Below are 57,671 nucleotides of genomic sequence, written 5' to 3'. Positions count from 1 at the left end.
TATCGTGTTGATGAAAGCGATCGGCATCAACCCTATCGTGGTTCACGGCGGCGGCCCTCAAATCGGTGACATGCTGGCGAAACTAAGCATCGAATCTAAATTCATCAACGGTATGCGTGTCACAGACACGGCGACCATGGATGTGGTTGAGATGGTACTTGGCGGTCAAGTCAACAAAGACATCGTTAACCTAATCAACCGTGCTGGCGGTAAAGCCATTGGTCTAACCGGTAAAGACAGCGGTTTCATCAAAGCGAAGAAACTGTTTGTGAAACACCAAGCCGAAGGCATGAGCGCTCCTGAGCAGGTTGATATCGGTCATGTGGGTGAAGTGGCAAGCATTGATACAAGCGTTCTTAAAGTTCTAGAAAACAGCGATTTTATTCCTGTGATCGCGCCAATTGGTGTCGATGATGAAGGTAACTCTTACAACATCAACGCTGACTTGGTTGCTGGTAAAGTGGCGGAAGCCGTGGGTGCTGAGAAGCTAATGCTGTTGACCAACATTTCTGGTGTGCAAGACAAGCAAGGCAAGGTACTAACGGGCCTAAGCACAGCTCAAGTAGATAACTTGATCGCTGATGGCACCATCTACGGCGGTATGCTACCAAAAATCAGCTGTGCCCTATCGGCAGTGAACTCTGGCGTAACCAGCGCTCACATCATTGATGGTCGTGTACCTCACGCTACCCTGCTAGAAATCTTCACCGATACTGGCGTAGGCACCTTGATCACCAACCAGAACAAAGACGCTTAACTCGCATACAACACCAATTAATAAGCGATAGGCAGTATTGATATGAGTACGAAAAAAAGCGATCGACGCACGGAAATATTACAAGCCCTTGCAGGCATGCTGGAAAGCAGTCCTGGGGCGCGTATCACTACCGCTGCTTTAGCGAAAGAAGTGGGCGTGTCAGAAGCAGCTCTGTACCGCCACTTTCCAAGCAAAGCGAAAATGTTTGAAGGGTTAATCGAGTTTATCGAAGAAACTCTATTTACACGTATTAATCGTATTGTGCAGGACGAAAACGATATCAATCTTCGTCTGGAGATGATTCTGTTCCTAACGTTGAGTTTTGCCGAGCAAAACCCAGGCATGTGCCGTTTGTTGACGGCGGATGCGTTAGCCGGTGAGACCGAACGCTTACGGGTACGTATCGCACAATTGTTTGATCGTATTGAAACGCAGTTGCGCCAAATCTTGCGCGAAGCGGATCTAAAGCAATCCTTGCGTCCAGTGATGGGCACAACGGCTTGCGCAAATTACTTATTGGCGTTGACGGAAGGAAAGATTCGCCAGTACGTAAGAACCGAGTACAAAACCAAGCCATTACAACACTGGCAGGAGCAATGGCAAGTCATTGCTCCAACATTAATGGTCGGCCACGCGTAAGCGCGGCCAGCCGTTAATTAAACACCGTATTGATCGCGGTACGCTGTCACCGCTTCTAGGTGTTGAGCAAACTCTGGTGAGTCCTGCTCTGCAAGGTAAGTCATGATGTCGTTCAACGACACAATGCTGATGACAGGCATGTTGAAATCACGTTCTACTTCCTGAATCGCAGACAGTTCAGCACGGCCACGTTCTTGACGGTTTAGGGCGATCAACACACCCGCTGGCGTTGCACCCGCTTGATTGATGATTTCCATCACTTCGCGGATCGCCGTACCGGCTGTGATCACGTCGTCGATGATCATGATGTTACCTTCAAGAGGAGCACCCACTAGGGTACCGCCTTCACCGTGAGCTTTTGCTTCTTTGCGATTAAACACGTACGGTGTATCAATGTTATGGTGATCGAACAAAGCCACCGCTGTGGTGGTCGCCAACGGAATACCTTTGTAAGCAGGGCCAAAAAGAACGTCGAATGACACGCCTGCTTCAACCAGTGCTGCAGCATAAAAGCGGCCTAACTTAGCCAACGCTTGTCCTGAATTGAACAGGCCCGCGTTGAAGAAATAAGGGCTCACACGACCCGATTTAAGTGTGAACTCGCCGAAACGCAATACGTTTTGCTCAATGGCGAACTCAATAAATTCTCTTTGGTAAGGTTTCATGCCGACTCCAGAAAGATAAAAAACTACAAACAAATTGCCTCTTGTCAGCAAAATATGCTTTCCTGACAAACGATGGGCGCTAATATAACACACGGCTAGGAATTGTAGGGACCAGAAATGAAGGTCATCAGCCTTAATGTAAACGGTATAAAACAAGCAGCCGAACGCGGCTTCTTTGAGTGGATGGTGCGCCAAGACCCAGATGTAGTGTGTCTGCAAGATCTTCAAGCAGATGAACGCAGCCTAAACGACAGCGTATTCTTTCCACCAGAATTTAATGCTTACTTCTTTGATTCGATGGAAAACCCAGATGAAGCTGGGGTGGCAATCTATTGTAAAGCCATGCCGAAAGCCATTATGACCGGTATGGGCTTCCCTGAATGTGACTTTGAAGGTCGCTTTATTCAGGCCGACTTCGACAAAGTCAGCATCGGCTCATTTTTGACACCGCATGGCTCGAACCACGAAGAAGCGCTACAAGAACACAAGTACCGCTTTATGGAAGGTTTCAAAAACCACTTAATCAAGACTCGCCGCAAACGTCGTGAGTTTATTTTCTGTGGTACCACTAACGTGGCGCGTTCGCCGATTGATGTGAGCAGCTGGTTCGTCAACCAACGCAACTCCGGCTTTTTGCCAGAAGAGCGCAAGTGGATTAACGAGATCTTCAATGATCACGAATACATCGACGCCTTCCGTCAGGTCAATAAGCAAGATAAGCAATACACTTGGTGGCCAGACTACGAACGTGCTTGGAAATTGGATGAAGGCGGCCGTTTGGATTATCAAATCGCCACACCAGGCCTAAAACACGTGATTAAAGGTGGCAGTGTTTACAAAGGTCAGCGTTTCTCTGACCACGCACCGCTGATAATGGAATATGACTTAGACTAAGTCTTTGCAGCAGACATAAAAAAGCCCAGTGCTCACCAAGAGCACTGGGCTTTTTCATTTAAGCAATCAGAACAAGGCTTAGTCTTGCTCTAAGGACTCCACGTGCACCGTAAAGCGCAGCTGATGCATTTCCCCAGCAGGAATCTTGTAAGCGTTTGACAGGGCGTTAGCGGTCTCAATACAGACAAAGCGACGGAAGTCGTCGTCTTCCATATCAGTGCGCAGTTTGGCGAGTGCTTCACCTGGGTTCCACAACACTTTAGAACACGCACCCTCTGATTCAATCAGCAATTTACGCTTCAGGGTCGGATCGATTAACGCCACTTGCTCTGGCGCATTGAGATAAACGCAGTCTAATTCTTCGCAAGGGGTGACGATGCCCTTTTGCGTTTTCTCCTTGCCATCATCAAACTTGTCCACGTAAGTTGCGCCATCTAGGCCATGTACCTCAGCGGTTTGGTTATCGCCAATATGGAAGTAAGTGTGTAGCGCTTCGGAAATGGCCATCTCTTTGTCAGACAGGTTCGCTGCCGAGAAGTTGATACTAAAACCTTCCCCTAAACGGAATACTTGGCGCAATTCAAACGCTTGCGGCCACATTTCTTCGATCAATGGATGATCTTCTGAGGCTAGACGAATGACAATTTTGGCGTCACCATTTTTAAAGCGACCAACCTCCACTAATTGCCAGCGGAAATAGCGCGCCAAGCCATGGGCCGGCAAATCGTCGTCTTCGGTGTTTGCGCCAAACCACGGCCAACAAACAGGCACACCGAAATGGCGGCGACCAAAGCGAGTTTGCGCGCCTTCATTCTCGGATTGAAACAGGAGGTCAGCTTGTCCAGTTGGCACAAAGCTCACCAAATGCCCGCCCCACAGGGCAATTCGGGCACTATAGCTGGGCTGATCGATGATGATCTCATCACATTCTCTAAGGCTGTTTGGACGAATTTCTCCGCCTAATTCCTCAAGCTCGCGCATCAGCTGAGCATCCATTTATCGCTCCAATTTTTGTCTTCGATTGGCTCATATTAGTCCTTCACGTCTCGATTACAATAGTTTGACGTAATGCTGAACATTCAAATCACAAAATCCCATCTGAATACCAAAAATTACTTACTTATTGAGTCGCTTTAGGCTATAACGCAAGCTTGTTACGGCTAGGATAAAAACGAGCAAAATCGCTTACTTGAACTATCCTTGTTCGGTATCCTTTTCTCATTCAGTATTATTGAGATCATCGCATTATGAGTGATTTTTTTGACCAAAAGTCAGTGATTGGTAACGCCGAGTGGTGTACCTTCCCATCCCTAAATATCCCAGCGATCAAAGCGCGAGTGGACTCGGGAGCTAAGACATCTTCATTGCATGCCGTAAACATTCAATCGTTCCAGCGAGCAGGACAAACGTGGGTAACCTTTGAAGTCCATCCGATCCAAGACAGCCGCAAAGTGGTGGTTTACTGTGAAGCGGAAGTGATCGATCAACGTGTCATCAAGAGCTCTAGTGGCGATCGTGAAAAGCGCTATGTGATTCGTGTGCCGCTTCAGCTAGGCGAACGTACTTGGGACGTAGAACTTACCCTGACCGACCGTGACAGCATGGGCTTCCGTATGCTGCTGGGCCGCGAAGCGATGAACGGCCGCCTGCTGGTAGATCCTCAAGTAAGCTGCATCTACGGTGATCGTCCTCAAGAAACGCTGGCTAAGCTTTATGAAGCCCCTGAGATTCGTGAAGGCGGCTTACGTATTGGCGTTTTGGCCAGCAACCCTGACTTATACAGCAACCGCCGAATTATCGAAGCGGGTGAAGCCATGGGCCACGAGATGCAATTCTTAAACGTGCGCCATTGCTACATGAAATTGGATGCGACCACGCCTGAAATTCACTACCGTGGTGGCCGTATTCTGAATGACTTGGACGCTGTCATTCCACGTATTCGCCCCAGCATGACCTTCTACGCCTGCACGCTGCTGCGTCAGTTTGAATCGCTGGGCATTTTCTGTTTGAACGACTCTACCGCGATTACTCAATCACGTGACAAATTGCGTTCACTGCAGTTGTTGCTTGAGCACGGCTTGGCGATCCCAACCACAGGTTTTGCCAACTCACCACTCGATACCACAGACCTCATCAACATGGTTGGCGGTGCGCCACTGATTGTGAAATTGCTAGAAGGCACACAAGGTAAAGGCGTGGTCTTGGCAGAAACCAAGAAAGCCGCGGAATCTGTTATCAACGCCTTTAAGAGCCTTAACGCCAATATCTTAGTACAAGAGTTCATTAAAGAAGCCAGCGGCAAGGACCTGCGCTGCTTCGTGATTGATGGCAAGGTCGTAGCGTCGATTCAACGTGTTGCTGCACCGGGTGAGTTCCGCGCTAACATCCACCAAGGCGGTCGCGCAGAATTAGTAAAAATTACCGCAGAAGAAAAACGCATTGCCATTCGCGCAGCGAAAGCCATGAATCTAAAAGTTGCAGGGGTGGATTTGATCCGTTCTAATCACGGTCCATTGCTTCTGGAAGTAAACTCTTCTCCAGGCCTACAAGGCATTGAAACCGCGACCAATGAAGACATCGCGTCGATGATGATTGCGGCGGTCGAAAAGCGCTTGCTAGGCAAACTACGCCAACCTGAATAATAAGTTCAGATAACCACAAAAAAGGCGCTTACATGGGATGTAAGCGCCTTTTTATATTCGATGGCTGAACAAACTCAATCAGCCATCACGGTTTGGTTACGACCATTGTGCTTAGCACTGTATAAAGCGCTATCGGCACTTTCTATCCATTGCTCTAGACTGTCGTGCTGTTTACCAAGCTCGCTGCAACCAAGGCTAACGGTAATCTTAATATCGCCTTTACTGGTATTGAACACTCGCTCTTCCACCTGCTGACGAATCTTTTCGCAGTACGCTTTCGCGCCTTCTTTACTGGTATTGAGAAGCAAGACACAAAACTCTTCACCACCGTAACGCCCAACAAAGTCTCCGCGACGAGAGCCAGATGAAAGGATCTTAGCCATTTCCTGTAGCACAAGGTCACCGATCGGATGACCGTAGGTATCATTCACATTTTTAAAGTGATCGATATCCGCCATCACCAAACAATGGGGACCACTGTTGCCCATCGCATAGGAATCAAAGGTCAACTTCATCGCGCGATCTAAGCTGGCGCGGTTATTGAGCTCCGTCAGACCATCGGTTTTGCTCATTTGATCCAGCTTACGGTTAGCCGCCGATAAGGCCGCTTTATTCACCGCCACATCGGTCACGTCATACACCACTAAGCAAAGATGGTTCACTGTGCCATTAGCATTATTGATCGGGCGAATCACCACGTTTTGATACATGGCATCGGCAATACTGGTAACCGATCGATAGGACTTAAACGGGAACATATGCGGACGCTGTTCCCATGACACATAGATAGGTGTGCGCAAAGCCATAGCATTATCGAGCTTTTGCTGTAGCCAAGGGCGGTTAATCGTCGGAAAGATTTCAAATAGCGAGCGGTTACGAGCATTACTAGAGCTCACGCCAGAATGGTTTTCCATGAAACCATTCCACAGTTCGATTTCGTACTTGTCATTCACCACCACGAGACCGACATCGATATGCTGCAGCATATCGAACAACCAATGTAGCTCGGTCATTTCTGTTTGCTGCGTCATTTCAATCATCCTCTACCAAATAAGACAAAAGATTCTCCAGTACTGGTAACGAATCTTCTGTGAACAACAACATCAAATCACAACTAATTTGGTAATTATCCACTTCGTAGACAATTTCTACCGCGAGGGTGCGCTTCCATTGAGCACGCTTCACATTGATCAAATCCGCCACTTTCATATGCTGGCCTAACACCACAGGATGGCTGTAGCTAAAATCAATATTCAGCTGATCGCCAAGCGCCTTGATAAAAGGGCCAATCAACACCGAAGAAATGTCCATCTGCAATTCAATAGCCAAATTACTATCGATGTCTTCGGTCACATTGAGCAGCTTAGCCATATCTGGAAAGCTCGAATCCGAGAAGATCAGCAGGGCTTCCATGGCAATTCCTGCACCGACGAATCCTTGTGTCACCGCTGAGCAGCGTCCAGAGTTCATCGCACCATAGCTCAGCGCCATCTGCAATTCACTGACCTCAAGGATGTTCACTTTCGGTACTGGTAGCTTGATGAACACATTGAGCATATCGGCCAAGACACTGGCTGCACGCCCCATGGCAACGTTCGACACCTCTTGCAGACACTGGCTTAAACCAAAGTCATCGGCCGCACTGCCCTGCACCACCAATCCAGAGCTTGAACTCTCGCCGAGTAAACCAAAGGAGTAAATGACGTTTTGTAAGACATCCCGTTCAACGGGTTTCTTAAGAAAGTCTAAAGCTCCCAGCGCTTTGACCCGTTGCATGGCCTGCGCTTGGACATCACCAGAGACCACGATCACCTGCGGCGCATTCGCTACTCCCTTCAATGCGTCGAGGGTCTGGTAGCCATCCATCACTGGCATGTTCAAATCAAGAAACAGGATATCCACCTTTTGGGATTGGATATGCGCTAACGCTTCTTGACCATTTGTCGCAAACTCAACTTCCGCATCCCATTCAGTGGGTAGCACTCGAGCTAGCTGCTTCCTGGCAATACCAGAGTCATCACAGATGAGAATTTTTTTACTCATGGAAATTACAACCGCCTATGGATCATGAGCCTACGCTCAAGCTTCCTAAAAATTTACACAAGTGTAGCGTTTTCGTGACAGGATTTATAGCCTACAAAATATCCATCTCTCTATGCAAAAGAGAGCAAGGCCTCGGCCAGTAAACGCTCATCATAGCGCTCTGGCTTGTCTTTAATCAGTGGCGTTTTGACGACATTTATGCCCCACTTGGCCAGACTCACGGCGTTAAATTCACCATAGTCATAGTGCTGGTCCAACAACACCCAATTCAATACGGGTGTATGCAGGTTCAGCTCCGGTTCCCCCAGCAACTTGATGAGAATACACTCTATGCGTGCCATCAGAGACCAGCCTAGCTGCTCGGGGTCTGTGCCCAAATTAGGCAGATACACTTTTGGATTAGGATTCGCCACAATGGCATCAGCCACTCCCGTGACCAATAAATTCGCCATCAAGCTGGTAAAGAAACTACCGGGCGGGTAACAGATCAAATCTGCTTGTTCGATACTTTGTCTACGATCTTCCGGCAAGTAAGCAGATACTGGCCGCTCTTCATCAAGACCTTGATTCAACCAAATATCTGCGATCGGTTGCTGCAAAGGCAAATACTCTTTGCCAGTAATCAGGTGTTGCCCCAAAATAACCTCACCCGAGTTCAGCCGCACACCTAAATGGTGTGTTTCATCGACGATGGTGGTCACCTGACCGAGGGTTTTAACCAAACGTGAGAACAAGAAAATAATCGGATCCAACAGCTGTTGGTGACCAAGATAACCACCGGCAATAATTAAGTTGCCAACGCTGGCACCACGCAAATCAAAGCCTTCCGGCAAATGCTTACAGAGCCGACCTAGCTGGGTCTTAATCAAGGCTTTCATAGGCGCCACTATCGGCTGCATCAGAGGATGAGAACCATCTGCCAACTGCGCTAGCTCCTGCTCTAATTGAAACGCAGAAGCATCAGATGGAAGTCGATAACGAAACAGCTCATAGACATCAGGCTGACCTAATACAGTTTCATCCGCCAAGGCCATAATGCGGCTACGTAGATCACCCACCGCCGGCATAGCAAACGCTTGGCGCAGTTTCGCCGAACTTCCACCAGAATCAAATGGGGTCACTAAATGGACCGAGTGATGAGTGTAACGCTTTAGCTCTCGGGAAATTTTATTCAGTGCCGAGCCACCACTAAAGAACAGCACTGACGGGGCCAGTTCCGGTAGACTTTGGTATCTATGTATCCGTACCGAGTCTGGAATAATTAAACGACGCGTAACATTTGCCATAAATCACTTTCTAGTTGGGCTAAGTTAGACATTACAACAAGCTTGCCTCGACACCTGACCAGATCATCACGCAGTTGCGTCCTCTATTTTTCGCCTTATAAAGACTTTTATCTGCCTGATCAAATACTTGCAAAACAGAGTCTTGTGCCTGTTTTTGAATACTCACACCACAACTTACACTTAAAAACTGATGTGGAGAAGTCGGATGAGGCACTTCTTGGCTAAATACATCTTCGACAATGGTTTGTGCAATATCCACCGCTGTCTCAATTTGCGTACTAGGAAGGAACACCAGTAACTCCTCACCGCCATAACGAATGGCCAAGCCCTTGCTCGGAGTATTGCGCTTGACGACCGCAGCCACCATTTTCAACACGTTATCACCCTGTAGGTGCCCTAACAGATCGTTGTACTCTTTAAAATAATCCACATCGAAAAGCAGAATGGCAAAGTCCGCAAACTCATCTTCATCAGCCAAAGCCACTAGGTTGTTATCAAATGCTTTACGGTTCAGTAGACCTGTCAAAGGATCAAGTTGCGCTTCGTTCTCAACCGCTGACAAAGTACGTTTGAATTCTTGTTCAGCTTTTACATGCTCAGTCACATCTGAGAAGCAAATCAAATCCGCTGACTGATTTTGCCAAACAATCGAGTCGCGAGTGATGTCATACCAACATTGGCTATCGACATCCCAAAACGCGCCTTCATAAGCATTCGATTGGCTTTCGATCACTTCTTTAATATGGATCGCAACGTCCTCCGGAAAACTGTTTAAATCTAACAAAGCGCGGTTGGCAAACAGCTGTTTTAACGGCTCGCTACAGTACAGCAATCGCTCTCCTATTATGACTGCGATTTTCATATGTGAATGCTTAATAATGGACTGCAGCTGATAACTGGTGTTTTCAATCTGAGCCTGCTGCTCTGTGATGGTGTTCATATACAGCTGCAGTTGTTTGACCAAACTACCTAGCTCATTTTGACTATCAAAAAAGGCCACATCCCCATCCGTAATCGTTCGATTCTGCCCCACCAATCCCTTTAAAGCATGCAGACGACGAAACAACTGACGGTGCAAATACGCCAACAAAGATCCCGCCACCAGTAACTGCACAATAAAAGTTAAGATCAAGCCATCAACAAAATTATGGGCATTCAACGACAATGCTTCGGCCTGTTGTGCCACCTTGGCTTCAGTCTCCATATAGACACGGTGACCAAAGTCCACCACATTACCCAGCAAGATCTTATTTTGTGTACTCATACCCACCACTTCTGAGCGATGCAGTTCCCGCTGAGACAGTAGGTCGAATACGCCTTTTGGTGCACTGAGCAAAGGAGACAATTCAGAGTAGATGTTGGGGGCTAGGCGTTCCAGTTTCAGCAGTCGCTCTTTTAGGGAAGCAACGATCTGATTTTGTTCATATAAATGATTCGCTCCCATCAGATGATTTAACTCCAGCAAGACCACATCCAAAACAACATCAACTTCCGCTTGATCGCTAGTTTTATGATACTGGATCGTTTGCCTAAGGGTGAGTTTGACCTGCTCTTGTAGCTCTTCTTCGACCTGATCCAGCATACTCTTAGATAACGACATACTGGTCACACTGGGTTCAATTTTGCCCACGACATCCGTTAAACGCGTAATCTGCTCATTATGCGCATCAAGCTTACTTAAACTGTTCTGTAGCTCACTGACCTCATCTCTTACTTGAGACATGAGAATACGACTGTAGGCAGGAGAGGTACTGTTAGCCACTTCATTAGCTAGGTTCGACAGGCGGGTAATGCTTAACTGGGCGCTGTTCAACACCTGTAACGCAGGCAACTCATGGTCTGATTGCTGTGTCACCGAGTCACTGAGTTTCAAGAAATAAAAGAAGCACAGTCCTCCTGTCACCAGCATCAGCAAGATCATAATCAGCACAGCGGCGGTGATCCGAATTCGAAGGCTTTTTCTTAAGTGAGCGGTTATTTCTACCATAAACTCTAGCCTTTACTGTGAAACCGTAAGGTTTTTGATGCGTCCGTCAAGGGCCGGCTGGATGGTGTCAAATTGCTCCAGATAATCGGAGACAATATTCCAAATTAGACGTTGGCTACTAACCCTATCGGAGATCGAACTAGTGTCAGTAAAGTCATAACCATCACCGCCATTAAACATATAATCAGAGATGGCTAAGGTATATTCTGACCTATTTAACGGCTTACCCGACGCATCGGTAATAGACAGGATACGGCTACCGACTGGACGGTTGGCGTCATATTGGTAATGTAAACCAGACACTTGTAGAAAACGGCCATCATTGTCTGCCACATTGGACACGCCATGCTCCAGTATCTGCTTGAGCTTTACTGGACTCAGTTTGACCACATAAACCGTACCGCCAAACGGCAATTCTCGTTGTATATCACGGCGCGTGAGCACATAACCGGCGTCATATTCACGATAGCCTCGCATACTGCCTCCGATGATGGCAGCAAAATCCGCTTGGGTATAATGACGTACCGCGTCCAACACAAGATTTCCCCAACGTGACTCATCACTTCTAAGAGTGGCTCTCAACGAATCCATCGGACCAGCTAAGGTTGTCAGTTGCTGGCCTAATACCACATCGAGTTGGCTGGTATAACGATTGATCACCGTATTCATGGTCGCGTCAGGCTGCTCATCAGCCGTGTGCACAATTTTCGCTGTCATGGACTCAGCCGTCACATCCACGATCACCATTTCATCATCCACACCACCGGAAGCCATCACCAACGGCTGTTCAGATAACTGTGTATCGGCAACATCTTGTGTCACAAACACAAGATCCACACCGACTAGACTGTCTACCGGTACACTTTTTAGGTAATCACGCTCGGTGACTAATACGACTTTATCGGCCCCCTTTTCACGAGCTTGATGAACCCAGCGATTAATCTGATCCGGTGTTTCGTAAACCGCGGCCGAGTTAAATAAGTAGGTGCTATTAATCGTTTCTGACACCGTCATCAAGACTGCGATATTTAGATCACCGAGCGGCAAAATTGCATAGGGCAATACGCCTTCAACATTGCTCATAGTTCGACGATCATGCAGGTTTGACAACACCATTGGAAATTGCGCTTTGGTGCTTAATAGGGCGACTTGATCAATACCATTATTAAACTCTCTACGGTTGACCGCCAACACATCCACTCCCATCGCATTCATAATGGAAATCATATGCGCCCCTTTGTCATAAACAGACAAGGGATTAGGAGACAAACTATCACCACCGTGAATAAATAAGACCGGTTCTTGGCCTTGCTTTAGACGCCTAACCAAAGTCGACATTTTCGCCAAGGAGTAACCGTTTTCTTGAGCAAATAACTCGGGCACATTGGAGGTAAAGACAATTTTTCCAGCCTGAGCATAACCGCTTAGCAAACCGACCAGCACGAATGCTGCAAACATTCCTTTCATTTAAACCAATGCCTCATCAACAAGTTAGCAATCTCAGTTCAAACAGATTAGGTCAACTCTATTGAACGTTGATGACAGTGTGCTGGGAATATTAGCGATGCTTCTTCCCTAGCCACAGGTCGATGACCTCCGCTAATCGATCTTTCGAGATCGGCTTCGCCACATGATCATCCATACCCGCATCAAAACATAACTGGTCATCGCCTTTCATCGCGTTTGCACTGAGGGCGATCACAGGCACATCTTTCGGTGTGGCGCTGCTTTGTTCCAATTCACGAATGGCTCGAGTCGCTTCATAACCGTCCATAACGGGCATTTGGCAATCCATAAAGATCAAATCATAGGCTTTGGCTTTGAGCATTTGTAATGCCACTTCACCGTTTTCAGCGACTTCGACCGTCAAACCAAACAAGCCTAAAATCCCCTTCGCCACAATCTGGTTGGTGAGATTATCTTCCACCAACAGCACCTGAGCTTGTGGCACCGGTTTTGCTGAATCTTCGACCACGGGCTCATCAAACGCTTCTTCCTGCAATAATGCATTTTCAATCGCGGCCCGCAACGCTCGGCGATGCACTGGTTTATAAACCGAGGCAATCGAACATGCTTCAGTTTGCGCCGACTGTTTGCTCTGGCCAACCAATTCGATCACTTGCCCTTGAATATGCTTTAATTTTTCACGCACCACATCATCAATCAGGTGCTCATCTAACAAGAGTACATCTTGCGGCGAGATATCTTGTAAATGATGAGTACTGCTCAAATGAACCACATTACACTGCCATTCTGCCAATAACGCATTCAGATAAGGCAAATCTGATTCCATCTGGCTCATCAGGTAAACCTTACCCAGCGACTGCCATACATCATTGACGGGCACAGGTGGCTTATCCTGCACCGTTAAATCTAATTCAAACCAGAAGTTTGCACCCTGCCCTAGCTGACTTTCTACATTAATGCGGCCTTCCATCGCCTCGACTAGTTCCTTACTAATCGCCAGACCAAGACCGGTACCGCCATAACGTCGCGTAGTCGAGGTGTCCGCTTGTTTGAAGCGTTGGAAAAGACGTTCTTGCAACTTGTCGGAAATACCAATCCCCGTATCAATGATCGCAATACGATAGGTTGCACGATCCTGATCGCGCGTCAATTGTTCCGCCACAAGGCGCACCGAACCACCACTGCCCGTAAACTTGATCGCATTGCCGACAAGGTTTAATACCACTTGGCGCACACGTAGTCGGTCAGCAAAGACCATGCTCTCTGGCAACAAGGTACTCGGGGCAATGAAGTTCAGCCCTTTTTCCTCGGCTTTGAGACGCATTAGACTGGAAATGTCTTCCAACAAATCCTGTAGATCGAAGAATTGCGGCTCCAACTCCAGTTCCCCAGCTTCGATCTTAGATAAGTCTAAAATGTCATTCACCAAATCGAGCAACGCATCACCACTTTGATGGGCCAGCTCTACTAGCTTTGATTGCTCATTGCTGAGCGCCTTGCCCTGCAACAAAGACAAGCTACCTAACATGCCATTTAATGGCGTTCGAATTTCATGGCTCATATTGGCTAAGAAGCGACTTTTCGCCTGATTGGCTTCCTGCGCTTCCAAGGTCGCTTGTTTCAATTTCTCGCCAGACTCTCGCAACGCATTGTTCGCTTGAGACAGTTCCTTGGTGCGAGTAGCAACTTGCCTTTCAATTTGCGCCGCATGACTGAATACCAAGCTCAATACCCAACCGAGTAAGCCTGCGACAAACAGCCCACCAACCAATACAAAATGGGTACCCCACGGCTGTTCAATGAACTTCGAGTGACTAATGTGTATCAGTTCCCAGCGGTGTGCGCCAACAGGAATCATGGCACGATGCATGGCAGGAAACGTGCTCTCATTTAAGCCTTGGATCAAGGTCTCCACCGATAACGAAGCATTCGCACTTGAAGCCAGTATATAGGGCGCTTGGTTAGCCTGACGATCCACTAAATACACTTCAATATTAGCGAACTCATTACGTTCTAAAATACGCTCAGAAATATCGTTGATTTCAAATAAAGCCGTCGCCATAGCATAAAGCTGGTGATGCTTATAGGCTGGCAAAAACATCAATATCGCCTTGGTATCTTGTATTAACGTAATCGCAGACGTCGGAATCGCAGAATTTAAGCGAATCGCATTCTTAATCGCCGTACGGCGGGACTCTTCGGAGTACACATCAAAGCCCAACGCTTTTGCGTTAGGCTCTAGTGGATAAATGAGCCCTACTGAAACATATCGATCACGTGGCGCGACCGGCTCCATTTCACCGGCGGCATTCTTTTGCTTCACCTTGAATGGAAATCCATGCAACTCAGTCATATCCGCTTCATACTGCGCCAAGTTTTGAGCTTCTAACACATGGTTGATAGACAGCGCTTTAATCGCGCGGTCTTGGCTCATAATGCTTTCACTGAAGTCTTGGAATTCTTGTGCGCTGACATAGCCACTACCGCGAATATAACCCGCCATACTGTACAAAATATCGACTGAGTTCTTGATGCGTTCACTTAATAAGGTGGAGTTCAAATCCGCATTGGATTCAAAGGCTTGGCGCTGCTTATTTAGCTCAAAATAAGCCGTAGAAACAGACAGAATCGCGGTGGTCAGAAACACAATAAAGAGTGCTAAGAACACACGCACAGGATGGTCGTAGTACACAGAGAACTGTTTACGGAATAGTACCGCCAGCCAAGGCACCACCACAATAACGCCGACAGAATCACCCAGCCACCAGCTTAACCAATTCAGCAGCACCTGTTCACGCCCAATAATATCGTGCGTGTAGAGAACCATAGAACCAATACTGGCACTGATTAAACACCCGATAGGGCCTGCTAAAAGAATGAAGCTGAGCACATGACGGATATTGAAAAACTCTAGTTTTTTACCAATCGAGAAACGCACCAGAGCGTAGCTAATCAGCGTCTGCAGCGTGCTGCCTGCAGCAATCAACATAGGCACTGCGATACTGATGTCACCGGTACTGCTGTAACCAATGGAAATGTTAACTAAGGTCGAGCCTAAAAAGACCCCGAGAGCGGGCGTATAGCCAAATAGTAGGCAAGCTGCAATCGCTACGCCGGAGGCGGGCCAAATAACCGTGGCATAGCCAGGAGGCACCGCAAATATTTGCCCAAGCCAGCCCGCTATAAAATAGCCTAAAGCGGTTAACAGAATCACTTTTAAGACGTGCGTCATCTGCGCTACTACCTTCCTTTAATCCCTATCCATCTAAGCGATAGTGAACTTTGCTGACTCAATCCCTCTAGCGCAAAAATCTATCGCAATAAGGCTAGAAATATAGCAAAACTGCAAATTTAAACATAAGAAAAGTTGAAACAATGTGTAAGTGGATCAAGATCTGTGAGCAAGAGCTCAAGAGAGAGGAAAAGTCAGAAACAAAAAAGCCCCGCATAAGCGAGGCTTTCTGTAGCAGTGGTGCCCAGAGGCGGAATCGAACCACCGACACGGGGATTTTCAATCCCCTGCTCTACCGACTGAGCTATCTGGGCAAAACTTGCAACGGCTAAGACACCGTATTCTTGCTAAAAAGCCAACTGACTTGTTGGCTTTTTGAATAATGGTGCCCAGAGGCGGAATCGAACCACCGACACGGGGATTTTCAATCCCCTGCTCTACCGACTGAGCTATCTGGGCAAGTGCGGCGTATTATAGATAACTCATTCTACTCGTCAACACTTTTTTAAAATTTTTATTGTTAAGTTAGTTAATTAGCGTGCTCTGGTATGATAGCAACATCTTAAGGAGACTCCGCATGTTACACATTGTTCTATACCAACCAGAGATTCCACCTAATACAGGTAACGTGATTCGTTTATGCGCCAACACCGGCTACAAGCTGCATTTGATCGAACCACTTGGGTTTGATTTAGATGAGAAAAAAGTACGCCGCGCAGGTCTAGACTATCACGAACTAGCCAATGTGAAGCGCTATGAGAACTGGGACGCGTTCTTAGGCGAAAACGAAGGACAATTAGGAACTATCTATGCCTTAACGACTAAAGGCAGCCATACGCATTCTGAAGCACAGTTTAAGGCGAACGACGTATTGGTATTCGGCCCTGAAACACGCGGTTTACCCGCTGAGTTTATTGAGGCGCTACCATTTAGCCAACGTTTACGCTTGCCGATGCAGTCTGGTTCACGTAGCTTAAATTTATCGAATACAGTGGCCGTGATGGTGTATGAATCATGGCGTCAACTGAACTACGCAATGCCCAGCTCAGACTAAAGAGACAGGAATATGGTGCTAGGAAAGCTGATTCATCATCGCAATCGTTCACGCTTACGCTACCGTAAGCAGGTGCACCTGCACGCCGTGAAAGATTTGAAACGACGTTTTTTAATGCTTGCCAGCGTGGTTGCCGCCCACAGCGTCGCCATGGTCTACTTTGAAGATTTAGATTGGTGGCAAGCATTCTGGTTAACCATGACGTCCGCCAGTACCACGGGCTACGGCGATATCTCAGCAGCAACGTTTTGGGGTCAGTTCACCACCATAGTGCTGATCTATGGTTTAGGCATTACCTTATTGGCACAGATTGCCAGTGATTACGTTGAAATTCGCTTGATGCGCAAAGAAATGAAGATCAAGGGACGTTTGGAGTGGAGCGACATGCAAGATCATCTTTTAATTATCAACACCCCCACCACCAACACTGAGCGCTATTTAAGCTTACTGGTGCAACAAGTCTGTAACACCCCTGGCATTGATGATGTACCGATTCAAATCCTCACGCCAAAATTTCCCGAAGGCCTACCTGAGACCTTACGCGCACAGGGTGTTGTACACCATACTGGCGACGCGACCACCCCAGGTATGCTCAACAGCGCCGGCGTGGCAAATGCCAAGTACATCGTTGTGCTGTCCCCTGATAGCCTCGATGCGCACAGCGATAGTTTGGTATTTGATGTACTGCATCGTATTAAAGAAATTGGCACGACAGCCTTTATCTTGGCTGAAGCCATTGATGACGCTAACCGTGAGCGTTTCCGTCAATCCGGCGCTAGAGCCGTAATTCGACCCATTCGCGCCTACCCTGAGATGGTGGTACGCTCTTTAGTTGCCCCAGGCACAGAACAGGTGTTGGAAGACTTATTCCGCTATCAAGGTGATCACACCGTACGTATCGATGTGTCTTTGTATAACGTACGTTGGGCGGATGTGGTAACGGAGATGATTCAACGCGACTATGGCACCGCGATTGGTTTTGAAGACACCATGGGGAAAATCGTCACTCATCCGAAGTCGAGCGAATTTATTAGCTTAAACGCGCTGATTCTATTGATTGGTGAAGACCAGCAATCGCCTTCGCTCGAGCAAATAAAACAGATGTTTGCCGAGAATGCGCGCTAAGCGTTGAGAGCAGGTATTTAGAAACAAAAATGCCAAGCAAACGCTTGGCATTTTTTATTATAGCTGACCCGTCAAGACTAGGTACTTTTCCATCAACTGTTCTTCCGATTCCTTAAAGTTAGGATCGTGTGGGATACAGTCAACAGGACATACCTGCTGGCATTGCGGTTCATCATAGTGACCAATACATTCAGTACACTTAGATGGGTCAATCACGTAGATTTCTTCACCCTGACTGATTGCTTCGTTTGGACACTCTGGCTCACATACATCACAGTTGATGCATTCATCAGTAATCATTAGAGACATGCTGCTCTCCTAACAAATCCAATGCCAACAACTGGCACTCATAAAATCAAGAACGCTTCGCGGCAGCGGCTGCTTGATAGTGTTCGGTCAACACTTGCTTCACTTTAGGATGCACGAACATGCCGAAGTCACCGTTTAACGAAGCAATTTCACGCACTAGTGTGGATGAAATATAAGAGTGTTTTTCTGACGGCGTCAGGAACAAGCTCTCTACATCCGGCGCAATCACGCGGTTCATGTTGGCTAATTGGAATTCGTACTCGAAATCCGATACGGCACGTAAACCACGCACAACCACCTGACCATTTACCGAGCGCGTAAACTCTGTAAGCAGGTTATCAAAGCCAATGACTTCGACATTATCTAAATGCCCAAGAACATCCTTTGCTAATTGAATTCGCACATCGTGAGCCAATACTGGTCGTTTCTTCGGACTTGCCGCTACAGCAACAATAACCTTCGGAAACAGTTTCGCCGCACGTTCCACAAGATCTGTGTGACCGTTAGTAATCGGGTCAAATGTGCCTGGGTAAACTGCGATTGTACTCATAGCTCTAGTCCAAGTTAGTTTTATGTAAAGAACCCGACGATTCTTGGCTTACCTTCCGGCTGCGCATCATATAAGAATATTCAGCGCTACTCAAATAGGCCACTCCCTAGAGCGGCCTATTTCCTAAATAACGAATGGTGCGATGAACTGTTTCAATATCGTAATCGCCAAAAAGATAAAGATCGGCGATAGATCAAATCCCCCCAGTGAAGGGATGAAACGATGACAGAAACGGTACAATGGTTCACATATCTGCATCACGAGCAAAGCCCCTGGATGACTTGAACCAGGTGCCACCCAACTCAAGATCACAGAAATCAGCATGGCCCAGAAATACAGGTCCAACAAGTGGTACGCCACCCCTGCAACCGTGTAAATCACATAATGCAGTGGCGTTAGCGAATAACCCACGATCGCCATCAGCGCGACTAGGATAACCGCCTGCACAGCCAACGCCAGCACCACAGAAGAGGTATCCACTCGACCAATGGACGGAATCACTTTACGCAATGGCTTTAGTAGTGGGCTAGTGGCTTTGACAATACCTTGGCTAATTGGGTTGTAAAAATCCGCTCGACTTAATTGCAACACCAAACGTAGCAATACGATAAACAAATATAAGTTGCCGAGGGTCTTCACGATCAAAATTAATGGATTATCCATCATCATTTTGCTACCTACCTTAATTATTTACTGGCGAACTCTTCACCCAATTCTTTAGAACGCTTAGCGCAGGCATCCACCGCCGCCTTCACCAGCGCTTCGATACCCTGCTGCTCTAACGTTTCTAAGGCTGCCTGAGTGGTGCCATTTGGCGAGGTGATGTTACGGCGCAGTTGGGCAATATCATCATCCAACGTGGTCACCATCGCGGCCGCCCCTTTCATGGCATAGGTCGATAGCTTGCGACTGGTTTCTTCGTCTAGCCCTTGCGCTTTACCCGCTTCGATCATCACCTCTAGAACACGGAAGAAATACGCTGGTGCACTACCAGACAGAGCCGTCACCGTGTGCATATGCTCTTCGTTTTCTACCCAGACGTGACTACCAAAGCTATCAAAGGCATTTGACACCCATGCTTTCTGTTCATCTGTGGTGCGACTGTTAGCAATCAAACCAGACATACCACTGCCGACCAGCGCCGGTGTATTAGGCATTGAACGCACAATTGAGACTGGTTTTACTAACCATTTTTCCAACGCACTGATTTCAATCCCTGCGGCTACTGAGACATACAACTGATCGTCACGCACCACCTCGGCAAAGCCTTCAACCACGGTTTGTAGCATGTTTGGCTTCACACATAAAAACACCACATCCGCTTGCGCCACAGCGTCTTTATTATCTTCGTACATGGTGATGCCAAAACGTTGTTCAATGTTTTTATGGTCTTCAACATTGATCGAGCTGCCGACAATGGACTCAGCCGCATAACCGCTGGCACGCAAGCCACCAATGATTGCAGATGCCATATTACCCACACCTACAAAAGCAATTTTTAAACTCATTTTTCACCTATCTCTTTATGACTTGTGCGGTACACCGAGGACTCACGCTTAAGCGTAGTTGCGTGCACCAAAAATAGCGGTTCCCACTCGCACCATGGTACTACCCGAAGCAATGGCAGCAGCCAAATCGCCAGACATACCAATGGATAAGGTATCAATGTCAGGATTTTGTTGTTGCAACGCTTCAAAAGCTTGTTTCAGTGGTGCATACACTTGAATTTGCGCGGCTTCGCTAGACTGGGGCGCAGGAATCGCCATAAGACCACGCAAACGCAGGTTCGGCAGCTCAGCTACCAGCTTCACCATGGCGTCTAACTCACCTAGTGCAATACCTGATTTCGATTCTTCGTCACTGATATTCACCTGAATCAGAACATTCAATGGAGGCATCTCTGCAGGACGCTGCTCACTTAAACGACGCGCGATCTTATCTCGATCAATAGTGTGTACCCAGGCCATGGTCTCAGCAATCTGGCGGGATTTATTCGACTGAATGGGGCCAATAAAATGCCATTCAATATCCGCGTAAGCCGCCAGCTGTTGGTATTTATCCACGGCTTCCTGGACGTAGTTTTCGCCAAACAAGCGTTGCCCTGCCGCATAGGCCGCCAGCAAATCTTCTACTGGTTTGGTTTTACTGACCGCCAGCAGACGCACACTTTCAGTGGGACGAGCAAAGCGCTGTGTTAATTCGGCAATTTCACAACGCACTTCTTGTAAATTCTCAGCGATGCTCACAACTCACCTCTTTTTGATACTTACTCACCATAAGCTTCGTCTAAATCTTTCACAAACTTGCCGTAGTACTCTAAACGATAGCCGATGTTTTCTGTCACGGCATTAGCTGCTGCCAATGACGCTAAATACAATTTATTGTGATTCGCTTGCTCTGGATACAATGCGATACCAATTTTGACGCCACCTGTGAGCACAGAAACCTGACTCGGATCCGCTTTTTGTAAGGCTTTTTGCACTTTTTGCGCGACAATTGGCGCATCGTCTAACTGGGTAATACGCATTGCCATGACAAATTCATGGTCTGATACGTTTGCCAACAAATCGTTATCACGCAAGGTTTCGCGTAAGGTATCCGACAGCAGTTTCAGCTCATCTACTTGCGCATCTTTTGACACCAACACAGAGACAAATGCTAAACGCTGGAAATAACGACGTGCATCGCGCAGCATCATATCAAAGGCATTATCAAACGCATGGGGCTGCAATAGTCCAGTCACTTTATTGGTGTGTTCTTGCAAACGCGCATCGGTCTTAATACGAGTTACCATGGCATTGAGCCAATGAGGAATAGAGTGAACGACTTGGTCTACCGCCCAATAATGCATGCGATGTTCTGACTCTGCAGCAAGCTTGGTAGAGAACAAACAGAAGGTAATCCAGTTTTTCTCCTCATCTTGCACACTCACTAAATCGCAAGAGTCGAGAAAATGCTCAGCTAAAACATCTTGCCAACGGTTCCAATCAGCACGGGCAGACAAGTTATGCTCACGAGCAAATGGGCGTGATGGGCTCGCCACAAAGGTCGCCAACGGCTGTGGTACATGACTCACATTGCCAAGAGAATCTGACAATTCAGGCCAATCTTTATAGTTAAGTATGCGCCATTGGGTTAATTCCTTATCACACCATAATACGCAGGGACGCATATTACTCGGCAACAATCCCCCAATACTGGTAACAATTTGATCCACGTAAGATGGGAAGTTAGTGCTGCTGGCCACGTGCCCTAATAAGGCGTGGTCAATCTTACGCAGTTGCAATAGAAATTCGCGTTGAATCAAAGATTCATGAACAGCTTCCAAAAGCGGTGCTTCCTGCAGAACAGCATCCTTAGTTTCTATTTTCATAAACTCCGATCCGAAATAGTTAAAGCGTCGCGCGTGCACAGTTCGTGCACACGCTATCAATCAGGTAACTCTACCATTAAATCAGAGTCTAATCACGATACCCCTAACTTAGAGTGTATACGCGTTGCCCAGAAATAAAGGTCTGGCAGACACGTCCTGTCATCTCTTCGCCAGCGAAACCTGAGTTAGATCCTTTTGATTTACGCGTGCTTTGATCCCAGGTCCATTTTTCCGTGCTATCAAAGATCATAAAGTCGGCAAAACTGCCCACTGCTAAAGAACCCGCCTCTAAGCCAAAACAAGCCGCTGGTCCCACTGTCAACGCGGTCAACAGCTGATCCAGCTCTAAATCACCTTCGTCCATTAAACGCAGCGCAAGAGGCAACAATACTTCCACGTTGGCCATGCCAGGTTCTGTGGCCGCAAACGGCGCTACTTTCGCCATTTTTTCATGGGGCTGGTGATCCGAACAAATGGCATTGATCACGCCCGTTTTCAAACCTTCAATAAGGGTCAAACGATCGTTCTCAGAGCGTAATGGCGGTAGCACATGGAACTGACCGTTAAACTCTTTTAACACTTCATCGGTCAAAAGAAGGTTATGCAACGCCACATCACAGGTCACATCGAGACCAGCGGCTTTAGCATTGGCGATCATTTCTACCGATTTTGCACAGGATAGACGGGCGAAGTGAGCACGCACACCGCTTTTCTCTACCAACAGTAGATCGCGCATCAAGGCAATCGTTTCTGCCGTTTCAGGAATACCCGCCAAACCGTGCATGGTCGACATGGCACCTTCGTGAGCACAACCACCTTCCGATAAGCTTGGATCATCTGGATGGAACACGACTAACAAATCGTGCGTTGCGGCGTACTCAAGGGCGCGCGATAGCACTCGGTTACTCGCTAGAGGACGACCATGATTCGATAGCGCCACACAGCCGGCATCGGTCAAGGCCACCATATTGCTCAGCTGCTCACCTTGTAAACCTTGTGTTAAAGCACCAATAGGAAAGACATTGGCCATGCCCGCTTCATCGGCTTTATCTTGGATCAAAGCGGCAACGGCTGGCGTATCCACAATCGGCTTCGTATTTGGCGGACATACTAAGGTCGTTACACCACCAGACACCGCAGCACGACCTTCGGAGGCAATGGTACCTTTTTGTGAATAACCTGGATCGCGCAGTGCTACGGCAGTATCTACTAGGCCAGGTAAAACCCATTTATCCGTAGCATCCACCACTTCCGCATCGTCAAAGCCCAGAGGCGCTTCACCAATGGCAACAATACGATGATCTTCAACAAACAGATCAACCACAGCATCTAGGTTTTGGCTTGGGTCGATCACGCGACCGTTACTAATGCGTAGTTTCATATCAGCCTTCTTCCTCTACTGCCTGTTGTTCTTGAACTTGACCGCTCATGGCCATCGACATCACCGCCATACGGATAGCAATACCGTTGGTTACCTGATCAAGAATCACCGCTTGATCGCCGTCCGCCACCTCAGATGAGATTTCAACACCACGGTTGATTGGACCTGGGTGCATCACAATGGCATCCGGTTTAGCCCACGCCAATGTTTCTTCTGTGAGGCCGTATAAGCGATAAAACTCACTTTCGCTTGGTAGCAAGGCTCCTGCCATACGTTCTTTTTGCAAACGCAGCATGACGATCACATCAACGTCATCAAGACCGGCTTTCAAGTCATGACAGATCACGGCGCCCATATCGCGGAAGAATTCAGGCACCAATGTTTTTGGTCCAACCAAGCGAACTTCTTCAACACCCAAGGTTTTCATGGCATGTAATTCAGAGCGCGCCACGCGCGAGTGCAGAATGTCACCCACAATCGCGATCTTCAGACCTTCAAACTGGCCCTTATGGCGGCGAATCGTCAGCATGTCTAACATGGCTTGAGTTGGATGCGCATGACGGCCATCGCCAGCGTTAATGATGGCCACGTTGGGCGTGCAATGTTCGGCGATAAAATGCGGTGCACCGCTGTCTTGGTGACGCACGACAAACATATCACTCTGCATCGCCTGCAAGTTTTGTAGGGTATCAAGCAGCGATTCGCCTTTTGAGGTGGCTGACGTAGCAATGTTGAGGTTGATAACGTCGGCAGATAAGCGCTTAGCGGCTAACTCAAATGTGGTACGAGTACGAGTGGAGTTTTCAAAGAATAGGTTTACTACAGTTTTGCCACGTAGCAGCGGTACTTTCTTAACGGACTGTTCCCCCATTGAAAGGAACGACTCGGCTCGGTCGAGGATTTCCGTCAAAATATCTTTACTCAAGCCATCCAGAGTTAGGAAGTGCTTTAGTTGACCTTGTTCGTTTAGCTGTAACGCCCGAGGGTCGGATCGCATCATAGTTTGCTTTCCTCAATCACTATGTATGATAGGAAAATGCCCGGCGTAGACAGAGTGTCTACGACCGGGCATTCGTGGGCTAGATAGGCGATTTGGCACTTTACGTCGCCAAACATCACGTCATTAGCGAACCACTGTATCCAAGATCTAATTGTCGTATGACTTACTTAAAAAATAAAGCGTAACGGGCAATTTTAGTGGGTTTCAATCACAGAAACCGTTAATGGCGTCGGCCCTGATAACTTCACTCGCTGATTTTCAGCCAAAGTCAGCTGTTCGCCGACAATATCAGCACGAATCGGTAGTTCGCGGCTGTTTAGATCAAACAAAATCGCCAAGGTAATACTCGCAGGACGACCAAAGTCGAAGATTTCGTTCATCGCCGCACGAATGGTACGACCTGACATCAACACATCGTCCACCAAGATCACATGGCGATCTTCAATGGCCGGCAAATTGGTCTGACCCACTTGCGGATGCAAGCCAGCAAAAGTGAAGTCGTCACGGTAAAAGGTAATGTCTAGGGTGGCCAATTCTTCGTTGGTTGGCACCGCGTCGAGAATTTCATTGGCGACCCACACACCACCAGAATGAATACCGACCACAATCGGGTTTTCAATGTTATGCTGCTGACAGTAGTCCGCTAATTGCTGCTTCATGGAGTTCAGCGCTTTGTTTAGATCCAACGTCATATGTGATGCTTATCCTTGGTTCAGACTTCCGATGTATTGGCCTGTTGAGCGAACCATGACTCTAAAATCATTTGCGCAGCCAATCCATCCACTGAGTTCTCTTTAAAATTTCGATTGCCGCCTTGGGCGATGACCTGCCCTTTTGCTTCATAAGACGACAGGCGTTCGTCCATCATATGGTAAGGACGGTTATAACGTCCATGCAGACGTTTCGCGAATTTTCGTGCCCGTTGACACATCTCATTTTCGCTACCGTCCATGTTCAATGGCAAGCCCACGACGAAGGCATCGGGTTGCCATTCTTCTACCAGCGCAGAAATGGTATCCCAATTGGGAATGCCATCGTTGGCTTTAAGCGGCGCTAATGGGCGCCCCATTCCCGTTAGGCTTTGGCCAATGGCTACGCCAATGCGGGTGGTACCAAAATCAAACCCCAATACCGCGATGGCGGTATTGGGGTTTGTTGACGTCTGTGAATTCGACGTATCAGTCATCAAGCGTGTCCTATATCCGGCGACAATAAACTCATATCCAGTCCCAGAACTTTAGTTGCTGCGGTAAACTGCATATCACTAGGTGTGTTGAATAATACGTCTAAATCCGCCTCGCACACCAGCCAATCATTATTGGCGATCTCGCCTTCTAGCTGACCTTCATCCCAGCCAGCACAACCAAGGGTAATCAAGAAGGACTGTGGACCATCGCCTGCTGCAATGTGCTCAAGGGTTTCTAGGGATGCTGACAAACAAACATCATCAGTGACTTTCAGAGTATTACCCCAGTATTTGTCGCTGGTATGGAGAATAAAACCTCGTTCAGATTCTACTGGACCACCAATGTAGACGGGTTCAGAGGTCAGTTTCGGCAAGGCTATTTGCATGCCTAGGTGCTCTGCCAACTCGCCAAAATCAATGCTAGATGGGCGGTTAATGACCACGCCCATAGCGCCTGTATCTGTGTGTTCACACAAATAAACGACAGTGTGTTCAAAGTTCGGATCGTTCAAATGCGGCATAGAAATCAAAAAGTGATTCTTTAACGATTGGAATGTATTCGTCATGTAAAACGCCCTCTGTTTGAAAACGACGCAAGAGCTCGCGTCTGAATTCCTCGATCGAAAATAAACGCTCTTACTCAAAAACTCTAAAATCGAGGACCGTAATGCCAGTATAGGACAATAGGTGCATTTGCCCACCAATAAGCATCATTTATCTGAATTCACCTTCATTTCACAAAAAATGCTGTTACTATAACCAAACTCGACCATTTGGTTAACTTAGACTGTATAACGTATTCTTGGACGCAGTAAAGGATTTTCCCTTGCACGACAAATCATCAAAAATTTGTTTGGAAGTATGGCGTGACCAATACCTAGAAGAGACCATCGACCTGCGCTACTTCTTTCACAGCGGTTGGTCCTCTTAGGCCGCTTGCTATTATTTCCGTCAATTTATTTTTTGTTTGGCTAGGCTATGCTCTAGCCCAATCGGATTTGTATAGAGGAAGCTCCCATGACTTTAGAAGCGGTTGATTATCAAAGCCCCACTGCGGCACAAGAGTTCGTTAAATCTCTGCGCGAGACCGGCTTTGGTGTGCTTAAAAACCACCCTATTCGCCAGCAATTGGTGTCCGACATTTACCAACACTGGCACACCTTCTTTAACAGTGAAGAGAAACACCATTACCGCTATAACGTGGGTACCCAAGACGGTTTCTTTCCAGCAGAGGTCTCCGAGACCGCCAAAGGCCATACCAAGAAAGACATCAAGGAATACTTCCACTATTACCCTTGGGGACAATGTCCAACCGAGTATAAAGCGGAACTGGCGCAGTATTATCAAGAGGCCAACCAGCTGGCTGAAGAGCTATTAGGTTGGATTGAGCAGTACACACCTGCCGACATTGCCAGTCATTACTCCCAGCCCCTATCGAGCATGATCGAAAATAGCGATCAAACCTTACTGCGCGTATTGCACTACCCGCCATTAAAAGGCGACGAGGAATTGGGAGCGATTCGCGCAGGGGCTCATGAAGACATCAATCTGATTACCATCTTGCCCGCTGCCAATGAGCCAGGCTTACAAGTCAAACTAAAAGACGGCAGCTGGATCGATGTGCCCTGTAACTTTGGCAACCTGATCGTCAATATCGGCGATATGCTGCAAGAGGCCTCTGCTGGTTATTTCCCCTCTACCTCTCATCGTGTGATCAATCCTGAAGGCACCGATAAAACCAAAGCGCGCATCTCGCTACCGTTATTTTTACATCCACGTCCTGATGTCAAATTATCCGAGCGCCATACGGCAGGGTCGTACTTGCATGAACGTTTGCTTGAGTTAGGTGTGATTTAATCGATAGCAGCAAACTAAAAGGCGCCACGGCGCCTTTTTTTATGGCATGCAACGCATGAAATGCGCACATTTGGACTCAGAGACAACAAGTTTGGACTAGCAAACAAGTCTTTCTCACACGTTCCGCTAACTTAGTGACAAGCGGTTGATAACCTTTCTTATCTGTCCGCTGCTGAAAATAATTAAGGGAGTATGTTATGAAAGCTGCAGTTGCTAATACGTTCGGTTCAATTCTACAAATTGAAGATGTACAAAAGCCTACTATCGAACCGCACCAAATCTTAGTCAAAATTCATGCTTGTGGTGTCTGCCATACCGACTTACACGCTTGTCATGGTGACTGGCCGGTGAAACCAACCTTGCCCCTCATTCCAGGACATGAAGGTGTGGGTGAGATTGTTGAAGTGGGCAGCGCTGTTAAACATCTTAATCTCGGTGATCGCGTCGGTATTCCTTGGTTATACAGTGCTTGCGGTCATTGTGAATACTGCTTGGCTGGTCAAGAAAGCCTTTGTATGTCGCAGCAGAACGCTGGCTACTCAGTGGCCGGAGGCTACGCAGAATATTGCGCTGCTCACGCTGATTATGTGGTGAAAGTGCCTGAAGGTTTGAACTACGTCGATGCCGCACCACTGTTCTGTGCCGGTGTGACCACTTATAAAGCGCTTAAGGTTTCAGAAGCCAAACCAGGTCAATGGGTAGCCGTATTCGGTGTCGGTGGCTTGGGCCACTTGGCGGTGCAATACGCGGTCGCCATGGGCCTACGTGTGGTTGCTGTGGATACCGGCGATGCTAAACGCGAGCTAGCTACTTCTCTAGGCGCAGAATACTTCTTCGATTTTATGACCGACAACGTAGTGGCAGACATCAAGGCGGCGACGGGCGGTGTGCACGGCAGTGTTTGTACCGCCGTGAGCAAAGCAGGCTTCCGTCAAAGTTACGACGTAGTACGTCGTGGCGGTAAATGTGTCTTGGTCGGCCTACCGCCAGAAGATATGCCGCTACCGATCTTTGATACCGTGCTAAATGGTGTCAGCGTCGTGGGCTCTATTGTAGGCACCCGCAAAGACCTAGAAGAGTGCTTGGAATTCGCCGCACGCGGTAAAGTCAAAGCCATTATTACTGAGAAAAAACTCGACGACATCAACGATATTTTCCGCGATATGGAAAAGGGTGAGATCACCGGTCGTATCGTAATGTCGCTGTAAAAGTTTTAGATTGATTCACAGCACACTCATGGCGAAGAAGAGCCCCTCTTCTTCGCCATTTTTATGAGCTCAATTCATAACATCATAGCTAACTTTTAGGTCAGAAAAACGCCAGTTTTGCTGTCAATTTTTCCTTACTCTGTGTTATCTTACCGCGTCCTTGAACATTGTTTGCATTTTTGCCGCGAACAACACACTAGGACATCTTTATTCAAAGGGGGTTCTGTGTTTTCTCAGCGAGTGCAAAAGTCTTTGCTGCTGTCCGTTCTATTTGGTTGCCATGTAAGCGCTTGGGGGCAAACGGTCACAATTCCGGTGGTCAACTTCCCGCCTTATATCATCATCTCACCTATGGAAAACACGATCTCGGGGATGGATATTCGTATCGTCCGAGAGGCCTTCGCACAACGCAATATCGACACTAGATTTGTCAGCCGCCCATGGTTGTCCATCATGCAAGGCATGCAGAAGGGTGACACACTCGGCACAGTGTCCTGCTCACGCCGCCCAGAACGTGCGGCCTTTATGTACTTCAGTGATGAATTGAGTACCACCAACCGTGCGGTGATCAGTCGTAATGATTTGGATACTCATACCATTGAAACGCTTTATGATTTGTTAGATTACCGCGTCGTCGCGGTGAAAGGCTGGGACATGGAGCAACAGCTGCTGGCCATGCAAATCCCACACAAGCAAATCAATTCCATGAGCGAAGGACTAAATGCCGTGGTAGAAGGCAAAAGTGATTTGTTTTATGTGTCAGATTACCCAGCCATGTATCAAGCACGCTTACAAGGCATTCATAAACAGCTGAAAGTGACGAATATTGTCTCTGAGCCACTGGTGCCGCTGCATGTGTGTTTTAGCAAGCAACATCCTGAATCACGTAAACTGTTGCAGGAATTCAATCAAGGACTACAAGCCATCAAACGTAATGGTACTTACCAAGCCATTCGTAATGATTACCTGTAGCCCCTAGCTATCTAAGCGATCGGACAAGCTGGCAAATGCCAAATCTCATCAGCGTATTCTTGAATGGTACGATCTGACGAGAACTTAGCCATGCGCGCAGTGTTTAAGATCGCCATTTTTGCCCAGCGTGCCTGATCACGATAGGCTTCAGAGACCTGCTCCTGACAATCAATATAAGCACGATAATCCGCTAGCACTTTAAAGCGATCGCCGTGATCGAGCAAGGTACTGCGAATCTCATCAAAGGCATGGGGTTCACTAGGACAGAAGTACCCCGAACACAGCCAATCCAGCGCATTCTTCAACTCTTCGTCACCATGATAATAGTCGTATGGGTTATAACCATGACGATCCATGGCCTGCACATCTTCGACTTTCAATCCAAAGATAAAGATATTGTCCTCACCAACTTCTTCCATGATCTCCACATTGGCGCCATCTAGGGTACCAATGGTCAAAGCACCATTCAGGGCTAACTTCATATTCCCCGTGCCCGAGGCCTCTTTGCCCGCCGTTGAGATCTGCTCTGACAAATCCGCCGCTGGGATGATCTTAGCCGCAAGGGACACACGATAGTTCGGTAGGAACACTACTTTTAGTTTGCCGCGAATGCGTTGGTCATTATTGATCACATTGGCCACCGCATTGATGGCGTGAATAATGGTTTTCGCTAACGCATAGCCAGGTGCCGCTTTGGCACCAAAGATAAAGACGCGCGGCACAATATCCAGATCTGGTTCATTCAATAAACGATGGTAGAGAGTCAAAATGTTCAACAAACTCAAATGCTGACGTTTGTATTCATGCAAACGTTTGATCTGCACATCGAACATGGCATTCGGGTCGACTTCCACGCCACACTCCGCCTGAATTACATCCGCTAAGCGCTCTTTGTTTTGGTGCTTCACCGCCATAAAAGCAGATTGGAACTCGTCGTCATCGGCAAACTCTTCCAGCTTACGCAAACGTTCTAGGTTTTTCGGCCAATCGGCTTCGATACCATAGCGTTCAAACAATTTGCCCAAACCAAGGTTACAGTTCAACAGCCAACGACGTGGCGTGATGCCATTGGTTTTGTTGGTCAGTTTATCTGGGTAAAACTCATGGAAGCGGGCAAACAAATCGGTTTTCAACAGCTCTGAATGCAGCGCCGCGACACCATTGACCTTATGACTCCCCACCACGGCTAAGTGCGCCATGCGCACCATTTTATGGTTCCCTTCTTCGATGATCGACAGCTCGGTTTTGATGTCGTCACGGCCCGGCCAGCGTTGCTCGACTTCGGCCATAAAGCGGTAGTTGATCTCATAAATCAGCTGCAAATGACGTGGTAGCACCTTTTTAAACAGGCCCACACTCCAAGTTTCTAGTGCTTCTGGCAACAAAGTATGGTTGGTGTAAGCAAAGATACGCGTCACCAACGACCAAGCGTGATCCCATTGCAGGCGCTTGTCATCCACCAAGATGCGCATCAACTCCACCACCGCAATGGCTGGGTGGGTATCGTTTAATTGAATCGCCGCTTTTTCCGGCAATTTGTCCCAATCGTTGCCATTACCACGCTCGAATCGGCGCATGATGTCGGCCAACGAACAGGCAACAAAGAAGTACTGCTGTACTAAACGTAGCTCTTTTCCGTTTTCATTTTTATCGTTGGGATACAAGACCTTAGAAATGGTTTCACCGATGGCTTTAGAACGCACCGCTTCTACATAGTCGCCCTTGTTGAACTCATCCAAGTCAAAATCTTCGGTCGAACGTGACGACCACAGACGTAGGAAGTTCACTGTTTTGGTGTCATAACCTGCTACTGGAATATCATGAGGGATACCCAGCACATTTTTCGTGTCCACCCAACGCGGATGGTAATTACCAAAGCTGTCGTAGGATTCTTCCACGCGGCCATAAAACTGAATCGTTTGCGCGCATTCCGGGCGGATCAATTCCCACGGAGTACCGTAGTTAATCCAGGTATCGGGATGCTCTACTTGCTTGCAATCTTGGAACTCTTGCTTAAAGAGACCGAATTCGTAGTAAATACCATAGCCAATCGCGGGCAAATCTAAGGTGGCGAGGGAATCTAGGAAACAAGCGGCTAAGCGGCCCAGACCACCGTTACCAAGACCCATATCCATCTCCACATCGCATACGTCATGCCAAGACAGCCCCAGTTCAGCAATCGCCTGCTGCGCTTCGGCAAACACCCGCACATTGTGTACGTTATTGATCAGCATACGCCCCATCAGATATTCCATCGATAGATAGTACAAGCGACGCACATTGTCTTCGTTATGGCGGGTTTGCGTCGCCACCATGTCATCAATGATACGGTCACGCACCGCCAGCGATAAACACAGCCACCAATCGCGATGGCTGGCCTGCTCCGCGCGCAGCGCCAAGGTGTAGCGCATGTGATACAAAATGCCCTGTTTCAGTTCAAGGCAGGAGGCCGTCTTGGCCGTGGATAGCTGTTCTGATGGGGTCGGCATTGCTATCGTCCTCTAATATGGGAAGGTGATATGGCTATTGTATGAGCGCTATGTTGCAGCGCCATTGCGACGCCGCGCTCTATCTATTAACGCCACTATACACCAAGCAAAACATTCACTGATGGCTTTATGCTATGCAAAAAAAAAGCCGACTCAAAGGAGTCGGCTAAAATCAAGAGGGGAACCTATCTCAAAAAAGCATTACCAAATAAAGTGACGCGCTTCTACATCCAATGCTGTGAAGGGAATGGATTGCCCTTGCTTCTGCGCCACCGCGTGACACACGATCAATGGGATCAAATGTTCTTCACGTGGGTGACAGAAACGACCACCTTCAACGCTCGACCATTTCGCCCAGCGCGCCTTGGCATCCGCTAAGCTAACGTCAGCGCTGGTTGCAGTGTCGTCTAGCCAAGTCTGGAAAGCGTGCACATCATGGTTAATTTGCGCGGTTTTTGGCGCAAAAAAGGTACGCATGTTGTGGAAACTAAAGCCCGAGCCGATCACCAACGCATCGTCTGGCAGTACCTTGGCTAGCTGCTCACCAAATTCCCAATGCTGAACAGGGTTCAATGAACTCGCCAAGGAAATCTGCAATACCGGAATATTGGCTTCTGGGTACATCAACATCAGCGGGATAAACATGCCGTGGTCAAAGCCGCGACCTTCATTCAAACGAATGTGTGTGCCTTGCGCTTCCATTTTTTCCGCGATATCGCGAGCAAGCTGAGGGGCGCCAGGTGCTGGATATTGAAGTTGGTACGACACCTCTGGGAAACCGTAGTAGTCGTAGATTAGATCAGGATTCGCACCAGCGGTGATTTCAAAGCCAGTGGTTTCCCAGTGCGCACTAATCATCACAATCACCGAAGGTTGCTGCGGTAATTGTTGTGTTAGGTCTTTCAAAGTAGACACCAACTCAGCGTGACTAGGATCGCCCAATACTGGCATTGGACCACCACCGTGAGAAACAAAAGCGACTTTAGACATACTGGACTCCTGAAGACATTCATTGTGATCTGTTGATCTGATGAAGTGAATATTAGACCTTCATTGATTGATAATAAACCATCTAAAAGGCAATGTTTTATTAACTTAAATGAAATTATAGAATAAATTTCCTTGTCAGCTTGGTACGCCAAGCTAAGCTGATAATTAAAACCACTTGGATCTCATATAGAATCAACTAGCAACACATTGTATCAATTAGTCAAATGTTCAAAGAACACACTGCGTGTTAGATTCCAACCCTTGATTTACACAACTCGTGCTTAATACATCCAAAAGTTTACACAATGTCCTCTGCACGACGACCGTAAACTACAATTTGCTAAATACTAGCGACAATTTGCATCACAAAAATTAGAAAACGCTCAACGAGCGCTTATCACAGGAGAACTTCTATGCAAGCTTTCATTGATTTCCTCAACGGAATCATCTGGAGCCCTGCCCTCATTTACCTATGCTTGGGCGCAGGTCTGTTCTACTCAATTTTGACGCGCTTCGCACAAGTCCGTCACTTCAAAGAAATGTGGTCGTTGCTGTTTAACTCAACGCCATCTGAAAAAGGCATCTCGTCGTTCCAAGCGTTAGCGGTATCTCTTTCAGGTCGTGTGGGTACCGGTAACATCGCTGGTGTGGCCGCGGCAATCGGTTTCGGTGGCCCAGGCGCAGTATTCTGGATGTGGGTCGTGGCCTTCCTTGGCGCAAGTACTGCCTACGCAGAATCGACACTAGGTCAGATCTACAAGGTAAACGATGACGGCCAATACCGTGGTGGCCCAGCCTACTACTTCGAGAAAGGCCTACGCATGAAATGGTTAGGCGTCCTATTCGCACTAGCTTCCATCATTGCCTGTGGTGTGTTCCTACCTGGTATTCAAGCCAACTCTGTGGGTAACGCCGTGGCACAAGTCTTTGGCCCTGGCGACATCATTTCGACCTCATTTGGTGAAGTCGGCACCACCAAAATGGTGGCGCTGGCAGTGATCCTAGTGGTACTAGCATTCATCATCTTCGGTGGTATCAAACGTATCGCGAACTTTACTCAAGTTATCGTGCCATTCATGGCGATGGGTTACATCATCATGGCATTGATTGTGGTGTTCCTAAACCTTGATCAGGTGCCTGGCGTTTTCGGTCTAATCATCTCTGATGCCTTCTCTGCGCAAGCAGGTTTTGGTGCAGCGATCGGTTGGGGTGTAAAACGTGGTGTCTACTCTAACGAAGCGGGTCAAGGTACAGGTCCTCACGCCGCTGCAGCCGCAGAAGTTCAGCACCCTGCGCAACAAGGTCTAGTACAAGCCTTCTCTGTATATGTAGACACACTATTTGTATGTACTGCTACTGCGCTAATGATCCTGCTAACACAGCAATACAACGTTCAAGGCACACTGCCTGATGGCCAGTTCATCGTACAAAACGTGCCAGCGGATGTGATCATTGCGTCACCAGCGTTTACGCAAATGGCGCTGCAAAGCATCTTTGGTAGCTTCGGTTCTATCTTTGTCGGTATCGCGTTGTTCTTCTTCGCCTTCACCACGATTCTAGCCTACTACTACATTGCTGAAACGAACGTGGCTTACCTACGCCGTGCGCTAAAACTACATGTTCCTCTAACCTTGGTTAAGCTATTGATCATGTTCATGGTGGCTTACGGTACCGTAAACACTGCGGGTTACATCTGGAACCTAGGTGACGTGGGCGTTGGCTTGATGGCGTGGTTGAACATCGTCGGTATCATCGTGATCTTCTTTATGGCCCGCCCAACCATGAAAGCGCTGAAAGACTACGAAGATCAAAAAGCCGCAGGCGTTGAAGAATACACCTTCGATCCTAAAGCCTTGGGTATTCAGGGTGCGGATTTCTGGGAAAAACGCCTAGAGAAAAAACAAGCGAACAAATAATCGCTGAGCCTTTCTCGCACATAGAACAAGGCCGCTTAGGGAAACCTAAGCGGCCTTTGTTTTGCAATCAAAGAACATATCTTCGCTCTTAGACCAAAGCATCAAGTCCTAATTGATCCTGCACAATCTGTCCCAACGACGGCAGAATATCGCGCTTTGAAAAGGTTTCGCTGTTCCAAACATTGCCCACCAACATAGCTTTGGGGCAATGAAAAAACAGTTCACTGACGGCGATTTTCACCACCAGCTTAGGACGTTTGTTGCCCTCTAAACAGCGTTCAATCAAGTCTTCATCATCATGCAAGCTAGCGCGCCCTTTGACACGCAACACTTCATGTAAGCCTGGAATAATAAACAACAGACTGATCTCAGGGTTATGCAGTAGGTTACGTAGCGTATCTAGGCGGTTATTACCGGCATGATCGCCAAACAACAGATGCTCATTATCCAACACCTGCACAAATCCCGCGGGGCCACCGCGTGGTGAGATATCCATTTTGCCCTGCGCGGTTTGCGTCGACAGCACCACAAATGGGCTATGGGCAATAAAGGTTTGTGAATGCTGTTCTAACGCGGGAATGGCCTTTTGCAGCACAATCGGATGCGGCGCCTTATACAGGGTTTGTAGTTGCTCAACGGTGCTAATTTGCGCCATAGGATTTTTAGCCTCAAATCTCTCTTCAGAATCACTAGATGATAATGAATGTGATAAGCATTATCAAATAGATCTAGCTATGGTATGTTTAGCGCAACATTATTGAGCACTGTAATCCTATGTTTAAGCTTACCCAGGTTTCTTTTAAGGTCGCCGAGCGCACCATACTTCAGCCCACCAGCTTAGAGTTTGACAAGGGCAAGATCACCACGCTACTAGGGCACAATGGCTGCGGCAAATCGACGCTGATGAAATTATTGAGTCGCCAACAGGCACCGCACCAAGGCCGCATTTTGGTTGATGGACAAGCACTCGACAGCTTTGACCATAAACGCTTTGCCATGAAAATCGCCTATCTGCCGCAGCATCCGCCTATTACCGATGGCATTACGGTACGCGAACTGGTGAGCTTTGGCCGTTACCCTTGGAAAGGGGCGTTTGGCCGTTACAGCCAGGCCGACTGGGACATCATTGATGATGCCATCGAGCAAGTCGAACTCACTCACTACCAAGATCGCTTTGTCGCCACCCTCTCCGGCGGCGAACGGCAACGGGCTTGGGTGGCTATGCTCTTGGCACAACAGAGCGAGTGCATTCTGCTGGATGAACCCACCTCAGCTTTAGACATCGCCCATCAACACGAACTGCTGGCCCTAATCCGCCAACTGAATCAGACACTCGGCTTAACCGTGATCATGGTATTGCATGACGTCAACATGGCCGCCAAGTTCAGTGATCATCTGATTGCCCTACATTCTGGACAAGTGATCGCCCAAGGCCAGCCCGAAGACATGATGAACAGCGCGACGCTGGAAAACATCTACGGCATCAAGCTGGCCCTTTTTCCCCATCCTCACACCGGCCAACCGGTCAGTTACATTGCTTGAGGCTTTTCTATGAAATATGTTCTGCTCTGCCTTTGTGCCCTTATGACACACACTGCCTGCGCACTCACCATTACCGATCAACGTGGCTCACATCACTTTGAGCAGACACCAAAGCGTGTCGTTGCCCTAGATTGGTCGTTAACCGAAACGGCGCTTAGCCTAGGTATTGAACCTGTCGGCGCGGCCGATGGCGTTGGCTATAAAGACTGGGTGGCTTATCCAGCCCTGCCGGATAGCACGGTGGATGTGGGCTCGCGTAGCGAACCTAACTTGGAGCAAATTAGTCAATTAAAGCCCGATGTCATTCTGATCAGCTCCTATCTGCTGCCAGCCTTAGAAAAGCTACAAAAAATCGCGCCGACCTTGGTGTTTGGTATTTATGAAGCCAATAAACAACCGCTCGAAAACGCCAAGCAAGTGACCTTAACCTTAGGCCAATTGTTTGATCGACAATCACAAGCCGAAGCGGTGATCCAGCAAACCGACGCCACTCTTAAACGCAATGGCGAACGCTTGTCGCAGTCCGTCCAGGCGCCCTTACTGTTTCTGCGTGTGCTGAATCAACAAACCGTGCGGATTCATGGTCAAGGCTCCATGGTCAACGCCACCATTACCGCCATGGGCCTTAACAACTCTTGGCAAGAACCCACCAATGCTTGGGGTTTTTCTAACGCAGAAATCGCCCAAGTGGCCGCCCATCAATCGGCTAAAGCGATACTGTTCGGGCCACTAAAAGCCAGCGACAAGGAAACGCTCTACCACTCGCCACTGTGGCAAGCGATGGCCTTCAGCCGTAGCAATAATGTCTATGAGTTACCCGCTATTTGGACCTTCGGTGGCTTGATTTCCGCCCAGCGCTTCAGCGATCAACTGGTGCAATTACTTACCGTCCCCACTCACTAACCTCTTCTAACACGGACTATGCCCATGGTCAGTTCTTTACCTCGATTAGCAGCGCCCTTGGCGCTGCTAACACTTTCAGCGCTGTTAGTACAAGTCACCGTACCTTACTCCGGCGGTTGGTCATTATTTTTGCAAACGCTGTTTCACTATGACACTGGTGATTACCAACAACTGATTACCCATCTAACCTACTTGCCACGCCTCGCCATGGCGTTGGTGTGTGGCTTTGCTTTAGCGTTGGCAGGATGCGTGATGCAGTTTATTTTACGTAACCCAATTGCCGCGCCGACTACCCTTGGGGTGGCTACAGGAGCTCAATTAGGCATAGTGCTGAGCATTTTATTAATCCCACCAACTCTTGCGCTGCCAACGTATTTACCAGCGTTTGCCGGCGCAGTGATCTGTACTGCGCTGGTGTTTTGGATGGCCGCTAAGAAAGGCTTAGCGCCGATTCATTTGGTGCTCTCCGGCATGGTAGTCAATCTGTTTGTGGGGGCCATCAATACCATGCTGATGCTGGTGAATGAACGTCACCTCAGCAGCGTCTTTATTTGGGGCGCTGGCGCTTTGAATCAAAGCAGTTGGGAGCCGCTACTACGTATGTTGCCCTGGCTTACCCTCGCCGCTATTGGTATTGCTTTGCTACAACGTCCGTTATCGGCGTTGGCATTAGGCGATGGCGTATCGAATAACCTCGGCGTGAATGTGAAACGCCTAAAGCTATTGGTGCTCGCTTTGACCATTTTTATGACCGCCGTAGTGGTCTGTGAGGTAGGCATCATTGGCTTTGTCGGTATCGTCGCCCCCGGCATAGTGTGTTTATTAGGCGTACGTCGCCTGCCTTGGCAGCTGTTGTTCAGTGGTTTGATGGGGAGCTTGATGCTGCTCTTGGCAGACTTGCTGAGCCAACCGATTTCGCAAGCAACGGGGGAGCTGTTACCCACCGGAGCCATGACCGCCCTGTTCGGTGCACCGTTTTTATTGTGGTTGCTGCAACGACAACGCTGGCCTGCGCAGCTAAAGTCCACGGCAGAAGCACCGCATCATTATCAGCGCACCTCTTTTATTAAAGTCATCAGTCTGTCGAGTTTGGCCTTACTCCTTGCCATGCTACTGGCCTTGGGCGTCAATCAAGATGCTCAAGGATTTCATATATCCTATGGCGGGACGCTGATGGACCTACGTTTGCCCAGAGTGTTGGGGGCCTGTTTTGCAGGCATAGGCCTTGCCTTGGCTGGCACCCTAATCCAACGTCTGACCCACAATCCCATGTCCAGCCCTGAAGTACTGGGCATGAGTTCAGGCGCGGCATTAACCCTAGTGCTGTGCAGCTTTTTCGGCCTTACCTTGCTGCGTTATGAACAGATTTTACTCGGCTCTGCTGGGGCGCTTGGCGTCACCGCTTTACTTTGGTGGCTCGGTCGCAAGCAACGCTTTGAACCCGCGCAATTACTCTTAACCGGGATTGCCTTAAGCGCTGGCTTAGACGCGATTTTACGCATCACATTAGCAGGCCAAGCAAACGCCAGTGCCTTACTTACTTGGCTATCTGGCTCCACCTATTTACTTACCTATGCTGACGTGGCTTGGCTCGCCGCAGGCACACTGATGTTGGCTTGCTTGCCATTGGCCCTGCACCGTTGGTTCGACTTGATTGAATTAGGGGCGGTGAGTGCCAGTAGCGTCGGCTTAAACTGCCTGCAAGTACGTCGCTTAACGCTGATCTTGGTCGCGCTACTGACCACCCTATGTACCGCTTTTATTGGTCCCTTAACCTTTATTGGTTTGTTAGCGCCACATATGGCACGGGCATTACAGCAACACAGTGCCCTAAAGCAAATGCTCAGCGCCGCTGTGTTGGGCGCCCTAGTAATGGTGCTGGCCGATTGGGTCGGGCGAGTACTTTGGTTCCCATGGCAATTCCCCGCAGGACTTTTGTCTTCCTTGATTGGCGGGGCTTATTTCCTCTATTTAATGCGCCGCTAAGCCCTGTTACAGTCAATAAAAAACCTCGATCTTCTTAGAAGGTCGAGGTTTTTTTATGCGACTAACTTAACCCGCAACAGGGTTTAAAAGTGGTATTTAAATGAACCCACCACGGTACGGCTAGCACCAAAGAAACAGTCACCACGGGCCAAACAAGTGGCGTAGTATTGCTTATCTTCCAAGTTGGTAACATTCAATGAGGCTTCCCAGTTATCCTGAGTGTAAGCAATCATGGCATCCACCAAGGTCACGTCTGGTGTTTTCACTCGGTCTTGGCCACCCCAGCTTGAACCCACATAACGCACTCCAGCACCAGCACGTAAGCCTTCTAGGATGGAAGAGAAATCATGCTGGCTCCAAACGGAAGCGTTGTGTTCTGGCACACTGGCAATGCGTGCGCCTTCATTGGCACCTTTTAACACTTCCGTATCCGTGTAGGCGTAGTTCGCAATCAAATCCCACTGCGGCGTGATCGCTGTTTTCGCTTCCAGCTCTAAACCGCGCGCACGGGTTTTACCCGCTTGAATGGAATTAGTCGGGTTATTCGGGTCCGACATGCGACGGTTTTTCTCATACAAGTTATACAGGGTGGCCGTGTACAGATCGTTCGACCCCACTGGCTGGTATTTCACCCCCATCTCGACCTGTTCACCACGTAGCGGCTTGTAAGAATCGCCATTGGCATCAACCCCAGTCATCGGTGTAAAGGACTCAGAGTAGCTAATAAATGGATTTACTCCTGAATCCATCAGATACATGGTGCCAATGCGCTTAGTGAAGGCTTCGTCGGTGTAACTTGCGCCACCTTCGGTGCGGTTAGAAGCATGATCGTAGCGGCCACCCGCCAACACGACCCAATGATCCCCAAGGTACATTTGATCCTGCAGGTAAACACCCGTTTGCTCAATGGTGTTTGCCGCGATATCGCTGTAATCGCTACGACTAATGCCGGTGTAGTTTCCGTACACAGGGTTGTAAACATTAATGTCGCCGATATTGCCAAGGTAAGCGGTTTCTCCGCCTGATTCGGCATTTTGGTAATCCACACCCAACAGCACATTATGACTCACTCGACCTGTATCAAATGTCGCCGCCGCGCGGTTATCCACCGTCAGCGCATCTAGGTAACTGTTTTTTGCATACGCCACCCGCGCAATGTCACCGTTTGCCTTGAGTGCCGGCGTGAACACGGGATAAATCGTTTGATAGGTCACATCGCTTTCTGAGTAGCGCAAGTTCTGACTCAACTCCCAAGTGTCGTCTAGGCGGTGACGAAATTGCGAGGTAATGGCCGTTTCTTCGGTATCGTACTTATCAAAGTCCGGCTCTGAGATAAAACTGTTGCTGGTGATGGTTGGTAAGCCATACGGGGCAGCGTAAAGGGTGCCATACAGGGGTAAGAATTGGGAGGAGGTGCCGCTATGATCATCTTGACGCAGCATCGACAGGGTCCAATCGGTATCCTCTGATAGACGCCATGTCAAAGACGGTTTAATCAGTAAGTGATCGTCTGCAACTTGATCCACCTGAGTATCGCTATCACGGCCAACCATAATCAAGCGATACAACAATGAACCGTCTTCATTAAGTTTACCGGTGGAGTCTAAAGCGATTTGTTTACGATCATAATTGCCTACTTGTAACTCAAGCTCGTTCGATGAGGTGGCTTGGGGACGCTTAGACACCATATTAATCACACCGCCCACTGGCCCCTGACCGTATAACACCGACGCTGGCCCACGAATCACATCGATACTTTCTAGGGTATAAGCATCGGTGCGCGGCGACGCGTAGGAGCCAAATGTTTTTTGCAAGCCATCTAAAAAGAACACCGGATCGCCACCACGGATTGACGCCGCATCGCCACGACTGTCAAAACCATAACGCTCGGCGCCAACACCGGAGCTATAACGCAGCGCTTCACGGACCCCAATCGCACCTTGATCCGTCATTTGATCGCGCGTAATCACGGAGACGGCTTGTGGCGTTTCCGTAATCGGCGTATTAGTTTTGGTGGCACTGACGCTACTTTTCGCAACGTATCCTTGTACCGGCTGCCCTTCCTTGGCGATCTGCTCGTCTTCTACGGTAATCACACCCAGCACTTCATTGGCTTGAACGCCGCTAATGTGAACCGCTCCAACAGCCATCAAAGACGCTAGCACAGCGCGACGCACATGCTCAGATACAGGTGTTCTCATGGGCAAAAACATTTCATCAACCTCACTATGGAATACAATACGCCCGCAATCCTAAATGAGAATGATTACTGAAATCAATTTTATTTGACTATTTTTACAAGATCTCACGACAACCGGATGGAATAAGTGCCGCAATGGACAAGGAGAACTTGGCAGGTAGAAAACCATAAAAAAGCCACCTAACACAAGCTAGATGGCTTAGTTTTCATCAAGTCATACCAAGACTATGAATGGGACTGAGTGCGAGTATGGGAAGGCAGTTCACCAAATAACATGCGATAATCTTTGGCAAATTGACTCATATGCCAAAAGCCCCATTCTGCCGCAATATCCGCCACGTTCACGCCCTCTTCGGCGACGATCAGCTCACGACGCACACCATTCAAACGCGACATACGCAGGTACTGAATCGGACTAATAGACAGGATACTTTCAAACGCGTATTGCAGGGTACGACGACTGACATTCGCCACTTCACATAAATCCGTTACCGTCAGTGGCGTATCTGGATGGTCGTGAATAAACGCCCGCGCCGTGTCCACCACCTGCTTGCGATGATGATAACTTTGCGTCTGTGCTGGGGCGGGTTGCTCGGCTTTGAGCACCTCAAGTAGTGCCATCATAAGTAGGTCATGAGCTAAGCGCTCGGGCATGGCGTTGATCGCTTGACCATTGAGTAAGCGCGTTAACACATAACGCACATCGGTGAGGGTTTTCTCAGGTAAGGCCAAACGACCATGCTCGGTCAGTTCCGACCAATTCAAATCCACACCATGGATCTTCGCCATGCGCATCAGTGCTGGCAGCTTTACCACCATACCAAACAGTTCATAGTCCTGCGGTGTGGTCAGCTCAAACTCACAGCCACCCGGGCGGCACATAATATGCTGCTCACGCACAGTCAGACCATTGATACGACTTTCCTCTTGACCGCTAAGTGGAATGCCCAGCCAGACAGAATCCGGCCACACCACGCATTTTTGCTGCAGCGCTTGGCTGGTCACTTCCTTGAATACTTGCAGATCGCTAAATGGCAACTCGACGATGGCGCCACGAAAACCGCCACGACTGGTTTGATCGTACTCCTGTTGCCAATTGGTGAGGTTACTGGCGTGTAAATCCGCATCAAAGGCCTCTTTAAAGGACACTTTAACGCTCTTTTTTGGTGCATTTAGTGTTTCTATCCCTGTCATCGTTGTTCTCCGACTATCAAATTTGCGCAAAACGCAAACCTGAAATTTTTATAGTCATTTGATTTATAAGGATTTTTAAAAATTGCCAAAATTCGATAACGCCTTTTCATACACATTTAACAAAATGTCATAACTTGCTGAGCGTTCTAGCCAGCAATCTTCATGCCCATAAGGCAGCGTTATCAAACAGGCTTTTAACAGTAGACGGAAAAGTTTCACTATGACAAATGCGCAGACTCAATTTCGCTTTCGACACACAGTGGGTGAGCGGACATTTGGCTTTAAAAGCTTGGCCGATTTGATGGCCAAAGCCACTCCCGCACGCTCCGGTGATCGTCTGGCAGGCGTTGCAGCTGAAACAGCGGAAGAGCGCGCCATTGCCCAGATGACGCTGGCCGATGTGCCATTAAAGCTATTTTTAGAAGAAGTCGTCGTCCCCTACGAAGACGATGAAATCACCCGACTGATCATTGATGAACACGACAAGCTAGCCTTTGCGCCGATTTCACACCTAACTGTCGGTGGTTTTCGCGATTGGTTACTAAGTGATATGGCGACACCTGCCATATTGGAAAAAGTCCGCGACGGCATCACGCCAGAAATGGCCGCGGCGGTCAGCAAAATCATGCGTAACCAAGACCTGATTTTGGTCGGCAAAAAATGCCATGTAAAAACCGCGTTTCGTAACACCATCGGCCTACCGGGTCATCTTTCAACGCGCCTACAGCCGAATCACCCGACTGATGACCTGACAGGCATTGCGGCCAGTATCTTAGACGGCTTGATGTACGCCAACGGCGATGCGGTGATCGGTATTAACCCCGCCACCGACAACGTGGCACAAGCTTGTCGCTTGATGAAAATGATGGACGAAGTGATCCAGCATTATCAGATCCCCACCCAATCCTGCGTGTTAACACACGTGACCAACACCATCGAATGTATTGAGCAAGGTGCGCCAGTGGATCTGGTGTTTCAATCCATCGGTGGCACCCAAGCCACCAATGACAGTTTTGGTTTTAACCTTGCCACCTTGGCCGAAGCCCGCGAGGCTGCGCTTTCCCTAAAACGCGGCACCGTGGGTGACAACGTCATGTACTTTGAAACTGGTCAAGGTAGCGCCCTTTCGGCTAATGCCCATCACAATGTCGATCAACAAACCTGTGAAGCCCGCGCCTACGCGGTGGCACGCAAGTTCAAGCCACTGTTGGTGAATACCGTGGTGGGCTTTATCGGTCCTGAGTATTTGTTTGATGGCAAAGAAATCACCCGCGCGGGTCTAGAAGATCATTTCTGCGCCAAGTTACTTGGCCTGCCAATGGGCTGTGATGTCTGTTACACCAACCACGCCCAAGCCGATCAAAACGATATGGATAACTTGATGACACTGCTGGCGGTGGCAGGCTGTACTTTTATCATGGGTATCCCTGGCTCAGATGACATCATGCTTAACTATCAAACCACCTCATTCCACGATGCTATGTATGTACGCCAAGCGCTGGGCTTAAACCCTGCACCCGAGTTTGATCAATGGCTGAAGCACACAAATATCTTCCATGACGATCAGTTCACTTTGAATCATCAGATTCCATCGGCGTTTGAAAAGTCGCTAAAACGACTGCTGGGAGGCCATTAATATGAAGCGTGTCTTTCCAACTCACCCAACCAATGATCCAGTGATTGAAAATCCATGGCAGCGCCTACGTGAATTTACCGATGCCCGGATTGGCCTTGGTCGCGCGGGCGTCAGTGTGCCCACCAAGCACTTATTAGCCTTTCAATTAGCGCACGCACAAGCGATTGATGCCGTGCATACGCCGCTCAATATCGATGGTTTGATTGAGAGTTTAACTGCACAAAGCTGGTGCCCTAAAGGTCAGCCACTGCGCCTACATAGCCGTGCAGAGCATCGTGATATGTATCTGCAACGCCCAGACTATGGACGCCTACTAAATAAAGCCTCAGAGCAAACCTTAGAAGACCATGCCTACCTCAACGACGAAGCATACGATCTAGCTTTCGTGATCGTCGATGGCTTGTCGGCGTTAGCGATTGAAGAAAATACGCTGCCGTTTTTAAGTGAATTAATCCCACAGCTAACCAGCGGTCCTGAGCCGTGGTCGATTGCGCCACTCTGCTTTGTCGAGCAAGGCCGTGTCGCCATTGGCGACCCTATAGGTGAGTTATTGAATGCCAAATGCGTGGTGGTTCTGATCGGTGAGCGCCCAGGGCTAAGTTCTCCAGACAGTATGGGCTTGTACCTTACTTGGGCACCTAAATCGGGCAAAACCGATGCCTACCGCAACTGTATTTCCAATATCCGCACGGCGGGATTGAACTATCCCGAAGCCAGCCGCAAAACTCGTTACCTACTTAATGAGGCGCGAACGAAACAGCTTTCAGGGGTGCAACTGAAAGACCGCACCGACGAGTCGGCGCTCGAACACGACAACCATAATAACAACTTCCTGATTGCTCAGAAGTAGATAAGAAAGACCTTTAAAAACATAACCATACAGACACATGAGGAACACACATGGCTGAACAAATGGATCAAGAATATCTGGCAAAACGCCAGCTCAAACGCGGCACCGCCGGCTGGCTCTTGCTAGCAGGTTTAGGTGTTTCTTACGTTATCTCTGGTGACTTCGCAGGTTGGAACTTCGGTATTGCCGAAGCGGGCTGGGGCGGCTTTGCGGTAGCAGCGGTACTAATGGGTATCATGTACCTAACACTGGTTTTATCCTTGGCAGAAATGTCGGCATCAATCCCTGCAGCTGGCGGCGGTTATAGCTTTGCCCGCCAAGCGATGGGCCCGGTGGGCGGCTATATGACTGGCCTTGCCGTACTCATCGAATACGCGCTCGCGCCTGCCGCGATCGTGATCTTTATTGGCTCGGCGGTCGAAGAGCTTTTGGGCTTTAATGGCCCTGTGGTCTATGCCCTATTCTACTTGGTGTTTATCGGTATTCATTTAGCGGGGGTAGGTGAAGCCCTTAAAGTGATGATGGTGATTTCTGGTCTAGCGGTGGTTGCCATTCTAGGGACAGCCATTGCTCTGATCGGTGATTTCGACGCTTCTCGTCTATTCGATATTGCACCCACGGATGCCGCTGGCGCATCAGAGTTTATGCCCTTTGGCTGGTACGGTGTCTGGGCAGCGTTGCCATTTGCGATGTGGTTATTCCTTGCGGTAGAAGGCGTACCCTTGGCCGCGGAAGAAGCCAAGAACCCAGCTAAAGATGTGCCTAAAGGCATCATCGGCGCCATGATTTTCCTACTGTTCACAGCGACACTTGTCGTGTTCCTACTAGCGGGTGTGACTGGTGCCGAAGCAATCGGCGGCAGTGCGGTCCCATTAGTAGATGCATTAAACGTAGCAGGCAAACCAACCCTTGCAACGCTGGTAAACGTGCTAGCCCTAGCGGGTCTGATTGCCTCATTCTTCTCGATCATTTACGGCTACAGCCGTTTGGTATTCGCTCTATCACGTGCAGGCTATTTGCCAAAGAGTCTGTCGCTGACTAACGAGCGTAAAGTGCCCGCACGTGCCTTGATCGTACCAGGAGTGTTTGGTTTCCTAGCCTCTTTAACAGGCGAAGGGGATTTGATGCTGGGCATGGCGGTTGTCGGTGCGACGGTTTCTTACGCACTGATGGCATTAAGCCACATCTTGCTTCGCGTGAAACAACCTGAGCTTGAGCGCCCATACAAAACACCGGGCGGTGTGTTCACTTCGAGCGTTGCCTTAGTACTGTCGATTGTCGCGCTAACGGGTGTGTACGCTTACGATCCACGCGCCTTTATGTACACCTTGGCGTTGTTCGTGATCGGTGCCGCCTACTTCTTCTTGTACAGCAAAAACCGTCTGGTCGCGAAAACGCCTGAAGAGGAATTCAACATGCTGGCACAGGCTGAAGCCGACCTATCGACCCAGTCTTAAGTGTTATTAGCGTTTTTTGTCCGACCTTAACTTTGTCTCACACTGAGACACTCTCCCACCTAGGGGCGCCCTTCACAGTTTTACTGGGTTGGGCGTTTTTTTTGGCCAGTAGGAATGAGTTTTTTAAGTATGCGCAAAACCATCGCAAAGCAGTCTTTAAACGGCTGTAGCCACTGACCGAGTAGTCCCATGTCATCAATGTTTTGCCCTGTGCCATAACGGATCACTTGGTCATCATGCCCTTGATGCCAGCTACCAAAGAGCCGATCCCAAATGGCTAAGGTGACACCAAAATTACGATCGTAATGCTCGCGCGCCACGGAGTGGTGTACTTGGTGTTGCGCAGGGGAAATCAGCCACTTTTCAATGCGTGGGCCATAGCTTAGCGCCACGCCTGAGTGTCTTAGGTTCGCACCCAGTACATTAAAGATAAAGGTGGTCACCAAGACGCCAAACACTTGCCACAGACTGACTTGATTGGGAAACGCCACCAGAAACACGCTGATGACTAAGCTCTGAGAAGCCATCGATCGTAAGAAAAATAGAATGCCTTCAACAGGATGGGTACGAAATACCGTGAAAGGCGTCAGTACTTTGGCACTGTGATGTACCTGATGAAAGGCCCATAACCACGGACTTTTATGCATCGCCCAATGCACCATAAAGCGTGAGAAGTCATCCAGCAGAAAGTAACAAAAACTAAATACCACCATAACCATAGTGGTCGACCAACCAAGTTGCAGATCACTAAAGCCCTGTTCCTGCCAATAAAAGTAGAGCCAGCTAATCCAAAGCGCTTGGGTGAGGGTTTTCGGAATCAGGATGGCCAGCAACAAACGATTGGCGAGCCATAATTGATAATCGGTGCGTGCGGAATGGTGCCACCAGACACACCAAGACAAGTAGGGTTTGATGCGCTGCCAGCCCACTAGGCCGTAACGCAGTGTTAAGATAAACCACGCGAACAGCACGGCCGACAACAAATACCAAAGCGACACTCGTTTACTGGTGTCGATCAGAGACGAGCCAGCTTGCGCCAGCTCGTCTACTAACCATACGACAAAATTATCCAGCATTATGGCTATCCAATAATGTCTGTCCTTCGAACTTAGTCGTTCTCAGCACTCTTACCTGCGGCGTCGATTTGCTTTAACACATCGCTCATACCGCCAGTTTTGTCTTCTAACTTCGCCTTAAGCGCAAACTGTTGCGCCAATAGGGTTTGTACTTTCAGCATGTTCAGCTTGTATTCTTGCATGCTGCCCGCAGACGCTTGTACAAAGCCGCCTTTGCCGTCTTGTGCGACCACTTGCGCATCGCCGAACAAAACTGGGCTAAAGCCGATCAAACGATCAAGGTTCGCTTGCGCTTTACCAAGGTCACGACCGGCTGCTTCCAATGCCAAGGCAAAACCTTTTAGCTCGCCCCAATGTTTCACGTAGTTACGGAAAGATTTGCTCACATCACCGTGGGCTTCTTCTACTACGGCAATTTTCTCTAGGTCTTCGTAGACGCTACCGGCGTACTTAAACGCGGCTTCGGCGATCACTTGTTGCCACGCTGTCGCGATCGTCGCTGCATGGCCTTTTAATTCCGTGCGTTGCGCATCCGTTAGACGTTCACCTTTGGCATCGGCAATCAACTGACGACCATCAACAAACGCCTGCATGATGGTGTGGAAGTAGTTGGTGCCTGCATCGGCATCAATGCTGGCAGCATAGTAGGCATGGGCAAACGCCATTTCGGACTTCAGATCCACCACACCGTCGCCGTTAGCATCCGCTTTAGCAAAGTAGTCTGGGTTTTGCTTAGTAATCTGCACCACGTCTTTAGCCGTTAGCTCTAGACCATTAGCTGGGGCACCAAAGTATCCAAAGGCTTCATCCCAAACGTGTTCTTTACCTGTGTAAGGTACGCCCTGTTCATAGGCCTTATCATTCGGGTTCTGATCCGCTTCTAGCTTCTCTTCTAGGTAGTGGTTCACCGCTTTGTTGTAGAACACCGCGCCCATAGCGAACTTCGACACTAGCTGTACGTAGTCGTAGCCATTCACTGGGTCATAACCTTGCTTGGTCTTTGCCGCTTGTTGTACCAGTTGCTTCAGTAGCTCTTGACCCGTTGGGTTACCTGGCCAACCGGTGATCACACCATCGTAGGCGCTGGATAGCAGATCTTTACCTTTTGATAGTTCATCAATGTTCGCTTGTTTAATCGGGAAGCCTTCCTTGCTTACTGGGTCCAGAATCTTGCGACCTTCGCCTTTATCAGACAGGTATTGCAACATGGCCGCTTCATCTCCCTGACTCACGACTTTCTTCAATGAGTTATGCAACGCATGACGGGCAATTTGGCCGCCGTAAGACACCGATGATGTTGCCTCACCTTGGTAGCCTTTTAACGTCACATCAAACTCATAAGACGTGGCACCAGCTTGCATCGCACCTGCAGCAACCAACATCGCAAGTAGGCTTTTTTTCATTGTTTTATTCCCCTTTAAATTAAGATAGTTGACATTATCAATTATATTAGATATCGCTAATTAAAAAGAAAATAACAATTATAAGAACCATTATCAATATCATATTTACCAAAGATGCTGTGATTATTGATTTCGAGCACCTCTTGTGAAGCGATTCTTCCCGCCTCTCAAAACAGAAACATGCAAGTTTCCATCGACTTATACCCATAACACGGCGTTTTAGTGGTTTATTGCCTACAATTGTTCTCAAAAGCGATCACAAATCGCTGTTATTATGAGAAAAAAAATCTATGATCGGATTTTCCAATGCAGCATTCATGAGGATCTAACTGCGTGCTAAACGAAGAATTCATTGACCTACTTAAACGCCTGATTCGCGCGCCCTCTGTCGTAGGTGCCGAGCATTCCTTTTTTCGTGTACTTCAACGTGAGTTGGAAGAACGCGGCGCCAATGTGACCTGGTATGAAGGTGTCCTAGTCGCTCAGGGCAGTGACCCTTTTAGCACCATGTTTTCCGCCCACATTGACCGTCATGGATTGGTTTGTACCGGGCCAAATGAATTCCAATACGCAGCCTTTGTGTCCGCCAACCGTACGGACTTGCTCAACAACTCCGTTTCCGAGCAGCTAATGACCAAGGTCACAGAGCGCTTTAACCAAGAAGGGGTTTACGCTTACGAGCCTTGGTCTGGGGTATACCGTGGCAAAGGCATGATCCGCAACGGTTATATTTGTGAGTTTCGCAACAACTTAATCTTTGAAGTAGAGGGCTTAGAAGGCGTGGTTGCCGGTACGCCAGTAGCCTTTGAAGATACTTTGTCGAAAAATGGTGATCGCTTAGAAGGTCAGCTCGATAACGTGCTCACGGCTGCGTCACTCGTCCATCTATTCAGCTTAGGCTTTAAAGGCACTGCCTTCTTCACCGCACAAGAAGAAGCCGGTAAGAGCTGGCGTTACTTGTTGGAATGGTTCCGCCGATTCGGTGGCACAACGAACCGCCTGTTCGTAGTCGACACCAGCCCCTTCCCAGACATTGAAAGTGCGAACCAACAACTATTGGTATTGCGTGAAAAAGACGCCAACGCATCCTTTAACGAGGAAAGTACGGCCTTGTTGGAAAAGTTGTGTGAAGAGATCGGCTTTAGTTATTTGTACAAAAACCGCTACGTGGAAGCAGAGAACGAAAAATTGGTGGCCGCAGGCCAAGCGCCCAGCTCGCTTGGTAGTACTGAGCTTGGCCGCATCATCGCCGCGTCTAACGGTTTGGTCGACGGTACCACATTGCAGATCCCAACTACGGGTTACCATACTATGCATGAGTCGGCGTCGATTGCCTCGATTAATGCCTTTCTTATGATGCTACAGTCCATCGCCAACCTGCGCTAATGCGTACACATTTTGTTCAAATCCTCTCTTTTGGCCTATGCTCAAAAGAGAGTTGTGCAAAAGTCATGTAATTGAATACTTGTTTCTTTAGACATTTTAATCAGTTACCGACTTTTAATTGTGGGAATTCGGTAAGGACTGTCAGCCTCTCGTCAGGAAGCACCAAAAGTCTCACAAAATAGACACTACTTGCACTTTTATATCGCAGTCTAATTTAAAAAAATTAATGTACACTTAAGCCATCAACAAGTGACATTCCCCTAAGGAGAGAGACATGTCTAGCATTTTCAAAAAAACAGCGGTTCTTAGTAGTATCCTTGCAGCGTCTGCTGTAGCGACTATCGCACATGCAGATCAGCCAGTATCAGGTTTCACTCTAACGCCAATGATTGGTTACTCTGCACCGGATAACAACCGTGACCTGGATGATGACCGTGCATTGGGCCTAAGCTTTGGTTACCAATTTGATAACCCATGGGCGGTGGAATTCACTTACCTAAACTTGGACAGCGAACTGAGCAACGGCCAGAGCATCGATGCTGACCAATACCGTCTTGACGGTCTATACAGCTTCTTCAGCGAATCAAGCGTAACACCTTACCTAGCCGCTGGTTTGGGTACGACTGAGTACAGCAACAACCTACACGGCGACGGCAACACTCAACTTAACGTGGGTGGTGGTTTGAAATTCGCGCTTAGCGAAAACGCTGCACTACGTGCTGACTACCGTGTAATCGACGATCTAGAAGCTGATCACCTAGACCAAGTAGCAACACTAGGTCTACAGTACACTTTCGGTAAAAAGAAAGCAGAACCTGTAGTGGTTGCAGCTGCACCAGTAGCTGAGCCAGAGCCAGTTGTTGAGCCAGAGCCAGTGAAAACGGTTCTACCATACGACATTCACTTCGCATTCGATTCTGCACACGTTGCGCAATCTGAAAACGCTGATCTTCAAGGTATCGCTGATCACCTAGCAGCGCACCCAGATCAAGTGGCTCAGATCCGCGGTTTCGCAGATTCAACTGGTGCACAAGGCTACAACCAGACTCTATCTGAAAAACGTGCTAAAGCAGTTGCTAAACGCCTTGTAGAAGACTACGGCGTAGATGCTAGCCGTCTATACACTGTTGGTTACGGTGAAATGTACCCAGCTGCAAGCAACGACACTAAAGCAAACCGTAAGCTAAACCGTCGTGCGACAACTGTCTCTTTCACTTCTACTGAAGCGATGGAAAACGACATGCCAAAATAAGTGTTTGACTTATTTTAGTGCTAAAAAAACCAGACTTCGGTCTGGTTTTTTTGTTTCTGCTGTTCCCTATTGATTAGCAATTGCCTTTCTTGGCTTGGCCTGGTGGGCAAAAACCGCCATGATGATCGCGCTCATAATCGTGTTTGCGATGATAGTCATGGTCACCACTACGGCTCGCTTCCACATCCACACCACCGATCTCACCGGCAACACGGTGCACCGAACAGCCTGACAACACTACGGCTGCCAATACTACTAATAACGTATTACGCATCGTCTCACTCCTATTTAGTCAATCTCGTCAGATTACCGAACACCTAATTCACAGGTCTAATAGTTTTACAGCTTGCTCACACAACTTTGCTAAACGCAGACATTTTCTGCTTATCTGTAGAGTACGGCACAAAAAAAGGCGATGTGCCACTGCACATCGCCTTTTTCTTAGAACTGTCTCGTTACTTGCGAATTAAGCGTCGAAACGAGAAAGATCCGTTAGCGGGTAGAAGTCTGGGTATGGCAGAGACGCTACACCAGAGTCCACGGCTGCTTTTGCAACGGCAGCTGATACTTCCGTTAGCAAACGCGCATCCATAGGCTTAGGTAGGATGTACTCTTTACCAAACTCAAGTGCCGCACCGCCGTAAGCATTGATTACGTCTTGTGGCACTGGCTCTTTCGCTAGATCTTTCAAAGCGTGAACCGCTGCTACTTTCATCTCTTCGTTGATTTTCGTTGCACGAACGTCCAACGCACCGCGGAAGATGAATGGGAAGCCAAGCACGTTGTTAACTTGGTTCGGGTAGTCAGAACGGCCGGTTGCCATGATTAGGTCAGAACGTGCTGCAAGAGCCAACTCTGGGTTGATCTCTGGATCAGGGTTTGAACAAGCAAATACGATTGGGTTCGCTGCCATCTTGTTCAATTGATCAACCGTTAGTAGATCTGGACCTGATACACCGATAAACACATCAGCGCCTTCAATGGCATCATCTAGGTTACGTGCCGCGGTATCAATCGCAAACGTTGCCTTGTATTCATTTAGATCATTACGGCCAGAGTGGATCACACCGTTACGGTCAAGCACGAAGATGTTTTCACGTTTTGCGCCACAAGCAATGATTAGGTTCATACAAGCTGTCGCTGCAGCACCGGCACCTAGACATACGATTTTCGCGTCTGCGATGGCTTTGCCTTGCAGTTCAAGAGCGTTTAGCAGGCCTGCAGCGGTTACGATTGCCGTACCGTGTTGGTCATCGTGGAAAACTGGGATTGAGCAGCGCTCGATTAGCTGGCGCTCAATTTCAAAACACTCAGGTGCTTTGATGTCTTCTAGGTTGATGCCGCCGTAGGTGTTGGCGATACGAGCAACCGTGTCGATGAAGGCTTCTGGGCTTTCTGATTCCACTTCAACGTCGACAGAGTTCACACCTGCGAAGCGTTTGAACAGTACGCCTTTACCTTCCATTACTGGCTTAGAGGCTAATGGACCGATGTTACCTAGGCCTAGTACTGCTGTACCATCAGAAATCACAGCAACCAGGTTGCCTTTACCTGTATAGCGGTAAGCTGCTTCTGGATCTTTCGCGATTTCACGACAAGGCTCTGCTACGCCAGGGCTGTATGCCAAAGAAAGGTCGCGTGAAGTTGCGGTTGGCTTGGTGATAGTGATGCTAAGTTTGCCTGGTACTGGTTTCTCATGGTACTCAAGCGCCGCTTGTTTTAGATCTTCTGCCATTTTTGTTATTCCGTCTAATTAGTAGTGTTGTTCGTTTGCTTTGCAGCGGTGGGCTTCTTTCTGGTCTTTTATTGATGCGGGTGACATCGACCTAGAAGAGGCTCCTTATATCGTTATATTGGTTTGTCGGTTTTAATCCGACGCCTCAATTCTACGTAAGTCTTGCGGATGTTTCACCGTTAAAACAACCGATTTAAACCGATCTTGACGATGATTGTTGCGTTGATACTGCCAACCACGGGCTTCTACTGACTTACCTTGCAGATAATAAACATCTTTTTCAGACCAGTAATGTTCAGCGTAGCGGGGAATATTGATCACTAGATCCTGTTCGGTTTCTAGCCACCAACCACCGCGATTGTGTGTGATTGACGTCAGTTTGGATCGCGCCACCGCAAAGCCAGCTTGTGGCTGCCATTGGGTTGGATGCTGCCATAGCCCTCGTTTTGCCTGTCGCGCACTTTGCTCGGACTCGGCGAAACAGTCCTGATAGCGGACGTTGGGTGGCACAGCGATTCGATAGCCTAAACCATCAGATAGTAACTGACTTGCTATCGACTCTCGATCTTTCGTAAATAAATAATACAGCTTACGGCCGTAGCGGTCTTCGCTTTCCTGCGCGCTTTGCCAATAAACTTGATCTCCCGCAAGGGAGCTGAGGCGTTGCTTTGCTTCGAGCGCAAAGGCTTCATGACGGCCATGCTTATGGTCCAGCTCTGGCGTGTTCACACCGACCAAACGCACTTTGCGGCCATCACTTAAGTGTAGCGTGTCACCGTCGATGACGCGCTTGACCTGTGCCACTTGCAACTCTCCTTCTGCAAGGCACTGCCCGTAGCTGTCAAACGACAGGCATAAAAAAAGCGCCAAGAGAGCTTGGCGCTTTTTTTGAATCAGCATTCTAGCCATCCACCAATTACTTAGTAGAACGACGAGCTCCGAAACGCTTGTTGAAGCGATCAACACGACCACCTGTATCAACCATTTTCTGTTGACCAGTGTAGAATGGGTGACAGTTGCTGCATACGTCGATGTGCAGGTCGTTGCCTAGTGTTGAGTTTAGAGACAGAGTGTTACCACAAGTACAAGTTGCAGAAACAGCTGAGTAATTTGGGTGGATATCTTTTTTCATCGTTTTTTACCTTAAGGTTTGGTGTGCCGCCACTTAGTCATTAATTAACGTCGCTAAGCACCGCACGATTCGTTGTACATCAATTGTACAGTGGTACCAAGAGCCGCGTATTTTAGGCGTCAAAGCGCCATTCGGCAAGCCCTTTTGCGATATTTTCCCCGGTGGAAAAGCCGCGAAAAGTTCACATTTTCCATTCAGACTCACGTACACTTACAAGATCATCTGTTATCCGAAATCTTTTTGCTGGTAAATCAAGGTATTAGTCTTTTATGGTCGACACGCTTCTTACCCAAGACCCGTATGTCAAAGTGGCGCTAAATGTGCCGCTGCGCGCCACCTTTGACTATAAAATCCCTAAAGCCTTGGCCTATCGCCACCATATTCGTCCGGGCATGCGCGTCAAGGTACCGTTTGGCAAAGGCGACCGTCACAGCATAGGACTGGTCATCGACACCAGTGCCAGCAGCGATTTTGAAGACCGTCAAATTAAGCCGATCACAGCCTTACTCGACGACAGCCCGATTATCTCGCAAGAGCTGTTTGATCTGTGCGCTTGGGCGGCACGCTATTACCATCACCCCATTGGTGAAGTCTTTTTCCATGCCCTGCCAACCAGTTTACGTAAAGGCGAAAGTGCCGATTTTCGTACCGAAACCTGGTGGTTCCTAACTGAGCAAGGCAAAACGGCCGAACTTGAGTCTCTGAAAAACGCTAAGCAGCAAAAAGCCTTTTTAGAAGCCTTAAAGCAACACGCAGACCATGGCCTGAGCCCCCATTTGCTGACCGTACTGGAACTGACCATGACCGCCGCCAAAGGCTTAGAAAAGAAAGGCTTAGTGCGCAGCGAGCAGCGCAATTTCATTAAATCAGTGGAAACCCATGCGCATCAAAAACAGGTGCCGCCGACGCTGAATCTTGAACAAGCCGCCGCCACCAAAGCCATCTTAGCCATGCGAGATGAATTTGGCGTCGCCCTACTCGATGGCATTACCGGCAGTGGTAAAACCGAGGTCTTTCTGCGCGTGATCGAGGCCTTGCTCAAAGAGGGTAAGCAAATTCTAGTGATGGTGCCGGAAATCGGCCTGACGCCGCAGACCCTGCGCCGCTTTGAAAGCCGCTTTAACACCGACATCGTGTTGATGCACTCGAATATGACCGACCGGGAGCGCCTCGACGCCTGGCTGATGATCGAGCACGGAGAAGCCAAGATCATCATTGGCACCCGCTCCTCGGTGTTTATCCCAACGGCTCAGTTGGGCTTAATCATCATTGATGAAGAGCACGATGCCTCTTACAAACAGCATGAAGGCTTTCGCTATCACGCCCGTGATTTGGCCATCAAACGTGCTCAGGGATTAAATATTCCCGTGTTATTGGCCTCTGCCACGCCGTCTTATGAAAGCATGGCCAACGCCATACAAAAGCGTTATCACTGGCTCAAGCTACGCCAGCGAGCGGGCGACGCCCAATTGCCAGAAATGGAGCGGGTTGACCTGCGCGGCCAAAGCCTGAAACAGGGTTTTAGCGAATACACCCTAGAGCGCATGCGTCAAACCCTTGAACGCAAAGAACAAGTATTGGTGTTCCTCAACCGCCGTGGCTATGCGCCGACGCTGATGTGCCATCAGTGTGGCTGGATTGCTGCCTGCGATCACTGTGATGTGAACCTCACCGTGCATAAGCGTGCCAATAAACTTCATTGCCATCACTGTGATAGCCACAAAGCTCTGATTCACAGCTGCCCCGAATGTCATAGCACCGAGCTGTTTACCGTGGGCGAAGGCACTGAGCAGATTGAAGGCGTTTTAAATCAGTACTTTAAGCATACGCCAGTGCTACGTATTGACCGGGACAGCACGCAACGCAAGTCCGCACTGACACAGATTACCCAGAAGATTCACGAGCACGATCAAGCCATCTTAGTCGGCACCCAGATGCTTGCCAAAGGCCATCATTTCCCCAATGTCACCCTAGTGGTGATCATGGATGCGGACGTAGGCTTGTTCTCGTCGGACTTTCGCGGCATGGAGCGCACCGCGCAATTGATTACTCAAGTGGCCGGGCGCGCCGGCCGCAGCTCCAAGCGCGGCCATGTGTTGTTGCAAACTTATCATCCCGATCACAGTGCGATTGAATGCTTGTGTGTGCAAGGCTACGAAGCCTTGGCCATGGATGGGCTACGTGAACGGCAACAGTTGGCGTTACCACCGTTTTATCATCAGGTGGTGATCCGCGCGGAATCGCAACAGGAACAACAAGCGATGGGTTTATTAATGGAGCTACGCAACCAAATGTCATTGCACCTGTCTGACCATATGCAGATCGTCGGTCCTTATGCCGCGATCATAGTGCGTAAAGCCGGACAGCACCGTGCTTTACTAAGCATCAAGAGCCCGCAGCGAGGCAATTTGCATCGCATTGTGGCTCAGGCAGGCCAATGGCTTGAGCAAAATACAAAAAATCATAAAATTCGCTTCGCGATCGACGTCGATCCGCTGGAAACTTTTTAACGCACTGCGCATAATGTGCGCACTTTACTCAAAACACTGACTCACATGTTTGATTTGATGCTTTTAGCGACAAGAACCAGCCGTCCACGCAAAGGGGCAACCCGTAAAGCGCCACCACCGCCACCAAAGCGCTCTGTACCTTGGTGGATGTGGCTCGTGGTCCCGCTGTTGGTAATTGGATTTGTCTTTATACTGGTCAAATTGGCATCGGTGGAAACCAGTCAACCCAATAAAGCGCCCATTCAAACTGCGGCACCGGTGAAGGTTGCACCAGTAACGCCAACGGCAGCCGCGAAAACCGAAGCCAAGGCACCAGAAGCTCAAGCGAAGCGAGAGACGTTCGAGTTTTACCAACTGCTACAAGACAGCGAAGTGGACACCAGCCAT

General features: G+C 48.6%; 50 protein-coding genes, 2 tRNA genes and 1 pseudogene (2 of these 53 cut by a window edge). 21 read left to right on the top strand and 32 right to left on the bottom strand.

Features of this window, described 5'->3' with window-relative positions; genetic code table 11:
- Positions 1 to 757, top strand: partial view of an acetylglutamate kinase gene (gene argB / locus ACOSVP_RS14390; RefSeq protein ID WP_487348183.1) — the 3' portion only. The gene continues 152 nt to the left of window position 1, outside the view; only the last 757 of its 909 coding nucleotides appear in the window; its start codon lies beyond the left edge, outside the window; its stop codon occupies positions 755 to 757.
- Positions 758 to 799: 42 nt separating this feature from the next.
- Positions 800 to 1,396: a nucleoid occlusion factor SlmA gene (slmA, locus tag ACOSVP_RS14385; RefSeq protein ID WP_487348182.1), complete on the top strand. Its 597-nt coding sequence runs from the start codon at positions 800 to 802 to the stop codon at positions 1,394 to 1,396.
- 17 nt (positions 1,397 to 1,413) lie between these two features.
- Here slmA and pyrE read toward each other — a convergent pair whose 3' ends face one another.
- Positions 1,414 to 2,061 carry an orotate phosphoribosyltransferase gene (gene pyrE, locus ACOSVP_RS14380; RefSeq protein WP_487348181.1) on the bottom strand — a complete coding sequence of 216 codons (648 nt, stop codon included), beginning with the start codon at positions 2,059 to 2,061 and terminating at the stop codon, positions 1,414 to 1,416.
- Positions 2,062 to 2,178: 117 nt separating this feature from the next.
- Between pyrE and ACOSVP_RS14375 the strand changes: the two genes are divergently transcribed.
- Complete coding sequence (locus tag ACOSVP_RS14375; RefSeq protein WP_487348180.1) at positions 2,179 to 2,955, top strand: exodeoxyribonuclease III; 777 nt, start codon at positions 2,179 to 2,181, stop codon at positions 2,953 to 2,955.
- A 78-nt stretch (positions 2,956 to 3,033) separates the two neighbouring features.
- On the opposite strand, the gene ACOSVP_RS14370 is transcribed toward ACOSVP_RS14375, so the two are convergent.
- Positions 3,034 to 3,951: a D-hexose-6-phosphate mutarotase gene (locus ACOSVP_RS14370; RefSeq protein ID WP_487348179.1), complete on the bottom strand. Its 918-nt coding sequence runs from the start codon at positions 3,949 to 3,951 to the stop codon at positions 3,034 to 3,036.
- Between the two features lie 251 nt (positions 3,952 to 4,202).
- On the opposite strand from ACOSVP_RS14370, the pseudogene ACOSVP_RS14365 reads away from it, so the two are divergent.
- Together ACOSVP_RS14365 and rimK are read left to right on the top strand one after the other, a co-directional pair.
- Positions 4,203 to 4,616, top strand: a pseudogene (locus ACOSVP_RS14365) (ATP-dependent zinc protease family protein); the annotation flags it as partial.
- 66 nt (positions 4,617 to 4,682) lie between these two features.
- Entirely contained in the window at positions 4,683 to 5,597 is a 915-nt protein-coding gene (gene rimK, locus ACOSVP_RS14360) for a 30S ribosomal protein S6--L-glutamate ligase (protein WP_487348192.1), read from the top strand.
- 74 nt (positions 5,598 to 5,671) lie between these two features.
- On the opposite strand, the gene ACOSVP_RS14355 is transcribed toward rimK, so the two are convergent.
- The 8 genes from ACOSVP_RS14355 to ACOSVP_RS14320 form a co-directional block, all read right to left on the bottom strand.
- The gene (locus tag ACOSVP_RS14355) at positions 5,672 to 6,628 is read right to left on the bottom strand and encodes a GGDEF domain-containing protein (protein WP_487348178.1); all 957 of its coding nucleotides are present in this window, start codon (positions 6,626 to 6,628) and stop codon (positions 5,672 to 5,674) included.
- Between the two features lies 1 nt (position 6,629).
- Positions 6,630 to 7,640 (bottom strand): response regulator, encoded by a 1,011-nt coding sequence (locus tag ACOSVP_RS14350; RefSeq protein ID WP_487348177.1) that lies wholly within the window; start codon positions 7,638 to 7,640, stop codon positions 6,630 to 6,632.
- A 110-nt stretch (positions 7,641 to 7,750) separates the two neighbouring features.
- Positions 7,751 to 8,926 carry a GAK system CofD-like protein gene (locus tag ACOSVP_RS14345; protein WP_487348176.1) on the bottom strand — a complete coding sequence of 392 codons (1,176 nt, stop codon included), beginning with the start codon at positions 8,924 to 8,926 and terminating at the stop codon, positions 7,751 to 7,753.
- Positions 8,927 to 8,957: 31 nt separating this feature from the next.
- Positions 8,958 to 10,913, bottom strand: coding sequence for a diguanylate cyclase (locus tag ACOSVP_RS14340; protein ID WP_487348175.1), 1,956 nt, complete (start codon positions 10,911 to 10,913; stop codon positions 8,958 to 8,960).
- A gap of 12 nt (positions 10,914 to 10,925) precedes the next feature.
- Positions 10,926 to 12,380 (bottom strand): bifunctional metallophosphatase/5'-nucleotidase, encoded by a 1,455-nt coding sequence (locus tag ACOSVP_RS14335; RefSeq protein WP_487348174.1) that lies wholly within the window; start codon positions 12,378 to 12,380, stop codon positions 10,926 to 10,928.
- Positions 12,381 to 12,471: 91 nt separating this feature from the next.
- The gene (locus ACOSVP_RS14330; RefSeq protein ID WP_487348173.1) at positions 12,472 to 15,612 is read right to left on the bottom strand and encodes an ATP-binding protein; all 3,141 of its coding nucleotides are present in this window, start codon (positions 15,610 to 15,612) and stop codon (positions 12,472 to 12,474) included.
- Positions 15,613 to 15,850: 238 nt separating this feature from the next.
- Positions 15,851 to 15,926 (bottom strand) — tRNA-Phe (locus ACOSVP_RS14325).
- Between the two features lie 69 nt (positions 15,927 to 15,995).
- A tRNA-Phe gene (locus ACOSVP_RS14320) sits at positions 15,996 to 16,071 on the bottom strand.
- Between the two features lie 118 nt (positions 16,072 to 16,189).
- On the opposite strand from ACOSVP_RS14320, the gene trmL reads away from it, so the two are divergent.
- Both trmL and ACOSVP_RS14310 read left to right on the top strand, forming a co-directional pair.
- The gene (trmL, locus tag ACOSVP_RS14315; RefSeq protein WP_487348172.1) at positions 16,190 to 16,666 is read left to right on the top strand and encodes a tRNA (uridine(34)/cytosine(34)/5-carboxymethylaminomethyluridine(34)-2'-O)-methyltransferase TrmL; all 477 of its coding nucleotides are present in this window, start codon (positions 16,190 to 16,192) and stop codon (positions 16,664 to 16,666) included.
- A 12-nt stretch (positions 16,667 to 16,678) separates the two neighbouring features.
- Positions 16,679 to 17,791, top strand: coding sequence for a potassium channel family protein (locus tag ACOSVP_RS14310; RefSeq protein WP_487348171.1), 1,113 nt, complete (start codon positions 16,679 to 16,681; stop codon positions 17,789 to 17,791).
- Between the two features lie 57 nt (positions 17,792 to 17,848).
- On the opposite strand, the gene ACOSVP_RS14305 is transcribed toward ACOSVP_RS14310, so the two are convergent.
- The 11 genes from ACOSVP_RS14305 to ACOSVP_RS14255 all read right to left on the bottom strand — a co-directional run bounded on the left by ACOSVP_RS14305 (position 17,849) and on the right by ACOSVP_RS14255 (position 26,156).
- A complete protein-coding gene (locus ACOSVP_RS14305; protein WP_055464017.1) occupies positions 17,849 to 18,100 on the bottom strand; it encodes a YfhL family 4Fe-4S dicluster ferredoxin in 252 nt (83 codons plus the stop codon).
- Between the two features lie 46 nt (positions 18,101 to 18,146).
- Positions 18,147 to 18,650, bottom strand: a complete 504-nt coding sequence (gene coaD / locus ACOSVP_RS14300) for a pantetheine-phosphate adenylyltransferase (RefSeq protein WP_487348170.1) — start codon at positions 18,648 to 18,650, stop codon at positions 18,147 to 18,149.
- A gap of 123 nt (positions 18,651 to 18,773) precedes the next feature.
- Positions 18,774 to 19,319 carry a YggT family protein gene (locus tag ACOSVP_RS14295; protein WP_487348169.1) on the bottom strand — a complete coding sequence of 182 codons (546 nt, stop codon included), beginning with the start codon at positions 19,317 to 19,319 and terminating at the stop codon, positions 18,774 to 18,776.
- A gap of 17 nt (positions 19,320 to 19,336) precedes the next feature.
- Positions 19,337 to 20,158, bottom strand: a complete 822-nt coding sequence (proC, locus tag ACOSVP_RS14290; protein WP_487348168.1) for a pyrroline-5-carboxylate reductase — start codon at positions 20,156 to 20,158, stop codon at positions 19,337 to 19,339.
- Positions 20,159 to 20,206: 48 nt separating this feature from the next.
- Entirely contained in the window at positions 20,207 to 20,896 is a 690-nt protein-coding gene (locus tag ACOSVP_RS14285; RefSeq protein ID WP_487348167.1) for a YggS family pyridoxal phosphate-dependent enzyme, read from the bottom strand.
- Positions 20,897 to 20,916: 20 nt separating this feature from the next.
- Entirely contained in the window at positions 20,917 to 22,023 is a 1,107-nt protein-coding gene (locus tag ACOSVP_RS14280; protein ID WP_487348166.1) for a GGDEF domain-containing protein, read from the bottom strand.
- 103 nt (positions 22,024 to 22,126) lie between these two features.
- The gene (locus tag ACOSVP_RS14275; RefSeq protein ID WP_487348165.1) at positions 22,127 to 23,404 is read right to left on the bottom strand and encodes a dihydroorotase; all 1,278 of its coding nucleotides are present in this window, start codon (positions 23,402 to 23,404) and stop codon (positions 22,127 to 22,129) included.
- Between the two features lies 1 nt (position 23,405).
- Entirely contained in the window at positions 23,406 to 24,404 is a 999-nt protein-coding gene (locus ACOSVP_RS14270) for an aspartate carbamoyltransferase catalytic subunit (protein WP_487348164.1), read from the bottom strand.
- A gap of 194 nt (positions 24,405 to 24,598) precedes the next feature.
- Complete coding sequence (gene pyrR, locus ACOSVP_RS14265; RefSeq protein WP_487348163.1) at positions 24,599 to 25,096, bottom strand: bifunctional pyr operon transcriptional regulator/uracil phosphoribosyltransferase PyrR; 498 nt, start codon at positions 25,094 to 25,096, stop codon at positions 24,599 to 24,601.
- 20 nt (positions 25,097 to 25,116) lie between these two features.
- Complete coding sequence (ruvX, locus tag ACOSVP_RS14260; protein ID WP_487348162.1) at positions 25,117 to 25,590, bottom strand: Holliday junction resolvase RuvX; 474 nt, start codon at positions 25,588 to 25,590, stop codon at positions 25,117 to 25,119.
- Positions 25,590 to 26,156, bottom strand: coding sequence for a YqgE/AlgH family protein (locus ACOSVP_RS14255; RefSeq protein WP_487348161.1), 567 nt, complete (start codon positions 26,154 to 26,156; stop codon positions 25,590 to 25,592). The genes ruvX and ACOSVP_RS14255 overlap by 1 nt, the downstream gene beginning before the upstream one ends.
- A 451-nt stretch (positions 26,157 to 26,607) precedes the next feature.
- On the opposite strand from ACOSVP_RS14255, the gene ACOSVP_RS14250 reads away from it, so the two are divergent.
- From ACOSVP_RS14250 to ACOSVP_RS14240, 3 genes are all read left to right on the top strand, one after another.
- Positions 26,608 to 27,447 carry a 2OG-Fe(II) oxygenase family protein gene (locus ACOSVP_RS14250; RefSeq protein ID WP_487348160.1) on the top strand — a complete coding sequence of 280 codons (840 nt, stop codon included), beginning with the start codon at positions 26,608 to 26,610 and terminating at the stop codon, positions 27,445 to 27,447.
- A gap of 197 nt (positions 27,448 to 27,644) precedes the next feature.
- Positions 27,645 to 28,655: an alcohol dehydrogenase AdhP gene (adhP, locus tag ACOSVP_RS14245; RefSeq protein WP_487348159.1), complete on the top strand. Its 1,011-nt coding sequence runs from the start codon at positions 27,645 to 27,647 to the stop codon at positions 28,653 to 28,655.
- A gap of 225 nt (positions 28,656 to 28,880) precedes the next feature.
- Complete coding sequence (locus ACOSVP_RS14240) at positions 28,881 to 29,627, top strand: transporter substrate-binding domain-containing protein (protein ID WP_487348158.1); 747 nt, start codon at positions 28,881 to 28,883, stop codon at positions 29,625 to 29,627.
- 11 nt (positions 29,628 to 29,638) lie between these two features.
- Here ACOSVP_RS14240 and ACOSVP_RS14235 read toward each other — a convergent pair whose 3' ends face one another.
- Together ACOSVP_RS14235 and ACOSVP_RS14230 are read right to left on the bottom strand one after the other, a co-directional pair.
- Positions 29,639 to 32,116, bottom strand: coding sequence for a glycogen/starch/alpha-glucan phosphorylase (locus ACOSVP_RS14235; protein WP_487348157.1), 2,478 nt, complete (start codon positions 32,114 to 32,116; stop codon positions 29,639 to 29,641).
- Positions 32,117 to 32,317: 201 nt separating this feature from the next.
- The gene (locus tag ACOSVP_RS14230; protein WP_487348156.1) at positions 32,318 to 33,106 is read right to left on the bottom strand and encodes a DODA-type extradiol aromatic ring-opening family dioxygenase; all 789 of its coding nucleotides are present in this window, start codon (positions 33,104 to 33,106) and stop codon (positions 32,318 to 32,320) included.
- A 413-nt stretch (positions 33,107 to 33,519) separates the two neighbouring features.
- Between ACOSVP_RS14230 and ACOSVP_RS14225 the strand changes: the two genes are divergently transcribed.
- Complete coding sequence (locus ACOSVP_RS14225; RefSeq protein ID WP_487348155.1) at positions 33,520 to 35,022, top strand: alanine/glycine:cation symporter family protein; 1,503 nt, start codon at positions 33,520 to 33,522, stop codon at positions 35,020 to 35,022.
- An 88-nt stretch (positions 35,023 to 35,110) separates the two neighbouring features.
- Here the strand turns inward: ACOSVP_RS14225 and ACOSVP_RS14220 are convergent, their stop codons facing one another.
- Positions 35,111 to 35,677: an MSMEG_1061 family FMN-dependent PPOX-type flavoprotein gene (locus ACOSVP_RS14220; RefSeq protein WP_487348154.1), complete on the bottom strand. Its 567-nt coding sequence runs from the start codon at positions 35,675 to 35,677 to the stop codon at positions 35,111 to 35,113.
- A gap of 119 nt (positions 35,678 to 35,796) precedes the next feature.
- Between ACOSVP_RS14220 and ACOSVP_RS14215 the strand changes: the two genes are divergently transcribed.
- The 3 genes from ACOSVP_RS14215 to fhuB are packed head-to-tail and all read left to right on the top strand — an operon-like array spanning position 35,797 to position 39,453.
- Complete coding sequence (locus tag ACOSVP_RS14215; RefSeq protein WP_487348153.1) at positions 35,797 to 36,564, top strand: ABC transporter ATP-binding protein; 768 nt, start codon at positions 35,797 to 35,799, stop codon at positions 36,562 to 36,564.
- A 42-nt stretch (positions 36,565 to 36,606) separates the two neighbouring features.
- Positions 36,607 to 37,467 carry an iron-siderophore ABC transporter substrate-binding protein gene (locus ACOSVP_RS14210; protein WP_487348152.1) on the top strand — a complete coding sequence of 287 codons (861 nt, stop codon included), beginning with the start codon at positions 36,607 to 36,609 and terminating at the stop codon, positions 37,465 to 37,467.
- 24 nt (positions 37,468 to 37,491) lie between these two features.
- On the top strand, positions 37,492 to 39,453 hold the full coding sequence (gene fhuB, locus ACOSVP_RS14205; protein ID WP_487348151.1) for a Fe(3+)-hydroxamate ABC transporter permease FhuB: 1,962 nt from the start codon (positions 37,492 to 37,494) through the stop codon (positions 39,451 to 39,453).
- Positions 39,454 to 39,536: 83 nt separating this feature from the next.
- Here the strand turns inward: fhuB and ACOSVP_RS14200 are convergent, their stop codons facing one another.
- Both ACOSVP_RS14200 and ACOSVP_RS14195 read right to left on the bottom strand, forming a co-directional pair.
- Entirely contained in the window at positions 39,537 to 41,666 is a 2,130-nt protein-coding gene (locus tag ACOSVP_RS14200; protein WP_487348150.1) for a TonB-dependent siderophore receptor, read from the bottom strand.
- A 212-nt stretch (positions 41,667 to 41,878) separates the two neighbouring features.
- The gene (locus tag ACOSVP_RS14195; RefSeq protein WP_487348149.1) at positions 41,879 to 42,802 is read right to left on the bottom strand and encodes a helix-turn-helix domain-containing protein; all 924 of its coding nucleotides are present in this window, start codon (positions 42,800 to 42,802) and stop codon (positions 41,879 to 41,881) included.
- Positions 42,803 to 43,067: 265 nt separating this feature from the next.
- Here ACOSVP_RS14195 and ACOSVP_RS14190 point away from each other — a divergent pair, with 265 nt between their 5' ends.
- From ACOSVP_RS14190 to eat, 3 genes are read left to right on the top strand one after another with little or no spacing between them, the layout of a single operon-like run.
- Positions 43,068 to 44,483, top strand: a complete 1,416-nt coding sequence (locus ACOSVP_RS14190; RefSeq protein WP_487348148.1) for an ethanolamine ammonia-lyase subunit EutB — start codon at positions 43,068 to 43,070, stop codon at positions 44,481 to 44,483.
- A gap of 1 nt (position 44,484) precedes the next feature.
- A complete protein-coding gene (eutC, locus tag ACOSVP_RS14185; protein WP_487348147.1) occupies positions 44,485 to 45,333 on the top strand; it encodes an ethanolamine ammonia-lyase subunit EutC in 849 nt (282 codons plus the stop codon).
- A gap of 50 nt (positions 45,334 to 45,383) precedes the next feature.
- Complete coding sequence (eat, locus tag ACOSVP_RS14180) at positions 45,384 to 46,790, top strand: ethanolamine permease (protein ID WP_487348146.1); 1,407 nt, start codon at positions 45,384 to 45,386, stop codon at positions 46,788 to 46,790.
- A gap of 80 nt (positions 46,791 to 46,870) precedes the next feature.
- On the opposite strand, the gene ACOSVP_RS14175 is transcribed toward eat, so the two are convergent.
- A complete protein-coding gene (locus ACOSVP_RS14175; protein WP_487348145.1) occupies positions 46,871 to 47,866 on the bottom strand; it encodes a sterol desaturase family protein in 996 nt (331 codons plus the stop codon).
- A 32-nt stretch (positions 47,867 to 47,898) separates the two neighbouring features.
- The gene (locus ACOSVP_RS14170; protein ID WP_487348144.1) at positions 47,899 to 49,269 is read right to left on the bottom strand and encodes a DUF4856 domain-containing protein; all 1,371 of its coding nucleotides are present in this window, start codon (positions 49,267 to 49,269) and stop codon (positions 47,899 to 47,901) included.
- A gap of 333 nt (positions 49,270 to 49,602) precedes the next feature.
- Here ACOSVP_RS14170 and ACOSVP_RS14165 point away from each other — a divergent pair, with 333 nt between their 5' ends.
- Together ACOSVP_RS14165 and ACOSVP_RS14160 are read left to right on the top strand one after the other, a co-directional pair.
- The gene (locus ACOSVP_RS14165) at positions 49,603 to 50,655 is read left to right on the top strand and encodes a peptidase M42 (RefSeq protein ID WP_487348143.1); all 1,053 of its coding nucleotides are present in this window, start codon (positions 49,603 to 49,605) and stop codon (positions 50,653 to 50,655) included.
- Between the two features lie 274 nt (positions 50,656 to 50,929).
- Complete coding sequence (locus ACOSVP_RS14160; RefSeq protein ID WP_487348142.1) at positions 50,930 to 51,907, top strand: OmpA family protein; 978 nt, start codon at positions 50,930 to 50,932, stop codon at positions 51,905 to 51,907.
- A 73-nt stretch (positions 51,908 to 51,980) separates the two neighbouring features.
- Here ACOSVP_RS14160 and ACOSVP_RS14155 read toward each other — a convergent pair whose 3' ends face one another.
- The 4 genes from ACOSVP_RS14155 to rpmE form a co-directional block, all read right to left on the bottom strand.
- The gene (locus tag ACOSVP_RS14155) at positions 51,981 to 52,181 is read right to left on the bottom strand and encodes a hypothetical protein (RefSeq protein WP_487348141.1); all 201 of its coding nucleotides are present in this window, start codon (positions 52,179 to 52,181) and stop codon (positions 51,981 to 51,983) included.
- Positions 52,182 to 52,373: 192 nt separating this feature from the next.
- Complete coding sequence (locus ACOSVP_RS14150) at positions 52,374 to 53,642, bottom strand: malic enzyme-like NAD(P)-binding protein (RefSeq protein ID WP_487348140.1); 1,269 nt, start codon at positions 53,640 to 53,642, stop codon at positions 52,374 to 52,376.
- A 132-nt stretch (positions 53,643 to 53,774) separates the two neighbouring features.
- Positions 53,775 to 54,446: a thermonuclease family protein gene (locus ACOSVP_RS14145; protein ID WP_487348139.1), complete on the bottom strand. Its 672-nt coding sequence runs from the start codon at positions 54,444 to 54,446 to the stop codon at positions 53,775 to 53,777.
- Positions 54,447 to 54,558: 112 nt separating this feature from the next.
- Positions 54,559 to 54,774 carry a 50S ribosomal protein L31 gene (rpmE, locus tag ACOSVP_RS14140; protein ID WP_055464052.1) on the bottom strand — a complete coding sequence of 72 codons (216 nt, stop codon included), beginning with the start codon at positions 54,772 to 54,774 and terminating at the stop codon, positions 54,559 to 54,561.
- Positions 54,775 to 55,043: 269 nt separating this feature from the next.
- On the opposite strand from rpmE, the gene ACOSVP_RS14135 reads away from it, so the two are divergent.
- Positions 55,044 to 57,284 carry a primosomal protein N' gene (locus ACOSVP_RS14135; protein ID WP_487348138.1) on the top strand — a complete coding sequence of 747 codons (2,241 nt, stop codon included), beginning with the start codon at positions 55,044 to 55,046 and terminating at the stop codon, positions 57,282 to 57,284.
- A 45-nt stretch (positions 57,285 to 57,329) separates the two neighbouring features.
- A protein-coding gene (locus tag ACOSVP_RS14130) for an SPOR domain-containing protein (protein WP_487348137.1) crosses the window boundary here: on the top strand, positions 57,330 to 57,671 show its 5' portion. The gene runs 279 nt beyond the window's last position; 342 of the gene's 621 nt are visible here — the first part of the coding sequence; its start codon is at positions 57,330 to 57,332; its stop codon lies beyond the right edge, outside the window.

Source organism: Marinomonas sp. HM11-D, from assembly GCF_057626615.1.
This window is presented reverse-complemented; position numbering and strand designations above follow the sequence as displayed.

Excerpts from the sequence above, each read along its gene's own strand:
- slmA (WP_487348182.1), top strand. The coding sequence starts at position 800 with ATGAGTACGAAAAAAAGCGATCGACGCACGGAAATATTACAAGCCCTT.
- pyrE (WP_487348181.1), bottom strand. The coding sequence starts at position 2,061 with ATGAAACCTTACCAAAGAGAATTTATTGAGTTCGCCATTGAGCAAAAC.
- ACOSVP_RS14375 (WP_487348180.1), top strand. The coding sequence starts at position 2,179 with ATGAAGGTCATCAGCCTTAATGTAAACGGTATAAAACAAGCAGCCGAA.
- ACOSVP_RS14370 (WP_487348179.1), bottom strand. The coding sequence starts at position 3,951 with ATGGATGCTCAGCTGATGCGCGAGCTTGAGGAATTAGGCGGAGAAATT.
- ACOSVP_RS14355 (WP_487348178.1), bottom strand. The coding sequence starts at position 6,628 with ATGACGCAGCAAACAGAAATGACCGAGCTACATTGGTTGTTCGATATG.
- ACOSVP_RS14350 (WP_487348177.1), bottom strand. The coding sequence starts at position 7,640 with ATGAGTAAAAAAATTCTCATCTGTGATGACTCTGGTATTGCCAGGAAG.
- ACOSVP_RS14345 (WP_487348176.1), bottom strand. The coding sequence starts at position 8,926 with ATGGCAAATGTTACGCGTCGTTTAATTATTCCAGACTCGGTACGGATA.
- ACOSVP_RS14340 (WP_487348175.1), bottom strand. The coding sequence starts at position 10,913 with ATGGTAGAAATAACCGCTCACTTAAGAAAAAGCCTTCGAATTCGGATC.
- ACOSVP_RS14335 (WP_487348174.1), bottom strand. The coding sequence starts at position 12,380 with ATGAAAGGAATGTTTGCAGCATTCGTGCTGGTCGGTTTGCTAAGCGGT.
- ACOSVP_RS14330 (WP_487348173.1), bottom strand. The coding sequence starts at position 15,612 with ATGACGCACGTCTTAAAAGTGATTCTGTTAACCGCTTTAGGCTATTTT.
- trmL (WP_487348172.1), top strand. The coding sequence starts at position 16,190 with ATGTTACACATTGTTCTATACCAACCAGAGATTCCACCTAATACAGGT.
- ACOSVP_RS14310 (WP_487348171.1), top strand. The coding sequence starts at position 16,679 with ATGGTGCTAGGAAAGCTGATTCATCATCGCAATCGTTCACGCTTACGC.
- ACOSVP_RS14305 (WP_055464017.1), bottom strand. The coding sequence starts at position 18,100 with ATGTCTCTAATGATTACTGATGAATGCATCAACTGTGATGTATGTGAG.
- coaD (WP_487348170.1), bottom strand. The coding sequence starts at position 18,650 with ATGAGTACAATCGCAGTTTACCCAGGCACATTTGACCCGATTACTAAC.
- ACOSVP_RS14295 (WP_487348169.1), bottom strand. The coding sequence starts at position 19,319 with ATGATGATGGATAATCCATTAATTTTGATCGTGAAGACCCTCGGCAAC.
- proC (WP_487348168.1), bottom strand. The coding sequence starts at position 20,158 with ATGAGTTTAAAAATTGCTTTTGTAGGTGTGGGTAATATGGCATCTGCA.
- ACOSVP_RS14280 (WP_487348166.1), bottom strand. The coding sequence starts at position 22,023 with ATGAAAATAGAAACTAAGGATGCTGTTCTGCAGGAAGCACCGCTTTTG.
- ACOSVP_RS14275 (WP_487348165.1), bottom strand. The coding sequence starts at position 23,404 with ATGAAACTACGCATTAGTAACGGTCGCGTGATCGACCCAAGCCAAAAC.
- ACOSVP_RS14270 (WP_487348164.1), bottom strand. The coding sequence starts at position 24,404 with ATGATGCGATCCGACCCTCGGGCGTTACAGCTAAACGAACAAGGTCAA.
- pyrR (WP_487348163.1), bottom strand. The coding sequence starts at position 25,096 with ATGACGTTGGATCTAAACAAAGCGCTGAACTCCATGAAGCAGCAATTA.
- ruvX (WP_487348162.1), bottom strand. The coding sequence starts at position 25,590 with ATGACTGATACGTCGAATTCACAGACGTCAACAAACCCCAATACCGCC.
- ACOSVP_RS14255 (WP_487348161.1), bottom strand. The coding sequence starts at position 26,156 with ATGACGAATACATTCCAATCGTTAAAGAATCACTTTTTGATTTCTATG.
- ACOSVP_RS14250 (WP_487348160.1), top strand. The coding sequence starts at position 26,608 with ATGACTTTAGAAGCGGTTGATTATCAAAGCCCCACTGCGGCACAAGAG.
- adhP (WP_487348159.1), top strand. The coding sequence starts at position 27,645 with ATGAAAGCTGCAGTTGCTAATACGTTCGGTTCAATTCTACAAATTGAA.
- ACOSVP_RS14235 (WP_487348157.1), bottom strand. The coding sequence starts at position 32,116 with ATGCCGACCCCATCAGAACAGCTATCCACGGCCAAGACGGCCTCCTGC.
- ACOSVP_RS14230 (WP_487348156.1), bottom strand. The coding sequence starts at position 33,106 with ATGTCTAAAGTCGCTTTTGTTTCTCACGGTGGTGGTCCAATGCCAGTA.
- ACOSVP_RS14225 (WP_487348155.1), top strand. The coding sequence starts at position 33,520 with ATGCAAGCTTTCATTGATTTCCTCAACGGAATCATCTGGAGCCCTGCC.
- ACOSVP_RS14220 (WP_487348154.1), bottom strand. The coding sequence starts at position 35,677 with ATGGCGCAAATTAGCACCGTTGAGCAACTACAAACCCTGTATAAGGCG.
- ACOSVP_RS14215 (WP_487348153.1), top strand. The coding sequence starts at position 35,797 with ATGTTTAAGCTTACCCAGGTTTCTTTTAAGGTCGCCGAGCGCACCATA.
- ACOSVP_RS14210 (WP_487348152.1), top strand. The coding sequence starts at position 36,607 with ATGACACACACTGCCTGCGCACTCACCATTACCGATCAACGTGGCTCA.
- fhuB (WP_487348151.1), top strand. The coding sequence starts at position 37,492 with ATGGTCAGTTCTTTACCTCGATTAGCAGCGCCCTTGGCGCTGCTAACA.
- ACOSVP_RS14200 (WP_487348150.1), bottom strand. The coding sequence starts at position 41,666 with ATGTTTTTGCCCATGAGAACACCTGTATCTGAGCATGTGCGTCGCGCT.
- ACOSVP_RS14190 (WP_487348148.1), top strand. The coding sequence starts at position 43,068 with ATGACAAATGCGCAGACTCAATTTCGCTTTCGACACACAGTGGGTGAG.
- eutC (WP_487348147.1), top strand. The coding sequence starts at position 44,485 with ATGAAGCGTGTCTTTCCAACTCACCCAACCAATGATCCAGTGATTGAA.
- eat (WP_487348146.1), top strand. The coding sequence starts at position 45,384 with ATGGCTGAACAAATGGATCAAGAATATCTGGCAAAACGCCAGCTCAAA.
- ACOSVP_RS14175 (WP_487348145.1), bottom strand. The coding sequence starts at position 47,866 with ATGCTGGATAATTTTGTCGTATGGTTAGTAGACGAGCTGGCGCAAGCT.
- ACOSVP_RS14170 (WP_487348144.1), bottom strand. The coding sequence starts at position 49,269 with ATGAAAAAAAGCCTACTTGCGATGTTGGTTGCTGCAGGTGCGATGCAA.
- ACOSVP_RS14160 (WP_487348142.1), top strand. The coding sequence starts at position 50,930 with ATGTCTAGCATTTTCAAAAAAACAGCGGTTCTTAGTAGTATCCTTGCA.
- ACOSVP_RS14155 (WP_487348141.1), bottom strand. The coding sequence starts at position 52,181 with ATGCGTAATACGTTATTAGTAGTATTGGCAGCCGTAGTGTTGTCAGGC.
- ACOSVP_RS14150 (WP_487348140.1), bottom strand. The coding sequence starts at position 53,642 with ATGGCAGAAGATCTAAAACAAGCGGCGCTTGAGTACCATGAGAAACCA.
- rpmE (WP_055464052.1), bottom strand. The coding sequence starts at position 54,774 with ATGAAAAAAGATATCCACCCAAATTACTCAGCTGTTTCTGCAACTTGT.
- ACOSVP_RS14135 (WP_487348138.1), top strand. The coding sequence starts at position 55,044 with ATGGTCGACACGCTTCTTACCCAAGACCCGTATGTCAAAGTGGCGCTA.